Raw genomic sequence first — 52,161 nt, 5'->3', positions numbered from 1 at the left:
CGGCGCGCTGGCCGGACAGCTCGGAGCGGGATGCCTACGCGTTGGCTGCGGCGCACTACGAGGTCGAGGTGTCTGCATGAACCTCTACCCGCGAGCAGTGACCCCCGAGGACGGCATCCCGTTCGATGCGGCGGCGGTGGAAGCCGAGGCGGCGCACGTCCGAGCGTGGCTTGCGAAGCGCCGCGAGCGTCAGGCCCCGGAGACCGCGCAGCTGGACGCCGCCGCATGAACCTCCGCGCCGAGAACTTCCGCTTCGTGATGCGCGCCGGCCAGGTCGAGTGGGTCAGCCCCGCCGAGCTGCGCGAGAGCGACATCGACTGCACGGACATGGACGACGACGAGTTCGTTGAGCTGGTCCGCAAGCACAACCCTCAACCCCCGCCGCCGATGCCGGTGGCGCCCTGCACACAGACCGGAGACTGAGCCATGGCGCATGTCATCACCCTCCGCAACCACCCCATCGAGCGCGCCCACCACGCGGCAATTGCGGAGCGCGATCGCGCGCTGAAGCGAGGCCTCCCGGAGAGCACGGCGCGCAGCATCGAAACCCGCATGAGGAACCTCGTGCGGGCCGGGAAGACCGTGGCCGAGGCGCGCGCCGCGCTGCGCGGCTACATCTGCGACGCGCCGTCGCCGGACGGTGCGGCGTGACGCGCCTCGAGGCCCGCATCGGAGTCCGTGGCGCGCTGATCGCGGTCTGCCTGCTGATCGTGCTCGTGGCCGGCATCGACGGCCGGCCGTGGTTCGCGCTGCTGGCCTTCCTGGGCGCCCTGTCCGCGTCCGTCGAGCTGGTCAGCGCGCTCTACACCCTCTCCCGCGCCCGGCGGCGCCACCACCCGCGGCCGCGCGCCGCCCACTGAAGGAACCCAACATGCTCCAACTCGAAAAGCACGACGCCTTCTTCGCGGCCGTGACCCTGGTCAACGAGAAGCACGGCGAGGAGAACGTCAAGGCGACCAGCCTGCGCTTGCGGCTGCGCGGCCCCAACACGCTGCTGGATGCGATCAAGCCCGGCCTGCGCCAGTTCCTCTACCGCCCGGCCGCACCCGGTGAGCAGATCGACCTGTACCAGGGCGTCGAGGATCTGGTCGCGCTGCGCGATCCGCGGCTTAAGCAGCTGAAGTTCGACGACGAGTTCCCGGGCTACACGCTGACCCTGCACACCGGCCTCGGCCTGAGCAGCGAGCTGGTGTTCCGCGACGTGACGCTGAGGCGCTTCGCGGTCGCCGCCATCGAGGGCGGCAGTTGCGAGATCACGTTCAGCGCGCTGGTGCACCCCACGCGCATCGAGATGGGGAACCTCGGCGCGCTGCTGCAGGAGTCGAACGAGATCACCCTCGCGCCGCCGACCGGCGCGGAGGCCGGCACGCAGCAGGACCTGGCCGCATAGCACGGGCCTGAGCCGCGCAGGTGCGCGTCGCGACTCGGCGGTAGCGACGCGCCTCACGGAATCGCCAGCCCCAGGCGTCGCGGCAGGGGCACCTCTTCAACGAACCGCGCCGGCCGGATACCGGCATCAGAGGAAGGCAACACATGAGCATCGAAGTCGGCAAGACCTACCAGCTCCGCACGGGCAACCTGCGTACCAAGTCGGGCAAGAGCGAGAGCGCGAAGGTCACGCAGCTGCAGAAGAACGGCCGTGGCTACACCGTGCACTTCACGGTCGGCAAGGACGCGAAGCAGCTCGGCCTCGGCGAGTTCCAGCGCCGGGTCGCCTGATCCCGCGCTGCCTCCCTCCGCGCGCCGGGCGCGAGCGTCATCCCGGCACCTCTTTCGGCAGCGGCGCACATCCCGGGCGGCGTCGCGCCGCTGCCAACTTCCACGGCCCTGCCCGCGCGCCGCTCCCCACGGCGCGACGGATCCCCACCGCTGTGGGCAGGGCCTCCTTCTTCCAACACCGCGCCGGGCGGTACCCGGCAGAGGACCACATGCAGGCGGACGACATCACCGACTGCGATGGCTTCCCGGACGTGACCGACGACCGGGAACCCGATCTCCCGACCTACGAGGACACAGCCCATGGCTTGCACCGGCCAAAGCGTGATTCACGGCCACAAGAGACGCCGGAAGCAGACGCCGACCTATACCTCATGGAACGCGATGCTGGCGCGCTGCCAACGCCCTAGCTGCCCTTCCTATCAGTGGTACGGGGGTGCAGGGGTTCGCGTGTGTGACCGATGGCAGGTCTTCGCCAACTTCTTGGCGGACATGGGGGAGCGACCGGAGGGAACCACCCTCGACAGGATCGACAACTCCCGGGGCTATGAGCCTGGCAACTGCCGCTGGTCGACTCCGCGCCAACAAAGCCAGAACCGTTCTTGCGTCCGTCCGATCTCGTTTCGCGGCAAGTCCATGACGCTTCGGGAGTGGGCGGAGAAGGCCGGCATCAAGCGAAGCACCCTCGCGCAGCGGATCTATGTGTACCGCTGGCCCATCGAGAAAGCCCTAAAGGAGATCACCTAATGCCCCTCCGGATCACCCGCTCTTCTGACCCGATCACGGTCGAACGCCTGAACCTCTGCATCTACGCACCGCCTGGCCTGGGCAAGACCACCATGGCGTTCACGGCCGAGGCTCCGCTGCTCCTGGACTTCGACCAGGGCGCGCACCGCGCCGCGAACCGCAAGGACACCGTGCGCGTCACCAGCTGGAACGACGTCGCCGGCATCACCGAGGCGGACCTGGCCGACTACAAGACGGTCATCGTCGACACGGCCGGCCGCGCGCTCGACGTGCTCAGCGCCGACATCATCCGCGGCAACCCGAAGCACGGCCGCGGCGGTGCCCTGACCCTGCAGGGCTACGGCGAGCTCAAGGCGCGGTTCGTCGCGTTCCTGAAGCTCCTGAACGGCTTCGGCAAGGACGTGGTGCTGATCGCCCACATGGACGAGCAGCGAAACGGCGACGACATCATCGAGAGGCTCGACGTCCAGGGCGGCAGCAAGGGCGAGATCTACAAGGCCGCGGACGCCATGGGCCGGCTGTTCGTGAAGGGCGGCCAGCGGCAGCTCGACTTCAGCCCGCGCGACGGGAGCTTCGGCAAGAACCCCGGGCAGCTCGACGTGCTCGACGTCCCTCACCCGAGCCGCGACCCGCACTTCCTGGCTGGCGTCATCCAGCAGATCAAGGATCGACTCAACGCGCTGACCGAAGAACAGCGCGAGGCGCAGGAGCGCCTGGAGAAGTGGCGTGCAGCGCTGAACGACGTCGAGGACCTCGACGGGATCAACGCCATCCTGTCGGACGCGAAGGACGCGCCGAAGGCCCACAAGGCGCTGCTCCACGAGCGCGCGACGAAGCTGGGCCTGAGCTTCGACGCGAAGGCCGGCGAGTACGTGCGCGCCGCGGAGGCGGCCTGATCATGCTGGTGCGCGTGTCCGACATCGACGCCTTCCGCCGCTGGCGGGAGGACCCGGAGAGCGAGCTGGGCGACCTGCTGGCGAACCTCCGGCGCGAGACGCCGGCATCCGAGGCGATGCTGGCCGGCACCGCCTTCCACGCCGCGCTGGAGACGGTCCAGCCCGGTGAAGTGGATCGCCTGGAGGCGCAGGGCTACACGTTCCTGATCGACGCTGACGCCGATCTGGCTATCTCGGAGATCCGCGAGCTGCGCGCCGGCAAGGACTACGTGATGCCGGACGGCTACGTGGTGACGGTCTCGGGCCAGGTCGACGCCCTGCAGGGCAAGCGCGTCGAGGACCACAAGACGACCGGCCAGATGGACGCCGAGCGGTTCTTCACCGGCTACCAGTGGCGGTTCTACCTCGACATCCACGACGCGACGACCTTCCGCTGGAACGTGTTCGAGCTCGCGCCGGCGTCGGAGCGACGCATCGAGGAGATGCGCAAGCGCGGCGAGGTGGTGCCGGACGGCCCCGTCTACGTGGTGCGCAGTTGCCACCGCCTGGAGCAGTACCGCTACCCCGAGATGCAGGCGGACTGCCAGGCGCTGGTGGAGGCGTTCTACGCCTTCGCGCGCGTGCACCTCCCCGAGCGCATCGCGCAGGAGGCTGCATGAAGCGCCGCCCCGTCTTCCGCGGTCCGCATGAGCGCCGGGTGCACGCCCGCAACATGCGCATGATCCGCGACTACTACGAGCTGGAGCTGACCCCGGCCCAGCTCGCTGCGGACTACCACCTGCACCCTGAGTCGGTGCGCGCGATGCTGCGCCGCTACCACGTCACCCGGCACCGGACCGAGGGCAACTCGCGGCGCACGGTGCGCGCCTGCGGCCTGACCGACCACGAGCTGGCGGCCAAGCTCGGCATCCCGGTGCGGACGCTCTGGCGCCGTCGGGCGAAGCGCGTGGCGCTGCAGTCGCTGGTGCGCCAGGGCGACGCGCGGCACCCACCGGCCGAGCACATCGCTCGCATCCTCTCCCTGCACGCCCAAGGCCTCTCCCGGCGCGCCATTGCCCGAGAGCTGGGCATGGCGCACGGCACGATCATTCGCCGCTGCCGCCTGCTCGGGCTCTCCTTCAACGCACAGAGCCGCCGCGGCTGGCACGCCCAGCAGCGCGCGAAGGAGAACCCATGCGCAGCCTGACCTGGACCATCGGCGGGAGCTCGCCCGCCGTGGCCACTCCCCTCATCGCCGTCCCGAGGCTGCTGGATCGGCCGCGCCTCGTGCGCGGATTTGACCCGGCCCGAGAGGCGCGGATCGTCGCGCTTGCACAGCACGAGAGCTACCGGAACGTCGGTGCCATCTTCGGGATCAGCGGCGAGCGCGTGAGCCAGATCGTGCGGCGGGCACAACGCCGCGCGCAGCCGAGGGCTGCCTGATGGCCCGCTCTCGGATTCAGCATGCGCAGCTGACGCCGGACACGCTCGCAGGAGCGATCAAGCTGCGCGCCGAAGCTGCTGACATCACGCTCGGCGAGCTAGCGAGAGTGGCGGGGATGCGTCCGAATTCACTGCGCGCCCGACTGTCCATATCCCGTGGCAAGCGCGCCCTGCAGCCGTGGCAGTGCTCCCAGATCGCGAAGGCGCTGTCCATGGATGAGCAGGAGCTCCACCGGCTCGCGGCGAAGCAGGAGGGCTGGAAGGTATGACCCGCCACCTCCTCGACCGCAGGCCCAGCCGAGGCGGCGTATCCAGCTGGGGCCGCAGCTCCGCCGACGGCGCCGTGCTCTACCGCCTTTTCCGCCGCGACCACACCCGCCGCGTGCACATGCAGACGCTCGGGTTCGCCGCCGGCACGCCGCGCCCCGCGATCGCCGCAGCCCTGCGCGCCGCCCGCCACCAGCTCCGCGACCGCGTCGACGAGATCGACCTGGCCGCGCTCTACGCGCAGGAGGCAGCGTGATCCACGTCGGCAACTGCCTGGACATCCTCCCCACGCTGGAGGCGGAGTCCGTCCAGACCTGCATCACCTCGCCTCCGTACTTCGGGCTGCGCGACTACGGGGTCGACGGGCAGCTGGGGCTGGAGGCAACGCCGGCGGAGTTCGTGTCGGCGATGGTCGCGGTGTTCCGCGAGGTTCGCCGCGTGCTGCGCGACGACGGCACGCTGTGGCTGAACCTCGGCGACAGCTACGCCGGCAGCGGCAGGGGTGGGATGTCGGGCGGCGGCGCCAGTACGCTGCAGGGTGGCCGTGACAGCCAGGCGCAGGCGCCGCGGTCTGATCGCGAGGTGAGCAGCGCTCAGCGCATGCACTGCCCGGCGGTGCGCGGTAGTCGCCTGCCGGCGGGCCTGCACGAGTCGCAGCGGCAGGCGGGCGCCATCGGCAGGGCCTGGGTACCACCGCCGGCGGGGCTAAAGCAGAAGGACCTCATCGGTATTCCTTGGCGCGTCGCGTTCGCTCTGCAAGAGGATGGCTGGTACCTCCGCCAGGACATCATCTGGCACAAGCCGAACCCCATGCCAGAGAGCGTGCGCGACCGCTGCACGAAGGCCCACGAGTACCTGTTCCTGCTGTCGAAGTCGCCGCGGTATTACTTCGAGGCCGACGCAATTGCCGAGCCCGTAGCCGAGTCCAGCGTGTCCCGTCTGGCGCAGCCGACCCTGGCGCAGCAGGCAGGTAGCTCGCGCGTCCCCGGCAAGACCAACGGGAACATGAAGGCGGTCGGCGGCAGCGAGACCCGCAACAAGCGCAGCGTGTGGTCGGTGCCGACGGTGCCGTTCAAGGAGGCGCACTTCGCCACGTTCCCCGAGAAGCTGATCGAGCCGTGCGTGCTCGGCGGCAGCCGCCCCGGCGACCTGGTGCTTGATCCGTTCCTCGGCGCCGGAACGACCGCTGTCGTCGCTCAGCGGCTCGCCCGGAGGTGGATCGGCTGCGAGCTCAACCCCCATTACGCGGAGATCGCGCGCGAGCGCCTCGCCGGCACATCAACAGGCTTCCCTTTCGGAGACGCAGCATGACCCTCACCACCGTCGCCTGGCGCACCGGGCACGCCCACACGGGCTACACGCTCCACGACGACATCCAGCCCGGCGCTGAGGCTCTGGTTCTGCGCGCGGATGCTGAGCGGGAGATCGAGCGGCTGCAGGCGGACATCGAGACCATGCGCGAGTGCCTGCGCGAGGCCGTCGGCGACGACGGGTCCGACTGGCAAGACGCTGACGGATGGCCCATCGGGCGCTTCCTCACGCCGGCGGTGGCCGGCGACTACACCGCGGCGCGCGCGGAGCTGGAAGCGCATCGCGCCGAGGTTGCAGCGGTCGCGGCCGAGATGCAGGAGGACGACGAGGAGGCCACCGGCCATGGCTGAGCGCGAGTGGGAACTCGGCGATGGCGGCTCTGTAGTTCTGGCTGAGCCGAAGACGAAGGAGAAAAGGTGATGCCGCACGGGATCTACGTTGCCGACCACGCCGCATCGATGCTTGCATGCGCCGGGCAGAAGTGGCGGCCCAGCAATGGCACCGAGGGCGAACTGTTCATTGGTTCCTGGTGTGCCGAGTGCAGCCGGGACGCTACGGGCGGCTGCTCCATCCTCTCAGCGACCTTCGCGCACGAGGTCACCGACGAGGCCTACCCGCCGGAGTGGCAGATCGGTGGCGACGGCCAGCCGCGCTGCTCGGCATGGCTGGCGCTCGACGACCCGCCGAAGGAGCGGTGCGAGCAGACGGCGGACATGTTCGCGGAGGGCAGTGGGCAATGACTGGCGCCACTACGATCATCGCCCCGCGCGCGCCGGCTACCGGCCGTGGATGGTCGGAGCTGCCGCGACCGCCCTCTTTCGCCACGCTCGGCTACACGGCCCGTGCCTTCCGGCACGCCCAGCGCGGTCTGCTCGTCATCTCCGCCGTGGAGGTGGCCAAGGACGCCGACGGCGTCGACCGGGGACCGGAGTACCACCTGAGCGTCAGCCGCGAGCCAGGGCGGCGCTGCAGCTCTGCCGACGCGCGCCAGGTGCTGCGCGACTTCGACTTGGACGAGGCCGAGGAGGACAACCACGTCGCGAACGCCATCGTGCGCAACTTCTGGCGCCCCGTGGCGGACCGCTTCGTCGGCATGGAATGCGGCTGCAAGGCCGAGGAGACCGCCATCGTCGAAGACCGTGGCGACTACGTGTGGCGCCACGCACCGGAGCAGCGCCGTGGCTGACGTGATCTCCCGCTCGGCCGAGCTGTCGCCCTGCGGCCGCTACCGCTACACGCTGACGCGCACCCTGCCCGGCCTGTTCGCCGGCAGCGGGACGTGCTGCTTCGTCATGCTGAACCCGTCTGTCGCAGATCACACCGTCGACGACCAGACCATCCGCCAGTGCCTCGGCTTCACCCAGCACTGGGGCTTCGGTCGGCTGCTGGTGGTCAACCTGTTCGCGTGGCGGGCGACTCTGCCCAGGGACATGCTCGCCGCCATCGACCCGGTAGGGCCCGCCGCCGACGCCTGGATCCTGCGCGCCGCGCGAGAGGCGGACCTGATCGTCTGCGCCTGGGGCGAGCACGGCAGGCACCGCGGCCGCGGCGAGGCGGTCCGCCAGCTGCTCGCCGGCGCCGGGCACCGGCTCCACCACCTCGGGCTGACCGCCACGCACCGGCAGCCCCGTCACCCCCTGTACCTGGCGCGCGAGACGCGCCTCGAGGAATGGACATGACCCGATACGCCAGCGGAACCGACGTCAGCAGCGACCGCAGCCGCAACGAGATCGAGCGCACGCTACAGCGCTACGGCGCCGAGAGCTTCATGTATGGCACCACGCGCACGCGCGCCGTGGTCGGCTTCCAGGTCGAGGGTCGGCAGGTCCGGTTCGAGCTGCCGATGCCTGACCGGCAGGACCGGGCCTTCACCCACACGGAGGGCCGAGGTCAGAAGCGCAGCGACACGCAGGCGCACGCGGCGTGGGAGCAGGCATGCCGACAGCGCTGGCGCGCGCTCGCCCTGGTGATCAAGGCGAAGCTCGAGGCGATCGAGTCGGGCATCACCGACTTCGACAGCGAGTTCATGGCGCACCTGGTTCTGCCGACCGGGCAGACCGTTGGCCAGGCCATGCTGCCGCGGCTGGAGGAGGCGCGGCGTACGAACGCCATGCCCGAACTACTGCCGATGCTGGAGCCGCCACGATGAACGACCCGATGAATCAGCTCGTCGCCGCGCTCGCAGATGTGCTCGTTGAGGATTATCTGCGAGAGATCGCCAGCGGCACCAACGCGTCGAACGACGGGCAGGAAAATCCCGCGTGTCCGAACCTACCCAACGCCGCATAGCATTCGCCGAATGAGAATCGCCGCCTACGCCCGCTACAGCTCCGACTCCCAGCGGGAAGCCTCGCTCGAGGACCAGCTCCGGAACTGCCGCGCCTACGCCGCACGCCAGGGTTGGCCGGAGCCTCGGGTCTACACCGACGCCGCGGTCTCCGGCGCGCGCAACGACCGCAACAACTTCCTGCGCTTGCTGGCCGACGCGCCGCAATACGACGTGCTCCTCGTCGATGACCTGACGAGGTTCGGCCGCGACAAGGACGAGCTCGGGAAGACGATCAAGCGCCTGACGTTCTCCGGCGTGCGCCTGATCGGCGTCAGCGACGGCACCGACACCGGCAGGAAGGGGCACAAGCTCGACGTCGGTTTCCGCGCGCTCATGTCCGAGCACTTTCTCGATGACCTCGCCGACAAGACCCACCGCGGCCTGACCGGCCGCGCGCTCGACGGAGCCAGCGCCGGTGGCCTGCCCTACGGCTATCGCGTGACGGAGGTCGGACGGCGAGCCATCGATGCCGAGCAGGCCACCGTCGTCCGTCGGATCTACGCCGAATACATCGATGGTGCCTCGCCGCGCGCAATCGTCTCCGGGCTGAACCGAGATCGTGTGCCGTCGCCGCGTGGCAGCACGTGGTCGATCAACGCGGTACGTGGTGACGTGAAGCGCGGGATCGGCATCCTCGCGAACCCCATCTACGTGGGCCGCCAGATCTGGAATCGGAGCCACTGGGTCAAGCACCCCGACACCGGGCGCAGGGTGCGCCAGGAGCGGCCGGAGCACGAGTGGATCGTCAGGGAGAAGCCCGAGCTAGCCATCATCGACCGCGCGACGTGGGATGCCGCGCAGGCGCGCCAGCGCGGCCGGAGCAAAGCAACCGGCACGGCCGGGCGTCCTCCTCGGCACCTACTGTCCGGCATTCTCCGCTGCGGTGGATGCGGCGGGCCGATGTCGATCATCGACCGCTACAACTACGGGTGCGCCACCGCGAAGGCACGCGGCGGGGTATGCCCTGATCCGATGCGAGTCCGCATCCGGGACGCGGAAGACTCGCTGCTCGCGTCCATCCGGACTGATCTCCTGACCGAGCGCCGATTCGCTGAGCTGCAGCGAGAGGTAACTGCTCGGCTGCGGAAAGCCGCACCCGATGAATCCGCTGCGCGGCGTCGCCTCGCCGAGGCGGAGCGGGTCCGCGAAAACATCATGGCGGCGATCCGGGCCGGCATCATCACACCGAGCACGAAGGCGGAGCTGGAGCGCGCCGAGGACGACGTGCGCGCGGCAACGGCAGAGATCGAGGCGGTGCGCAACTTCCGCCCTGCGACGCTCGTGCCCAGGTTGCGCGAGCGCTGGGAGCGGATGGTGGCGGACCTGGCTGAGGCTGGAAAGCGTCGTCCGGCTGCGCGCCAGGCCATCGCGCAGTTGATCGGAACTGCGACCGTCAGAAACGAAAACGGCGACCTCGTTGCCGAGATCGCCGCTTCGGAATCTACGCTGGAGCAGGCGCAGATAAGTTTGGTAGCGGGGGCAGGATTTGAACCTGCGACCTTCGGGTTATGAGCCCGACGAGCTGCCAGACTGCTCCACCCCGCATCAGGAGCGAAATTGTAACGGTTCTTCGTCCTGCGGCGCAAGCCTTTCGCGACGAAAAACCGGCGCGATCATGAACCGGCGAACGCGCGCTGGCACCACGCCATCAGCGGGCTCCAGAAGATGCCCAGCACCAGCAGGCCGAACGCGTTGACGGTGAACACCGCGCGCAGCGGACGGTCCGGATGCGGCAGCACGTCCAGGCCGTGCACCGGCGCGTCGAAGAACATGACCTTGATGACGCGCAGGTAGTAGTACGCGCCCACCACCGCGAACACGATGCCGACGATCGCCAGCCACAGCATGTCGGCGCCGACCGCCGCGCGCAGCACGGCGAGCTTCGCCCAGAAGCCCAGCAGCGGCGGCACGCCCGCGAGCGAGGCCATCACCAGCATCACCATCCAGGCGTGCCAGCTGCTGCGCTGGTTCAGGCCCTTGAAGTCGTCGATGCGCTCGGCCTCGAAGCCCTGCCGCGACAGCAGCACGATGGCGCCGAACGAGGCGGTCGCCATGACCGCGTAGCTGATCGCGTAGAACATCGCGGAGGCGTAGCCCTCCGGGGTCGCGGCGGCCAGGCCGAGGAACAGGAAGCCGACGTGCGAGACCGTCGAATAGGCCAGCATGCGCTTCAGGTTGGCCTGCGCCAGCGCCAGCAGGTTGCCGATCACCAGCGACAGCACCGCGAGCCAGGCGACCGCGTCCTGCCAGTAGACGGCGACCGGGCCCGCCCCGCTCTCCAGCAGGCGGTAGGCCATGCCGAAGGCGGCGAGCTTGGGTGCCGAGCCGATGAACACGGTGATGGCCGTCGGCGCGCCGTGGTAGACGTCCGGGATCCACATGTGGAACGGCGCCGCGCCGAACTTGAAGGCGACGCCGGTCAGCACGAACACCACGCCGAACAGCAGCAGGCGCTGGTCGCCGCCCGCGGCGGCCACCGAGTAGATCTGCGCCAGGTCGAGGCTCCCGGTGGCGCCGTAGATCATGGACATGCCGTAGAGCAGCATGCCCGAGGCGAGCGCGCCGAGGACGAAGTACTTCATCGCCGCCTCGGAGGCGCGCGCGGAGTCGCGGTCCATGGCCACCAGGGCGTAGGTCGACAGCGCCATCAGCTCGAGGCCCAGGTAGACCATCACCAGGTTGCCGGACGACACCAGCAGGAGCATGCCCAGGATGGACAGCAGCACCAGGAGATGGAACTCGCCCTTGAACAGCTTGCGGTCGACCAGATACGGCTTGGCGTAGAGGAAGGACAGGATGCCCACGCCGCAGATCACCGCCTTCATGACGTCGCCGGCGAGGTCGCGCACCACCATGCCGCCGAAGGCGATGCCGGGCTCGGCGCCGACCCCGACCGCCAGCCAGCCGGTCACGGCCAGGATCGCGATGGCGAGGTAGTGCGTCAGCGCGCGACGGTGCTGCGGCACGAACAGGTCCGCCACCAGCAGCGCGAAGGTCGCGGTGACCAGGAACAGCTCGGGCACGACCGGGACCAGGTCGGCGACGGTGGGCATGACGGGGGTAGTGGTCATCGGATCGGCGTCTTCTTAAAGCTTGCTGGTCGCGATCTGCGCGGCCAGCTGCGCGATCGAGACGTCCATCAGGTCGATGAGGGGCTTCGGGTAGACGCCGAACAGCAGCGTGCCCGCGGCGAACACGCCCAGCACCAGCGCCTCGCGCCCGTTGATGTCGGTGAGCTTGGCGACGTGGTCGTTGGCGACCGGGCCGAACATCACCCGCTTCACCAGCCACAGGCTGTAGGCGGCGCCGGTGATGAGGGTCGTCGCGGCCAGGAAGGCCAGCCACGGATTGGCCTGGAAGCTGGCCAGGATGACCATGAACTCGCCGACGAAGCCCGAGGTGCCCGGCAGGCCGGCGTTGGCCATCGCGAAGAACACCATGAACACGGCGAACCACGGCATCACGTTGGCCACGCCGCCGTAGTCGCCGATGGCGCGGGTGTGCATCCGGTCGTAGAGCACGCCGATGCAGGAGAACATCGCGCCGGAGATGAAGCCGTGGCTGATCATCTGCACCATCGCGCCCTGCAGGCCGAGCTGCGCGGCGTCGATGCTGTCGCCCCGCACCAGGGCGAAGGCGATGAAGGTGCCCAGGGTGACGAAGCCCATGTGCGCGATCGACGAGTACGCGACGAGCTTCTTCATGTCCTGCTGGACCATCGCCACCAGGCCGATGTAGACCACGGCGATCACCGACAGGACGATGGGCAGCCAGGCCCATTCGTGCCCGGCGTCCGGCGTGATCGGCAGGGTGAAGCGCAGGAAGCCGTAGCCGCCGATCTTCAGCATGATCGCCGCCAGCACCACCGAGCCGCCGGTCGGCGCCTCGACGTGCGCGTCGGGCAGCCACGTGTGCACCGGGAACATCGGCACCTTGACCGCGAACGCCGCCAGGAAGGCGAAGAACAGCCACATCTGCTCGGTCTGGGTGAGCGGCAGCGCGGCGAGGTCGGCGAGCTGGAAGCTGCCGCCCTTCAGGTACAGGTAGATCAGCCCGACCAGCATGAAGACCGAGCCGAGGAAGGTGTAGAGGAAGAACTTCATCGCCGCGTACACGCGCCGCGGGCCGCCCCACACGCCGATGATGATGAACATCGGGATCAGCATGCCCTCGAAGAACACGTAGAACAGCATCGCGTCCATCGCGGCGAACACGCCGATCATCAGGCCTTCCAGGATCAGGAAGGCGCCGTAGTACTGCTGGGCGCGCACGTCGATCGCGCGCCAGGCGCCGACCAGCACCAGGGTCGTGGTGAGCGCGGTCAGGGCGATCAGCGCGACCGAGATGCCGTCCACGCCGAGGTGGTAGCGGATGTCGTAGGCCGGGATCCACCTGCGGTCCTCGACGAACTGCATCGCGGTCTGGCTGGCGTCGAAGCCGGCGATCAGGAACACGCTCGCGACCAGCACGACCAGCGACACGCCCAGCGAGAACCAGCGCGCGGACTCCGCGCGGCGGTCGCCGAAGGCGAGCGTGAGTGCGCCGCCCAGGATGGGCAGCCAGACCAGCAGGCTCAGGAGGGGCCAGTTCGAACTCATGGGCTGACTCTTGTTATCCGACGATGCGCATGAGCGCGAACAGCAGCGCGATCACGCCGACGATCATCGCGAACGCGTAGTGGTAGAGGTAACCGGACTGCAGCCTGCGCAGCACCGCGCCGAGGCGGTCGACCACGAAGGCCGAGCCGTTGACGGCCACACCGTCGATCACCGCGGTGTCGCCCGCCTTCCAGAAGGCGCGGCCCAGCTTCACGCCGCCGCCGGCGAAGCCCTTGATCCAGAGATCGTCGAAGCCGTACTTGTTCTCGAGGATGCGGACCAGCGGCGACAGCGCCTTGCGCGTCCTGGCCGCGACCGACGGCTGGAACAGGTAGATCCAGGTCGCCGCCGCGAAGCCCGCGAAGGCCAGCCAGAACACGGGCGAAGCGTAGAAGTGGAAGCCGAACGCCACCGCGCCGTGGAACAGCTCGCGGCCGAGCACCGCCACGGTGTCGTTCTCCGGCAGCACGAAGATCGCGCCGTCGAAGAAGTCGCCGAAGAGCATCGGCGTCACGGTGAAGAAGCCGATCAGGATCGACGGGATCGCCAGCAGCACCAGCGGCAGGGTCACCACCCAGGGCGACTCGTGCGGCTCGACCGGGCCGTGGTGGCCGTGGTCGTCGTGCGCAGGGTCGTCGGCCTTGACCTGGACCTCGGCGTCGGTGTGGTGCACGTCGCCGTGCCCCTCGGCGTGCGCCTCGTGCGCGTGCGCGTCGCGGAAGCGCTCCGGCCCGTGGAAGGTCATGTACAGCAGGCGGAAGCTGTAGAAGCTGGTCACGAACACGCCCAGCAGCACGCACCAGTACGCGTAGTGCTGCACCCAGCCGCCGCCCTCGCCCGCCACGCCGGCGGCCTCGATGATCATGTCCTTCGAGTAGTAGCCCGAGAAGAACGGCGTGCCCACCAGGGCCAGCGTGCCGATCAGCGCCGTGATCCAGGTGATCGGCATGTACCTGCGCAGGCCGCCCATCTTGCGCATGTCCTGCTCGTGGTGCATGCCGATGATCACCGAGCCCGCCGCGAGGAACAGCAGCGCCTTGAAGAAGGCGTGGGTCATCAGGTGGAACACCGCGGCCGAGTACGCCGAGACGCCCAGCGCCACGGTCATGTAGCCGAGCTGCGACAGCGTCGAGTACGCCACCACGCGCTTGATGTCGTACTGGATCAGGCCGATCAGACCGGTGAAGAAGGCCGTGGTCGCACCGATGAAGAGCACCAGTTCCAGCGCGGTCGGGCTCATCTCGAACAGCGGCGACATGCGCGCCACCATGAAGATGCCCGCGGTCACCATGGTCGCGGCGTGGATCAGGGCCGAGATCGGCGTCGGGCCTTCCATCGAGTCCGGCAGCCACACGTGCAGCGGCACCTGCGCCGACTTGCCCATCGCGCCGATGAACAGGCAGATGCAGATGAAGGTGGCCGCGGCCCAGTCGTAGCCCACCAGCCCCGCCATGGTCTGGCCTTCGAGCGACTGCACGTTCGCGAAGACGGTGCGGTAGTCGAGCGAGCCGAAGAAGTACAGGATCGCGGCGATGCCCAGCAGGAAGCCGAAGTCGCCCACGCGATTGACCAGGAACGCCTTCATGTTGGCGAACACCGCGGACGGCCGCTTGAACCAGAAGCCGATCAGCAGGTAGGAGACCAGGCCCACCGCTTCCCAGCCGAAGAACAGCTGCAGGAAGTTGTTGCTCATGACCAGCATGAGCATCGAGAAGGTGAACAGCGAGATGTAGCTGAAGAAGCGCTGGTAGCCCGGGTCGTCGTGCATGTAGCCGATCGTGTAGACGTGCACGAGCAGCGACACGAAGGTGACCACGACCATCATCATCGCGGTGAGGCGGTCGACCATGAATCCGACGTGGGCCGAGTAGCCGCCGATGTCGAACCAGGTGTAGACGTTGCCGTAGAACGGCTCGGCGCCCGCCGCGACCAGCTGGTACAGGACGTAGACCGAGGCCGCGCAGGACACCGCGACGCCGAGGATGGTGACGGTGTGCGCGCCGGCGCGGCCGATCTGGCGGCCGAAGAAGCCGGCGAGGATCGCGCCCAGGAGCGGCGCGAGCACGACGGTCAGAAGCAGATTCTGGCTGAGCACCGCCTTACCCCTTCAACGTATCGAGCTCGGCGACGTTGATCGTGCGCCGGTTGCGGAACAGCGTGACCAGGATCGCCAGGCCGATGGCGGCCTCCGCGGCGGCCACGGTCAGGATGAAGAACACGAAGATCTGGCCGTGCACGTCGCCGAGGAAGCGCGAGAACGCGACGAAGTTGACGTTGACCGCGAGCAGCATGAGCTCGATCGACATCAGCAGGACGATGACGTTCTTGCGGTTGATGATGATGCCGGCGACCGAGATGCAGAACAGGATCGCCCCGACCGCCAGATAGTGACCCAGGGTCATCGCTGCCCCTCCCCGTTGCGTTGCGCCGCGGCGTCCACCTCGGCGGGAACCTCTGCCGTACCGCGGCGGGCGGTCGGCGGCATGCTGACCATGCGCAGGCGGTCCGCCGCGCGCACGCGCACCTGCGCGCTCGGATCCTGGTGCTTGGTGCCCGGGCGACGGCGCAGGGTGAGCATCATCGCGGCGATCAGCGCCACGGTGAGGATCACCGCCGCCACCTCGAAGGGCAGCAGGTAGGCCGAGAACAGCGTGCGACCGATCCACTCGAGGTTGCTCAGCCCCGCCGCGGTGGCGGGATCGACCTCGCTCAGGCCGGTCGCGGCCCGGCCGGACATGACGCCGATCAGGGTCAGCATCTGCACCAGCATGACGGCCGCCACGGCGATGCCCACCGGCAGGTAGCGGATGAAGCCCTCGCGCAGCGGCGCGACGTTGATGTCGAGCATCATCACCACGAACAGGAACAGCACCATCACCGCGCCGACGTAGACCAGCACCAGCGCGATGCCGAGGAACTCCGCATCGATCAGCAGCCAGAGGCAGGCGGCGGAGAAGAAGGTCAGCACCAGCGCCAGCACCGCGTAGACCGGGTTGCGCGCGAGGATGACGCCCAGCGCCGCGGCGATCATGGTCGCGGCGAAGACGTAGAAAGCGATCAGGTGGAAGTCCATGCGCGAAATCCTTAGCGGTAGGCCGAGTCGAGCGTCTTGCGCTCGGCGATCTCGGCCTCGAAGCGGTCGCCGATGGCCAGCAGCTGCGGCTTGGTGACGATGTTCTCGCCGCGCTTCTCGAAGTGGTACTCGAGGATGTGCGTCTCGACGATGGAGTCCACCGGGCACGACTCCTCGCAGAAGCCGCAGTAGATGCACTTGAACAGGTCGATGTCGTAGCGCGTGGTGCGGCGGGTGCCGTCGGCGCGCTGCTCCGAGTCGATGGTGATCGCCAGCGCCGGGCACACCGCCTCGCACAGCTTGCAGGCGATGCAGCGTTCCTCGCCGTTCGGGTAGCGGCGCAGCGCGTGCAGGCCGCGGAAGCGCGGCGACTGCGGGAACTTCTCCATCGGATACATGACGGAGTACTTGGGCCGGAACAGGTACTTCAGCGTCAGCCCGAGGCCGCGCAGGAGTTCCAGCAGGAGCAGGCTCCGGAAGTAGTTGACGACTCGATTCATGGCATCAGGCTCCGGTCGCGCCGAACCAGCCCAGGTACACACCCACGGCAGTGACGAAGACCCACACGATCGCGATGGGAATGAACACCTTCCAGCCCAGGCGCATGATCTGGTCGTAGCGGTAGCGCGGGAACGAGGCGCGGAACCAGATGAAGGCGCTGGCGAAGAAGAACACCTTGATGAACAGCCACCACCAGCCGCCGACCGCCAGCCACGACAGGCCCGGCACGCCGTCCAGCCAGCCCTGGAACGGGCTCAGCCAGCCGCCCAGGAACAGCAGCGGGATCAGGAAGCTGATCAGGATCATGTTCGCGTATTCGGCGAGGAAGAAGATCGCGAACGCCGAGCCCGAGTACTCCACGTGGAAACCCGCGACGATCTCCGACTCGCCTTCCGCCACGTCGAACGGGGCGCGGTTGGTCTCCGCGACGCCCGAGATCCAGTAGATGACGAACAGCGGGAACAGCGGCAGCCAGAACCAGCTGAAGATGCCCGCGTCGCCGGCCTGCGCCATCACGATGCCCGAGATGTTCATCGTGCCCGCGGCGATCAGCACGCCGACCAGGGCGAAGCCCATCGCGATCTCGTAGCTGATGACCTGCGCGGCGGAGCGCATCGCGCCGAGGAAGGCGTACTTCGAGTTGGAGGCCCAGCCCGCGAGGATGATCCCGTACACGCCCATCGAGGTCATCGCCAGCAGGTACAGGAGACCGGCGTTGGCGTTGGACAGCACCAGCTGCGCGTCGAACGGGATCACCGCCCAGGCCGCGAAGGCCGGGGCCAGCGCGATCAGCGGCGCGATGGTGTAGAGCGCGCGCTGCACCTGCGTCGGGACGACGATCTCCTTGAACAGCAGCTTGAAGACGTCGGCGAAGGCCTGCAGCAGGCCGCCCAGGCCCACGTACATCGGCCCGTGGCGGACGTGCATCCAGCCGATCAGCTTGCGCTCCCAGAGCACGTAGAAGGCCACCGCGACGATCACCGGCACGGCGATCGCGAGGATCTTGATGACGATCCACAGCAGGCTGCCCACCAGGCCGAACTGGTCGGTCAGGGCCGCGCCCCACATGCCGGGCGACAGCAGGATCGTCGCCAGGCCCGGCGCCTGCGCGGCAGCGGTCGCGAGAAAGGACATCGACACGTCAGGCCCTCGTCACGGTGAGCGCGCCCGCCGCGGACAGCGGGGCGGTTTCTGCATAGCCGGTCTCGATCCACACCGCGCCGCGGGCGACGCGGGTGCTGACGTGGACCGGCACGGTGGCGGTGCCGCGGGCGTCGCCGACCTTGGCGATGGCCCCTTCCGACAGGCCGCGCGCCAGCGCGTCTTCGGGATGCAGCACGGCGCGCGGGCCGGTGGTCAGCGGGTGCGCCTGCAGTGCCGGCGCACGGCGCAGCACGGCATCGACGCGGTAGATGCCCGGCGAGGCGATCCGCTCCAGCGTGTCGCCGGCGACCGGCGCGTCGGCAGGCGCCTCGCCCTCGCCCGGGCGCACCGCGTCCGCCTTCATCTGCGCACGCAGGCCGGCCATGTCCACGAACTCGAAGCCGGCCGCGCCCAGCTCGCCGCCGAGGGCGCGCAGCACGCGCCAGCCCGCGCGGATCGCACCGGGCAGCTTGCCGCCGGGCACGACGCGCTGGTCGACGCCGTCCATGTTGGTGTAGGTCGCCTCGATCTCCGGCGTCAGTCCGATCGGCAGGATGACGTCGGCGACGGCGCGCGTGGACGCGCAGGCGAAGTGGCTGAACGCCACCACCTTCGCGCCGGCCAGCGCTTCGCGCGCCGCCGCGTTGTCGGCGAAGTCCTGGCCCGGCTCGATGCCGTAGAGGACGTAGGCCCTGCGCGGCTGCGCGAGCATGGCGCGGGCGTCGAGCGCCGTCGGCAGCACGCCGTGGCGTGCGAGGCCGACCGCGTTGGCGCCCTGCGGGATGCGGTTGAGCCTGGCGCCGGTGGCCGCGGCGAGGCGGCGGGCGACGCTGCGGATGCGGCTGGCGCGCGGATGCGTCTCGGCCAGCGCGCCGAGCAGGATCACCGCGTTGCCCGCGTTCGCGAGCAGGTCGTGGATCGCGTCGCCGGGCGCCAGCGACTCCAGCTCCGCCGGCAGCTTCGACGGCGCGACGATGCGCGCGACGTCGGCCGCGAAGGTGAAGTCGAAGTCGACCGGGTTGATCGTGGCGATCTTCGCGCCCCGCTTGACCGCCTTGCGCAGCCGGTGATGCAGCAGCGGCACTTCGTGGCGCGGATTGCTGCCGACGATGAGCACCACGTCGGCCTGCTCGAGCTCCTCGATCCGCACCTGGCCGGGCTCGGCAACGGGGCGGTCGGCGAGGTCGAGCAGGTTGATGCGGTGGTCGATGCTGCCGGTGCCCAGCGCATCGGCCAGCGCGCGCAGCAGGCTGCCCTCCTCGTTCGAGGTGGCCGGATGCGCGAGCACGCCCAGCGCGTCGCCGGCGTTCTCGCGGAGGATGCGGGCGGCGGCGGCCAGCGCCTCGTCCCACTCCACTTCCTGCCAGGCGTCGCCCTTGCGGACCATGGGGACCATGGCACGGTCGGCGGCGTACAGGCCCTGGTGCGAGAAGCGGTCGCGGTCCGACAGCCAGCACTCGTTGATCGCGTCGTTGTCGCGCGGGACGGTGCGCATGACTTCGCCGCGGCGCGCGTGCAGGTAGAGATTCGAGCCCAGCGCATCGTGGTAGCCGATGGACTCGCGCGCGATCAGCTCCCACGGACGCGCGCGGAAGCGGAACACCTTGTTGGTCAGCGCGCCGACCGGGCAGACGTCGATCACGTTGCCCGACAGCTCGCTCATCAGCGGCTTGCCGTCGTAGGTGCCGATCTCCAGGCGCTCGCCGCGGTTCATGCCGCCGAGCTCGTAGGTCGCGGCGACGTCGTTCATCACGCGGATGCAGCGCGTGCAGTGGATGCAGCGCGTCATCTCGGTGGCGACCAGCGGGCCGAGGTCCTCGTCGGCGACGACGCGCTTGCGCTCGGCGTAGCGGCTGACCGAACGGCCGTAGCCCAGCGAGACGTCCTGCAGCTCGCACTCGCCGCCCTGGTCGCAGATCGGGCAGTCCAGCGGGTGGTTGATGAGGAGGAACTCCATCACGTTCCGCTGCGCCGACAGCGCCTTCTCGGAACGGGTGACGACCTTCATGCCCTCCATGACCGGCGTGGCGCAGGCCGGCATCGGCTTCGGCGCCTTCTCGACCTCGACCAGGCACATGCGGCAGTTCGCGGCGATCGGCAGCCGCTCGTGGTAGCAGAAGCGCGGGATCGGGATGCCGGCCTTGTCGGCCGCCTGGATGATCATCGAGCCCTTGGGCGCGGTCAGCGCGACGCCGTTGATCTCGATGTTGACGTGGTCGGGCGGGGTATTCGGATTGGCGGGCTGCGCACTCATGCGGCGGCCTCCATCTTGGTGTCGACGATCGAGCGCTTGTGCTCGATGAAGTATTCGAACTCGTCCCAGAACTGGCGCAGGAAGCCCTGCACCGGCCAGGCGGCGGCCTCGCCGAAGGCGCAGATGGTGTGGCCCTCGATCTGCCCGGCCGAGGCCTTGAGCATGTGCAGGTCGTCCTGCGTGGCCTTGCCCTCGACGATGCGCGTCAGCATGCGGTACATCCAGCCGGTGCCCTCGCGGCACGGCGTGCACTGGCCGCAGGACTCGGCGTAGTAGAAGCGCGCGATGCGGTGGCAGGCGCGCACCATGCAGGTGGTGTCGTCCATCACGATGACCGCGCCGGATCCCAGGCCCGAGCCCGCCTTCTGCAGGGCGTCGTAGTCCATGGTCAGCTCCATCATCGTCTCGCCCTTGAGCACGGGCATGGACGAGCCGCCGGGGATGACCGCCTTGATGGTGCGGCCCGGACGCATGCCGCCGGCCATCTCCAGCAGGTCCCTGAAGGGCGTGCCGAGCCGGATCTCGTAGTTGCCCGGGCGGACGACGTGGCCCGAGACCGAGAACACCTTGGCGCCGCCGTTGTTCGGCTTGCCGAGGTTGAGGAACCACTCGGGGCCGTTGCGGACGATGGCCGGGACCGAGGCGTAGGTCTCGGTGTTGTTGATCGTGGTGGGCTTGCCGAACAGGCCGAAGTTCGCGGGGAACGGCGGCTTGAAGCGCGGCTGGCCCTTCTTGCCCTCCAGCGACTCCATCAGCGCGGTTTCCTCGCCGCAGATGTAGGCGCCCGCGCCGAGCGCGTTGTGGATGTCGATGTCGACGCCCGAGCCGAGGATGTTCTTGCCGAGCCAGCCGTTGGCGTAGGCCTCCTTCACCGCCTGCTCGATGCGCTCGAACGGCTCGTGGTGGAACTCGCCGCGCAGGTAGTTGTAGGCCACGGTCGAACCGGTGGCGTAGCAGGCGATCGCCAGGCCCTCGACCACCGCGTGCGGATTGAAGCGCAGGATGTCGCGGTCCTTGCAGGTGCCCGGCTCGGACTCGTCCGAGTTGCAGAGGATGTACTTCTGCATGTCGCCCTTGGGCATGAAGCTCCACTTCAGGCCGGTCGGGAAGCCCGCGCCGCCGCGGCCGCGCAGGCCGGACTGCTTGACCATCTCGATGACGTCGGCGGGCGGCACCTTCTCCGTGAGGATCCTGCGCAGCGCCTGGTAGCCACCGGTCTTGAGGTAGTTCTCGTACGACCACGGCTGCTCGAAATGCAGCGTGGTGTAGACCACGTTGTGCTCCTGCGGTGCCGGACCGTATGCCATTGCCGTCGTATTCCGTCGTCTTGCGTGGGGGAGCGCCGCGGCAGCGGCGCCGTGCCTTCATTCGTTGCTGCCGCGGCGCCCCGGAGGCGGCCTGCCGGCAGCGCCGGTCTCACTTCAGGCCGTCGAGGATCTCGTCGACCTTCTCGGGCGTCAGCTTCTCGTGGTAGTGCCCGTTGACCACCATCATCGGCGCGCCGCAGCAGGCGGCCAGGCACTCCTCCTCGCGCTTGAGGTAGACCCGGCCATCGGCGGTGGACTCGCCCAGCTTGCAGCCGAGCTTCTTCTCGGCATGGGCGACGAGATCCTCGGCGCCGTTGAGCCAGCACGAGATGTTGGTGCAGAAGGCCACGTTGTTGCGGCCGACCGGCCTGGTCTCGAGCATCGAGTAGAAGGTGGCGACCTCGTAGGTCCACACCGTCGGCAGGCCGAGGTACTTGGCCACCGCGGCGATCAGCACGTCGGTCAGGTGGCCCTGGTTCTGCTCCTGGGCGGCGAACAGGCCCTGGATCAGCGCCGAGCGCTTGCGGTCGGGCGGGAACTTGGCGACCCAGTGGTCGATGTGCTGGCGGGTGTGCTCGCTCAGGACCTCGGCGGGGTCCACATCGCGCACGAGTTCGAAGCTGCCGGTGGCCTTCATCGGTCGATCTCCCCGAACACGATGTCGTAGGTGCCGATCATCGCGACCACGTCGGACAGCATGTGCCCCTTTACGATCGCGTCCATCGACGACAGGTGGGAAAAGCCCGGGGCGCGCAGCTTCACGCGGAACGGCTTGTTCGCGCCATCGGAAATCAGGTAGCAGCCGAACTCGCCCTTCGGGGCCTCGACCGCCTGGTAGGTCTCGCCCGCCGGGACGATGTAGCCCTCGGTGAACAGCTTGAAGTGATGGATCAGGGCTTCCATGTCGTCCTTCATCTCCTCGCGGGAGGGAGGCGCGACCTTGTAGTTCTGGACCATCACCGGGCCGGGATTGGCCCGCAGCCAGGCGACGCACTGCTTGATGATGCGCGCGGACTCGCGCATCTCGGCGACGCGGACAAGATAGCGGTCGTAGCAGTCGCCCTCCTTGCCGACCGGGACGTCGAAGTCGACCTCGTCGTAGCGTGCGTAGGGCTGCTGCTTGCGCAGGTCCCAGGCGATGCCGGAACCGCGCAGCATCGGGCCGGTCATGCCCCAGCCGAGCGCCTGCTCCGGCGTCACCACGCCGATGCCGACGGTGCGCTGCTTCCAGATGCGGTTGTCGGTGAGCAGGGTCTCGTACTCGTCGACGCGCTTGGGGAAGTCGTCGATGAAGGCGTCGATGAAGTCGAGGAGGGAGCCCTCGCGCCATTCGTTGACGCGCTTGAGGGTCTTGCCCTTGCGCCAGGGCGACTCCTTGTACTTCGGCATGTGGTCGGGCAGGTCGCGGTAGACGCCGCCCGGCCGGTAGTAGGCCGCGTGCATGCGCGCGCCCGAGACCGCCTCGTAGCAGTCCATCAGCTCCTCGCGCTCGCGGAAGGCGTAGAGCATCACCGCCATCGCGCCGAGATCGAGCCCGTTGGTCCCGACCCACATGAGGTGGTTCAGGATGCGGGTGATCTCGTCGTACATCGTGCGGATCCACTGCGCACGCGGCGGCGGTTCGATCCCCATCAGGGTCTCGATCGCGCGCACGTAGGCGTGTTCGTTGCACATCATCGACACGTAGTCGAGCCGGTCCATGTAGCCGATGGACTGGTTGAACGGCTTCGACTCGGCGAGCTTCTCGGTGGCGCGGTGGAGCAGGCCCACGTGCGGATCGGCGCGCTGCACCGTCTCGCCGTCCATTTCCAGCACCAGGCGCAGCACGCCGTGCGCGGCCGGATGCTGGGGACCGAAGTTCAGCGTGTAGTTGCGGATTTCCTGGGCGTTGACGCTCGGCTCGTTCATGCGTTCCCGCTCCTGCTCGCGCGGCCCTTGGTCTCGAGCTGCGACTGTTCCCAGCGCGCGTCGGCGCGCACCACGCGCGGCACCAGCACGCGCGGGTCGATGGACACCGGCTCGTACACGACGCGCTTCTTCTCGGCGTCGTAGCGGACCTCGACGTTGCCGATCAGCGGGAAGTCCTTGCGGAAGGGATGCCCCACGAAGCCGTAGTCGGTGAGGATGCGGCGCAGGTCGGGATGGCCCTCGAAGATGATGCCGAACAGGTCGAAGGCCTCGCGCTCGAACCAGTTCGCGCCGGGCCAGACGTCGACCGCCGACGGCACCACCGGCAGCGCGTCGTCGGTCGCGAAGAAGCGCACGCGCAGGCGGCGGTTGTTGCTGATCGAGAGCAGGTGCACGACCACGGCGAAGCGGCGTTCCGGGCCCTGGGCCTGCGGGCGCTCCTCCCAGCGGAAGCGGCCCGGGCCGCTGCCCTCGACGCCGCGCGAGAAACCCTCGGAGGACACGTCGGTGGTGTCCCACTCGGCCATGCCCCAGGAGAGGTAGTCGACGCCGCACAGGTCCATCAACTGCTCGAACCCGAAGTCGGGCTCGTCGCGCAGCGCGCGCGCCACCGCAGGCCAGTCGCCGGCGGCGATCTCGAGGGTCAGTTCGTCGTGCTGCTCGACGAGCGCACGCACGCGCTCGCCGAAAAAGGCGCGCAGACGATCCGGGAATGAGGAGGCTGGCTCTGCCATGGGGCGTGGCTGCGAAGCGGAAAGGAAGTTAGCGGGCGATCGTGTTGGTGCGGCGGATCTTCTTCTGCAGCTGCAGGATCCCGTAGACCAGCGCCTCGGCCGTCGGCGGGCAGCCCGGCACGTAGATGTCCACCGGCACGACGCGATCGCAGCCGCGCACCACCGAATAGGAGTAGTGGTAGTAGCCGCCACCGTTGGCGCAGCTGCCCATCGAGATCACCCACTTGGGATCGGGCATCTGGTCGTAGACCTTGCGCAGCGCCGGGGCCATCTTGTTGACCAGGGTGCCGGCCACGATCATCACGTCGGACTGGCGCGGCGACGGGCGGAAGATCACGCCGTAGCGGTCCATGTCCAGGCGCGACGCACCGGCGTGCATCATCTCGACCGCGCAGCAGGCGAGCCCGAAGGTCATCGGCCACATCGAGCCGGTGCGCGCCCAGTTCAGCAGCGCATCCACCGAGGTGGTGACGAAGCCCTGCTCGAGCAGAGGGTTCTCGTTGTCCGGCCGCAGGATGTCGTCCACCCGGCCCAGAGGCACCGGGTTGTTCATCAGGCGGGAGACGGTATCTGTCATTCCCATTCCAGGGCTCCCTTCTTCCACTCGTACAGGAAGCCGATCACCAGCAGGCCCAGGAAGGCGCCCATGGCGATGATGGCCGGCATGCCGAGATCACGGAACGTGACCGCCCATGGAAACAGGAAGGCGATCTCGAGATCGAAGACGATGAAGAGGATGGCGACGAGGTAGTAGCGCACGTCGAACTGCATGCGCGCGTCCTCGAACGCCTCGAAGCCGCACTCGTACGGCGAGAGCTTCTCGCCGTCCGGCCGACGCGGGCCGAGCAGCCAGCCGAGGACCAGGAGGGCGACGCCGATACCCGTGGCGACGATCAGGAACAGCAGAATCGGCAGGTAGTGTTCGGCCAGCACGTGAACTTCCCTTCTTGCCCCGCGAAGGGCGCGCCCGCCGCTGCATGAGGAAGGCAGACGACGCGACGAGTGGCGGACTCGCCCGACAGCGAAACGCTGCCTGGGCAACGAACCCGGGCCCGACCGATCCCGCATCGACCCGGCAGCAACCGAGTCTCGGCGACGCGGCGTGGCCGCCATGCGACGAACCCCGGCGGACCGGGGTTCGTCAGGTATTTGGTGCCCAAGAGAGGACTCGAACCTCCACGACTTTCGTCGCTACCACCTCAAGGTAGTGCGTCTACCAATTCCGCCACCTGGGCAAGGTGTCCCGGGAACCGCAGTTCCCGGAGCCGTGAAATTGTACCAGCGCCGAACCGGATTGTGCGCATCTGCGCACCCTTCGACGACAAATTTTTTCACTCCGGCGACGCCCGCAGGCGCCGCAGGACGGCATCAGCGCGTGCCGTCCGCGTCTTCCGGTGCCGTGGCGGGGACCTGCCCGGCGGCGGGGACCTCCTCCTCCACCTGCGCAGGCGCCGCCGGCACGGCGGGCACCTCGCCCGCCGGCGCCGGAACCGCGCCCTGCGGCTGGGCCGGCATGGCCGGAACCGCGCCCTGCGGCTGGGCCGGCATGGCCGGAACCGCGCCCATGATGCCGAGATCCTGGACGGCGGAGGGCTGCCCCGCCGGGCGCGCCGCGTACCAGGCCATGCCGAGGCTGATCGCGAAGAAGGCGATCGCCAGCCACTTGGTCGACTTGGACAGGAAGTTCGACGCGCCGCGCGCACCGAAGACGGTGGCCGAGGCGCCGCCGCCGAAACCCGAGCCCGCCGCGGCGCCGGCGCCGCGCTGCATCAGGATGAGCACGATCATCGCCGCGGAGACGAGGACGTAGAGGATGTTTGCGAGGGTCAGCAGCATGATGGGCGACTTCAGGCGACCTTGGCGGCCGCTGCGATGATGGCGAGGAAATCCGCGGCGACGAGCGAAGCGCCGCCGATCAGGCCGCCGTCGACGTCGGGCTGGGCGAACAGCTCCGCCGCGTTGGCGGGCTTCACGCTGCCGCCGTACAGGATCGGCAGCGAGCTGGCAATACTAGCATCCCGCGCGAGCGCCTCGCCACGGATGAAGGCGTGGGCGGCCTGCGCCTGCTCCGGCGTCGCCGTGCGCCCGGTGCCGATGGCCCAGACCGGCTCGTAGGCCACGACGGTCCCGGCCAGGGCCTGGTCGCCCCCCAGCTCGAACACCGGCGCGAGCTGGTTGGCCAGCACCGCGTCGGTCCGCCCTTCCTCGCGCGCGGCCAGGTCCTCGCCCACGCACAGCACGGGCACCAGGCCCGCGGCGCGGGCGGCGAGCAGCTTGCGCGCCACCAGGGCACTGTCCTCCCCGTGATACTGGCGCCGTTCGGAATGGCCGACCAGGACGTAGCGGCAGCCGACGTCCCTGAGCATCGCCGCCGAGACCTCGCCGGTGAAGGCGCCGCTCTCGTGCACGCTCACGTCCTGGGCGCCCACCGCGATGCGCCCCCCGGCCGCCGCCACCGCGTCCGACAGGTAGGGGGCCGGCGGCATGACCGCCACCTCGACGCCCGGGGAAAGCCCCTCGAGCACCTCGGCCAGGAGGTCGGCGACGAAGGCGCGATCGCCATGCAGTTTCCAGTTGCCCGCAACCAGGGGGGTACGCATGCGCTGCTCCAGGAGAATCGACGCACGAGGATACCGGCGGCGCAGGGAGGAGGCCATGCCGCGCGCCACCCTCTCCCTTCGGATGCGGACCGGCCCGTCGACCCGAGGAGACGAGACCCCGGGGTCGTGCGATTCTCGACGCTTCCGCCGCGCGCTCTCCTAGACTCGGCCCCCCGTACCCGGAGATCGCGCATGACCCGTCCGCTCCCGACCATCCTGGTGACAGGCGCCTCCAGCGGCATCGGCAGCGCCATCGCCCGCGAGTACGCGCGCCGGGGCCATCCCCTTGTGCTCACCGCCCGGCGCGAGGAACGCCTGCGGGCGCTGGCCGACGAACTCGCGCCGCGGGTCCGTTGCGATGTCCTGCCCGAGGATCTCGCCGATCCGGCGGCGCCGGCACGCATCGAGGCCGCCCTTGCCGAACGCGGGATCGCCGTTGGCGGCCTGGTCAACAACGCCGGCTACGGCGTTCCGGGCAGCTACCTGACGCCGGACTGGCCGACGCACGCCGCCTTCCTGCAGGTGATGGTGACCGCCGTCTGCGAGCTGACCTATCGCCTGCTCCCCGCGATCCGGGCGAGCGGCCAGGGCCGCATCCTCAACGTCGCCTCGGTGGCCGGCCTGATCCCCGGCGCGGCCGGCCAGACCCTCTATGCAGGGGCCAAGGCCTTCCTCGTCCGCTTCAGCGAATCGCTCGCGCTGGAGAACGCGGCGCACGGCGTCAGGGTCAGCGCCCTCTGCCCCGGCTTCACCTACTCCGAGTTCCACGACGTGACAGGCACCCGCGCGCGGGTCGCGACGCTGCCGCGCTGGATGTGGCTCGACGCCGATGCCGTGGCCCGGGCCGGGATCGACGGCCTCGAGGCCGGCCGCGCGATCGTCGTGCCGGGCGCGGGTTACAAGCTGCTGCGGGGCGTGACGAAACTGCTGCCTGACCGGGCGCTGCACGCGCTCATGGCGCGCGGCTCCTCGCGCATCCGCGACGCCCGCTGACCCGGAGGACCGCCATGTTCCCCACGCTCACTCTGCTGTTCGCGTCCCTGCACGCGCTGCTCCTGCTCGCGCTCTCGCTCCGCGTCTCCCTCCGCCGCCGCTCCGCGGGCATCGGACTCGGCAGCGGCGGCGACGATGCCCTCGCCCGCCGCATCCGCGCCCAGGCCAACTTCGTCGAGTACGTCCCGCTGGCCCTGCTGCTGATCGGCCTGCTGGAGCTGTCCGGCCTGGCGCGCGCGTGGCTCGTCCTGCTCGGGAGCCTGCTGCTCGCCGGCCGCCTGCTGCACGCCTGGGGACTGGAGCGCAGCGCCGGCGTCTCCGCCGGTCGCGCCCTCGGCATGCTGCTGACCTGGGGCGTGCTGGCCGGCGCAGCGGCGGCCGGCCTCGCGCTGGCGACGCTGCGGCTTACTTCAGCTTGATCTCGCGCAGGCGCTCTTCCAGGTAGCCGTGCGCGGTGATGGCCTCGGGGTAGCGGCTCGGATTGTCCTCGCTCACGCAGGACGGCAGCACGTCGATCAGGAAGTCCGGGTTCGGGTGCAGGAAGAACGGCGTGGAGTAGCGCGGCTTGCGCGCCTCGTCCCCCGGCGGGTTGACCACGCGATGGATGGTGGACGGGTACACGTGGTTGGTCAGGCGCTGCAGCATGTCGCCGATGTTGACCACGATGGTGTCCTCGTCCGCGGTGAACGGCACCCATTCGCCCGCGTGCGAACGCACCTCCAGCCCGGCGGCGCTCGCGCCCACCAGCAGGGTGATGAAGTTGATGTCGCCGTGCGCGCCGGCGCGCACGTTCGGGATGTCGTCCGCGGTGATCGGCGGATAGTGGATCGGGCGCAGGATGGAGTTGCCGAAGTCCGTCTTGTCGGCGAACCAGTCCTGGGGCAGGCCGATGTGCAGGGCCAGCGCCTCCAGCACGCGCGCCCCGAGCGCGTCCAGCGCGCCGTAGAGCGCCAGGCCCTTCTCGCGGAACTCCGGGACCTCGTCCGGCCAGACGTTGGGCGGCATCACGTCGCGGTACTTCGAGTCTTCCGGCAGCTCGCGGCCGATGTGGAAGAACTCCTTGAGGTCGAAGTGCTTCGCGCCCTTGGCGGTCTCGACGCCGAAGGGGGTGTAGCCGCGCGCGCCGCCGCCGCCGGGGACGTGGTACTTGCGCTTGGTCTCCTCCGGCAGCGCGAAGAAGCGCACGAAGGCGTCGTAGGCCTCGTCGATCAGCGACTGCGGAATGCCATGGCCGCGGATGCCGGCGAAGCCCCACTCGCGGTAGGCGGCCCCCAGTTCGGCCACGAAGGCCTCGCGGTCGGTGTCGAAGCGGCGGATGTCGAGGGTCGGGATCTGGCTCATGGCGCGGAGGGGCGTGGGCGTCGGGAAACGGGAGGATCAGGCGGCGGCCTGGCGGACGGCGTCGGCGAGGCGGTCGAGCACCTGCTGCATCAGCGACGCGTCGTCCGCCTCGGCGGTGACGCGCACCACCGGCTCGGTGCCCGACGGACGGATGAAGGCCCGGCCGCGACCGGCCAGGGCCTTCTGGGCCGCGGCGAGCTCGGACTGCACGGCCGGCGCCTCGACGGGGCGGGCGCCGGCGGCGAAGCGGACGTTGACGGTCTTCTGCGGGTAGCGCTGCAGGCCGGCGAGCAGCTCGTCCAGGCTGCGGCCGCTGCGGCGCACGACGTCCAGCGCCTGCAGCGCCGAGACGATGCCGTCGCCGGTGGTGGCGCGATCCAGGCACAGCAGGTGGCCGGACGCCTCGCCGCCCAGGGTGCCGCCCTGCTCCACCAGCGCGCGGTGCACGTAGCGGTCGCCGACCTGGGTGCGGACGAAGGGAATGCCCTCCGCGGCGAGGGCCTGCTCCAGGCCGTAGTTGGTCATCAGCGTGCCGGCGACCGGCCCCTTCAGGCGACCCTGGGCCTTCCAGTCCAGCGCCAGCAGGTAGAGCAGGTCGTCGCCGTCGACGATGCGGCCCGAGGCGCTCACGCACAGCAGCCGGTCGCCGTCGCCGTCGAAGGCCACGCCCAGGTCGGCACCGGTCTCCAGCACGTGGGCGCGCAGCGCGGCGATGTCGGTCGAGCCCACGCCGCGGTTGATGTTGAGGCCGTCGGGCTCGACGCCGATGGCCGAGACCTGCGCGCCCAGCTCCTCGAACAGCAGCGGCGCGATGTGGTAGGTGGCGCCGTGGGCGCAGTCCACCGCGAGCTTGAGCCCGCGCAGGTTGAACTTGGCCGGCACGGTCGACTTGCAGAACTCGGCGTAGCGCATCGCCGCCGCCTCGATGCGGCTGGCCTTGCCGAGGTCGCCGGAGGCGACCGTCTGGAACGGCCTGTCGAGTTCCTCCTCGATGGCGAGCTCGATCTCGTCGGGGAGCTTCTCGCCCTCGGCAGAGAAGAACTTGATGCCGTTGTCGTCGTGGGGGTTGTGCGAGGCGCTGATGACGATGCCGGCGTCGGCGCGCAGCGAGCGGGTCAGGTAGGCCACGCCGGGCGTCGGCATGGGCCCGAGCAGCTGCACGTCGACACCCGCCGCGACCAGGCCCGCCTCCAGCGCGGACTCGAACATGTAGCCCGAGATGCGCGTGTCCTTGCCGATGACCACGCTGGAATGGTGCCCGCTGGCAGCGCCCAGCACGCGGCCGGCCGCCCAGCCCAGCTTGAGCACGAAGTCCGGGGAGATGGTCGGCGAGCCGACCCGGCCGCGGATGCCGTCGGTCCCAAAGTAGCGCCGGCTCACGGCTCGACCACCGCGTCCGCGGGCTGGGTCGGAACGACGAGATCGGGTTCATCCGCATCGCCGACGCCCGGCGCCGGCTTCGGGCGCCCCATCATCAGGGCCAGGATGTCGCCGAGGCGGTCGCGCAGCTCGCGGCGGTCGACGATGAGGTCGATGGCACCGTGCTCGAGCAGGAACTCCGAGCGCTGGAAGCCCTCGGGCAGCGTCTCGCGCACCGTCTGCTGGATCACGCGCGGGCCGGCGAAGCCGATCAGCGCCTGCGGCTCGGCGACGTTGAGGTCGCCCAGCATCGCGAAGCTCGCCGACACGCCGCCGGTGGTCGGATGGGTCAGCACCGAGACGAACGGCAGGCCGGCCTTGCGCATGCGCGCCAGCGCGGCGGAGGTCTTGGCCATCTGCATCAGCGAGAACAGGCCCTCCTGCATGCGCGCGCCGCCGGTCGCGGAGAAGCACACCAGCGGCATGCGCTCGGCGAGCGCCAGCTCCGCGCTGCGGGTGAACTTCTCGCCGACCACCGAACCCATCGAGCCGCCCATGAAGCGGAACTCGAAGGCGCAGGCGGCCGTGGGCAGGCCCTTGAGCGTGCCGCGCATGGCGACCATCGCGTCGCGCTCGCCCACCTGCTTCTGGGTGGACTTGATGCGGTCGGCGTACTTCTTGGTGTCGCGGAACTTCAGCACGTCCACCGGCGCGAGCTCCGCGGCGATCTCGCTGGCGCTGCCGGCGTCGAGGAAGCGCGTCAGCCGCACGCGCGCGGCGATGGGGCGGTGGAAGCCGCACTTCGGGCAGACCTCGAGGTTGCGCTCCAGTTCGGGGCCGTAGAGAACGGTCGAGCAGCGCTCGCACTTCTCCCAAAGGCCTTCCGGCACGTTGCGCCGACGACTCGTGGTCTCGGTGCGGATGCGCGAAGGCATCAGTTTCTGCAGCCAGCTCATGCGCGGACCGTCGTTCGAAGGGAGGCGGATTCTAGCGCACGCGGCACGATGCTCAGACCGCGTCGATGGCGCGGCGCAGCACGGCCATGAACTCCTCGGCTCGCGCCGGGGCCTGCGCCGGGTCGCCCGAGGCGAGGCGCTCGACCAGGGCGCTGCCCACCACGACACCGTCCGCGTCCGCGGCGACCGCGGCGGCCGAGGCGGCATCGCGCACCCCGAAGCCGACCGCGACCGGCACCGTCGACGCCGCTCGCAGGGCGCGGACGCGGGCGCCGACCTCGACGGTGTCGAGGCGGTCGGCGCCGGTGACGCCGGCGAAGCTCACGTAGTACAGGTAGCCCTGCGCCTCGGCGAGCATGCGCGCCTGCCGGGCCGGCGCCGTCGTCGGCGCCACCAGGGCGATCAGGGCCAGGCCCTCGGCCGCGAAGTGCGCGCGCGTCTCGGCGGCCTCCTCCGGCGGCAGGTCGACCAGCAGGACGCCGTCGACGCCCGCCGCCCGCGCCTGGCGTGCGAAGACGGCGGTGCCACGCGCCTCGACCGGATTGAGGTAGCCCATCAGCACCACCGGCGTCGCGTCGTCGCGCTCCCGGAAGGTGCGCACCCAGTCGAGCACGCGGTCGGTCCCGACACCGCGCGCCAGGGCGCGCTCGCTCGCGCGCTGGATCGCCGGCCCGTCGGCCATGGGATCGCTGAACGGCATGCCCAGCTCGATGAGGTCGGCGCCGCCCGCCACCAGCGCGTGCATCACCGGCACCGTCGCGTCGAGCGCGGGGTCGCCGGCGGTCACGAAGGGGATGAGGGCCTTGCGGCCGCGCGACTTCAGGGCGGCGAAGGTGGTGGAGATGCGGCTGGGCATGGGGTGTGGTGTGGGTCTGGTGAGGCGGGAATGGGGAAGCGGGAGTCGGGAAGCGGGAGCGGGCATGGGGCATGGGGCATGGGGCATGGGAGGCTATGCGGATGGGCACCGCGTCCGCTCTCCGGGGAGAGCCTGCAGGTCCCGATTCCCGCTTCCCCATTCCCGCTTCCCGTTTTACCGCCTAGAGCTCGATCCCCTCCCGCGCTGCGATCGTGTGCACGTCCTTGTCGCCGCGGCCGGACAGGTTGGCCAGCACCAGGGCGTCCTTCGGCAGGTCGCGCGCGAGCTTCATGGCCTGGGCGATGGCGTGGCTGGACTCCAGCGCGGCGAGGATGCCCTCGGTGCGCGCCAGCGTGTGGAACGCGGCCAGCGCCTCGTCGTCGGTCACGCCGACGTAGTCCACGCGGCCGACGTCCTTCAGCCAGGCGTGCTCGGGACCGACGCCCGGATAGTCGAGGCCGGCGGAGACCGAATGCGTCTCCACGATCTGGCCGTCGTCGTCGCACAGCAGGTAGGTGCGGTTGCCGTGCAGCACGCCGGGGCGGCCGGCCGACAGCGAGGCGGCGTGGCGGCCGCTGTCGATGCCCTCGCCCGCCGCCTCCGCGCCGACGATGCGCACGCCCGGGTCGTTGAGGAAGGCATGGAACAGACCGATGGCGTTGGAGCCGCCGCCGACGCAGGCGGTGATCGCGTCCGGCAGGCGCCCGTAGCGGTCGAGCATCTGCGCGCGCGCCTCGCGGCCGACGATGGCGTTGAAGTCGCGCACCATCATCGGGTACGGGTGCGGCCCGGCCACCGTGCCGATGATGTAGAAGGTGTCGGCAACGTTGGTGACCCAGTCGCGCATCGCCTCGTTGAGCGCGTCCTTGAGCGTCCTCGAGCCCGACGTCACCGGCACCACCTCCGCGCCCAGCAGGCGCATGCGGTAGACGTTGATCTTCTGCCGCTCGATGTCGGTGGCGCCCATGTAGACCACGCACTTCAGGCCGAGCCGGGCCGCCACCGTCGCGCTGGCCACGCCGTGCTGGCCCGCGCCGGTCTCCGCGATGATGCGGGTCTTGCCCATCCGCCGCGCAAGCAGCGCCTGGCCGATGGTGTTGTTGATCTTGTGGGCGCCGGTGTGGTTCAGGTCCTCGCGCTTGAGCAGGATGCGCGCGCCGCCGACCTCGGCGGAGAGCCGGGCCGCCTCGTAGATGGGGCTGGGGCGGCCGACGTAGTGCGCCAGGTCGGCGTCGAACTCGGCCTGGAACGCCGGATCGGCGCGGAAGCGCGCATAGGCCTCGGTGAGCTCGCGCAGCGGCTCGATGAGCGTCTCGGACACGAAGGTGCCGCCGAAGCGGCCGAAGCGGCCCTGCGCGTCGGGGCCTGCGGCGTAGTCGGTGATGGCGGAGTCTGCGGTGCTCACGGTGTTTCCTGGCTCGGGCGCCGCCGCGGTACGGACCCGCGCCCGATTCGCGGCGGCAATCGCCCAGTGTACGCGCTCGGCCCCGGCGCGGCCGGCCACGGATGGAACTCAGTCGCCGGGCGCGGCGCAGTCGGCGCGCCGCACCTCCTCCATGAAGCGGCGCATGCGCGCGCCGTCCTTGATGCCCGGCGCGCTCTCGATGCCGCTCGACACGTCGATGCCCCAGGGCCGCGCGTGGTGCACGACGTCGTACACGTTGTCCGGGGTCAGGCCGCCGGCGATGAAGGTCGGCCGCCGCAGCGGCCCCGGCAGGCGCGCAAGGTCGAAGCGGAGCCCGCCACCGCCCTGCTCGCCCAGGGCGTGGCCGTCGAACAGGAAGGCGGCCGCGGAGGGGAAGCGCGCGGCCATCTCGGCCGGATCGGTGTGCGGATCGCGCATGGGGATGGTGCGCAGGTAGGGCAGTCCGAAGCTGCGGCAGTAGCGCTCCTCCTCGCTGCCGTGGAACTGCAGCATGGCCGGCTGCAGTTCCTCGACCACGTAGCGCACGTGGTCGGGGTCGGCGTCCATGAACAGGGCGACGATCGAGACCATCGGCGGCACCGCCGCCTTGAGCCAGTGCGCCTGCGGGACCTCCAGCCGGCGCGGGCTGCCCTTGACGAACACGAAGCCGATCGCGTCCACGCCCAGTTCGCCCGCCAGGCGCACGTCGCCCGGGCGCGTCAGTCCACAGAACTTCACGCGTGTGCGGAAGGGAAGGTCGCTCAAGCGCTCACCTCGTCGGGCAGTTCGAACCGCTGCGGATAGCGCGGCCCCAGGAACGTCAGGCCGCTAGCCGGCGCCGTCGGGCCGGCGAGCGCACGGTCGCGCCCGGCCAGCAGTTCGGCCATCCACCCCACCGGACGCTCCCCGCGTCCGATCGGCAGCAGCGAGCCCATGATGTTCCTGACCATGTGGTGGAGGAAAGCGTTCGCGCGTATCTCCATGAGCACTTCGTCGCCGTCGCGCCAGACGCGGATCGCCTGCATGTCGCGGCGGGCGTGCGGTGCCTGGCAGTGGACGGTGCGGAAGGCGCTGAAGTCGTGCTCGCCGATCAGGGCCTGCGCGGCGGCGTGCATGGCGTCGGCGTCGAGCGGGCGCCGCTCGAAGGCGACGTAGTCGCGCTGCAGCGCCGGACGCAACGGCCGGTTGAGGATGCGGTAGCGGTAGGTACGGGCGATCGCGCCGAAGCGGGCGTGGAAGTCGTCGGACACCGGCCGGCACCAGCGGGTGGCGATCTCCGGCGGCAGGCGCGAGTTCATGCCGAGCGTCCAGCCGCGCTCGCTGCGCTGGGCCGCTGTATCGAAATGCACCACCTGGCACTGCGCGTGCACGCCCGAGTCGGTACGGCCCGCGCACACCACCTCGAGCGGCTCGCCGGCGACGAACGACAGCGCGGCCTCGACCTCGGACTGCACGGTGCGGCCGTGGGGAAGCCGCTGCCAGCCGAGGAAGCCGGTGCCGTCGTACTCGATACCCAGGGCGTAACGCATGACCCAGTCAGTCTTCCAGAGCGTGTCGTGTGGTCCGGGCGCGGCGCGCTGCGCCGGGCGCCAGGACGGGATGCGGAAGGCGCGCGGCATCCGGTCTCTCCGGCGCGCGCCGCCCGAACGAGGAAGGGCCGGGTCGCCCCGGCCCCTCGCCATCCGTCGTCGCCGCGGCGGGAGGCGCCGCGGCAGGCCATGCTACCCGATCTGTCCGAGCAGCCGGCGCGCCTCCGCGCGCTGCGCTTCGGTGCCTTCGGTCACGACTTCCTCGAGCATGCCGCGCGCGCCCTCGCCGTCGCCGATGTCGAGGTAGGCGCGGGCGAGTTCGAGCTTGGTCTCGGCTGCCTCGGCGTCCACCGCCCCGCCCTCGTCCCCGGGCGACGGCCCGCGCTCGTCGAGCGGCGGTTCGAACGCCTCCACCTCGGCGAAGCGCTCGTCCTCGCTCCAGCCGCCGGTCGCGCCCGGCTCGGGCCGCTCCGGGATGGCCTCGAGGTCCGCGTCGGCATCCGCGTCGATGTCCATGTCCAGCGCCACGACGCCATCGTCGAGGTCGTCGGGATCCGCGGGCGGCGCCTCGTCGGGCAGACGCTCCGCCTTGGGCTCGCGCGAGCCGGCGGGCGCGTAGACCCAGGTGGGCAGTGCGCCGGGAACCACGGGGGCGGCCGGCTGTGCGCCCGCGGGGTCGGCCTCGGGCTCGGGCGGCGCTTCGCCGAACAGCGGGTGCTGCGGCGCGAGGGCGCGGCCCATGGCCTGCACCGCCTGCCAGTGCGGCGCGGGCGTGCCGAGGGCGGCATGCATGGCCTCGGCGGCCTGGACGAAGGCCTCGGCGTCCCCGTTGTCGTAGTGGTGCCGCAGCAGGGCGAGATGCGCATCGGCATCGTCCGGATCCGCCGCGACCGCCTCCTCCAGCCCAAGGCGCTCGGCATCGTCGGCCGCAGGCGCCTCGGCGGCCTCGGCCGCGGTGTCGAACTGCGCTGCCAGGGCGCTTCGTTCGCGCGGGAGCGCCTCCTCCGGCGCCCGGCGCCGACGCAGCGCGAAGAAGGCGCCGCCGGCGAGCAGCGCCAGGCCGGCCAGGAACCACGGCCAGCGCGGCGCGCCCGGCGGGGGCGCGGGTTCCGCTGCGGCGGGCTGCGCCACCGGGGCGTCCGCAGGTGCGGCGACGACGGGCTCGGCCGGGGCGGCCGGCGCATCGGCGGCCGCGGCGACCGCGGAGCCGGCACCGCCCACGTCGGCGGCGGCTGCCTCGGACGCGGCGGCCTCCTCGTCGGTCGGCGCGACGGCCTCGGCCAGCTCCGCCTCCATGTCCCCGGCGGTCTCGCCGTCGAGTTCGCGCAGGCGCTCCTGCAGCGCGGCCAAGCGGCTGTTCTGCAGTTCGAGCAGGCGCTGCTGGTTCTCGCGCTGGGATTCGAGATCGGAGACGCGGGCGCGGAGTTCCGCGCTCTCGGCCTCGCGCGCGGCGAGATCCTCACGCGCGCGGATGAGCTCGGCGCGCAGCTCGCTGCCGGTCCCGCCGGCGGTGGCGCCGGTCTGGCCGCTGGCGCTGCCGCTGTCGTCGCCCGAGGCGGGCACGATCTCCAGGCGTGCGCCGTCCGCGCGCGCGGAGGCCAGCGCGGTCTCGGCCTCGTCGACCTCGACCAGCTCCGGCGCGGCCGGCTGCGGCACCGGCGCGATGCGCTGCTGCCACGTCTCGGTGTGCTGGCGCACCAGCGCGTCGGCCTCGCTGCGGCCGAGCCGGTCGAGTTCCTGGCGCTCCGGAACGCGCAGCACCGCGCCGCGCTTGATCAGGTGGATGTTGCCGTCGATGAAGGCGTCGGGATTGGCGTTGTGCAGCGCCATCATCATCTGGTTGAGCGACACGCCCGGCGGGCGCACGTCGCTCGCGATCTGCGACAGCGTCTGCCCGGCGGCCACCGGCCCGAACTGGCCGACGATGACGCCGGGATCCGCCGCGGGCGCCGGCGCAGGTGCGGCCGGGCGCGGCGGCGGGGCGGTGGCGGGCTGCGCGTCCGGAGCGGACGGCGCCGGGCGGGCGACCGTACCCTGGGTGGAGGGCGCGGCGGCGACCGGCGCCTGCGTCGCCGGGCGCAGCACCGCCGGGGCGATGTAGGGCGGGTCCAGCAGCGCGGTGAACTCGCGCATCATCCGGCCGCTCCCCCAGTCGACCTCCAGCAGGAAACTCAGGAACGGCTCGTTGACCGGGCCGTTGGTGGTGACGCGGATCACCGGCTGGCCGCGGTCCCCGTCCACGACCTCGAAGGAGAGATTGGCCGCGAGCCGCGACGGGCGCTCCAGCCCCACCCGCTCGAAGGCGTCGGGCGACGCCAGGCGCACCCGCAGGCTCTCGACCTCGCCCGGCGCGGCGGCCACGATCGGGATCTCCGCCAGGAAGGGCTGGTCGAGGCCGGACTTCACCTGGATCTGGCCCAGGCCGAGGGCCTGCGCCTGCGATGCCGCGAGGGCGAGCGCGAGCCCGAGGGCAAGCGTGGATTGTTTGCGTATCACTTTATGTTTCTCCCCCAGGATGCGGCCGCAGAAGGCATTCGACCCATCGTGGCGCGATGGCGACTATATGCTCAGGCGCGCTCCGCCACCACCAGTTCGGCCAGTTGCACGGCGTTGAGCGCCGCACCCTTGCGGATGTTGTCGGCCACCACCCAGAGGTCGAGCCCGCGCGGATGCGAGATGTCCTCGCGGATGCGGCCGACGTAGACCGGGTCCTTGCCGGAGGCGTGGGTGACGGCGGTCGGATAGCCGCCGTCGGCGCGGCTGTCCACCACCTCGACCCCCGGCGCCTGCTCCAGCAGCGCGCGCGCCTCGGCCGCGGTGATCTTGGCGCGGGTCTCGATGTGCACCGCCTCGGAGTGCCCGTAGAACACCGGCACCCGCGCCACCGTCGCGTTCACCATGATGCCGTCGTCGCCGAGGATCTTGCGGGTCTCGTGGACCAGCTTCATCTCCTCGGTGGTGTAGCCGTTCTCGGTGAAGTCGCCGCCGTGGGGGATGACGTTGAAGGCGATCTGCACCGGGTACACCTCGCTCTCCACCTCCTGGAAGCTCAGCAGCGCCGCGGTCTGCTTGCCCAGTTCCTCGAGCGCGCGCCGGCCGGTGCCGGAGACCGACTGGTAGGTGGCGATGTTGATGCGCTCGATGCCGACGCTGCGGTGGATCGGCGCGAGCACCGCCATCAGCTGCATGGTCGAGCAGTTGGGGTTGGCGATGATGCCGCGCGGCCGCACGCGGGCGGCCTCCGGGTTGACCTCGGACACCACCAGCGGGACGTCGGCGTCGCCCCGGAAGGCCGAGGAGTTGTCGATCACCACGGCGCCCGCCGCGGCGAACTTCGGCGCGTACGCCTTCGAGACCGAGCCGCCGGCGGAGAACAGCGCCACGTCGATGCCGGCCGGGTCGAAGGTCTCCAGGTCCTGCACGACCAGCTCGCGGCTGCCGTAGCGCACTTTCTCGCCGGCCGAGCGCGCGCTGGCGAGCAACACGAGGTCGGCGACGGGGAAGTCGCGCTCGGCGAGGATGGAGAGCAGGGTCTCGCCGACAGCGCCGGTAGCACCGACGATGGCGACGTTGAAGCGTGCAGTGGACATGGGAACTCGCAGGAGGTGGGATCTGGGGAATGGGTAACGGGGAACCGCCAATCTTCGCGCGCCGCGGTCTGGCGGACCAGCACCGGGTGGAACGCCCGGCGTGCGCTCAGCCCAGGCCGGGCGGCACCCGGGGCGACACCGGGCCGACGTCCCCGCACTGCGCGCGGTGGCGCAGCGCCTGGTCCATCAGCACCAGGGCGGTCATGGCTTCGACGATGGGCGTGGCGCGGATGCCGACGCAGGGGTCGTGGCGGCCGGTGGTCACCACCTCCACCGCCTGGCCGGCGACGTCCAGGCCGCGGCCGGGCAGGCGCAGGCTGGACGTCGGCTTGAAGGCGACCCGCGCGCGCACCGCCTGGCCGCTGCTGATGCCGCCGAGGATGCCGCCGGCGTGGTTGCTCAGGAAGCCGTCGGCGGTGAACTCGTCGCGGTGCTCGGTGCCGCGCTGCGCGACCGCGTCGAAGCCGTCGCCGATGGCGACGCCCTTGACCGCGTTGATCGACATCAGCGCCGCGGCCAGCTCGGCGTCGAGCTTGCCGTAGACCGGCTCGCCCCAGCCCGGCGGCACGTTCTCGGCCACCACGCTGACCTCGGCGCCCACCGAATCGCCGGACTTGCGCAGCGCGTCCATGTAGGCCTCGAGCGCGGGCACCTGCGCCGGGTCGGGCCAGAAGAAGGGATTGGCCTCGACCGCGTCGAAATCGACCTCGGCCGGCGGGACCGCCGCGCGGTGCTCGCCCAGCTGCGACAGCCACCCGCGGACCCGCACGCCGTGCCGCTCGGCCAGCCACTTCCTGGCGATGACGCCCGCGGCGACGCGCATGGTCGTCTCGCGCGCCGAGCTGCGGCCACCGCCGCGCGGATCGCGGATGCCGTACTTCTGCCAGTAGGTGTAGTCGGCGTGCGCCGGGCGGAACTGCGCGGCGATGGCCGCGTAGTCGCGGCTGCGCTGATCGGTGTTGCGGATCAGCAGGGCGATCGGCGTGCCGGTGGTGCGGCCCTCGTACACGCCCGAGAGGATCTCGACCTGGTCCGCCTCGCGGCGCTGCGAGGTGTGCCGCGTGCGCCCGGTGGCGCGGCGCGCGAGGTCGTGGGCGAAATCCTCCGGCGCCAGCGCCAGCCCCGGCGGGCAACCGTCCACGACGCAGCCGATGGCCGGGCCGTGCGACTCGCCGAAGGTGGTCACGGCGAACAGCGTGCCGAAGGTGTTGCCGGCCATCAGGGCGCCTCCCCCCCGGCCGTCCGCTGCCGACGTCGGCGCGCGCCGCGGCTCACGGCCCGCGCGCGTCCGCGAGCGCGCGGATGCGCGCGTGGTGCTGGACCAGGTCGGCGCGATCGATGGCGAACACGCCCATCTGGCCGACGCGGAACTCGATCCAGGCGAAGGGCACGTCCGGCAGCAGTGCGACCAGGTCCTCCTCGCTCTCGCCCACCTCGCAGATCAGCAGCCCCTGCTCGGTCAGGTGCCCGGGCGCGTCGCGCAGGATGCGCAGGGCGAGGTCGAGGCCGTCGTCCCCCGCGCGCAGGCCGAGCTCCGGCTCGTGCGCGTACTCCGGCGGCAGCGCGTCGGTCTGCGCATTGGTGACGTAGGGCGGGTTGGTGACGATGAGGTCGAAGGTCTCGCCGGCCAGCGCCGAGAACAGGTCGGACTTCAGCAGGCGCACGTTCCTGGCGTGCAGCCGCTCGCGGTTCTCCGCCGCCAGGGCCAGCGCCTCGTCGCTGATGTCGACCCCGGTGACCTCCCAGTGCGGGTTGTAGTGCGCCATGGCGATGGCGATGCAGCCCGAGCCGGTGCACACGTCGAGGGCGCGGGCCACCGGGCGCCCGGCGAGCCAGGGCTCGAAACCGGCCTCGATCTGCTCGGCGATGGGCGAGCGCGGCACCAGCGCGCGCGGATCGGACTTGAAGCTCAGGCCCGCGAACCACGCCTCGCCGGTGAGGTAGCAGGCCGGCACGCGCTCGCGGACGCGGCGCTCGAACAGGGCGAGGATGGCCGCCTTCTCGTCGGCGGTCAGGCGCGCCTGCCCGTAGGCCGGGCCGATGTCGTGCGGCAGGTGCAGGGCATGCAGGACGAGCTGGGTGGCCTCGTCCAGTGCATTGTCGTGGCCGTGCCCGAAGGTCAGGCCGGCGGCGTTGAAGCGGCTTGCGCCGTAGCGGATGAAATCGATCAGGGTCGCGAGTTCGGCGGTCATCGGGCACGGCAGGGCGCGGACGGCCGGGAAGTATAGGCGCCACGGAGCGCGCCGGCAGGCTCCGACTATACTTCGCGGTTCCCCCGCGACCGGCAGTTCCGCGATGTTCAACCGCACCACCCTCATCGTCCTCGTCGCGGCGCTCGCCGCCGGCCTCGGGCTGTGGCTGGCCCAGCGCAGCGCCGGGCCCGCGCTGCCCGAGCTCGAGACCGTCCGCCTGTTCCCGCAGGCGCGCGCCCTGCCGCCGTTCGCGCTCGACCGGGGCGAGGACGCGCCGCCGCTCACCAATGCCGACCTGCAGGGCCGCTGGAGCCTGGTGTTCATCGGCTTCACGCACTGCCCGGACGTGTGCCCGACCACCCTCGCCCAGCTGGCCCAGGCCCAGCGCGCCTGGCGCGACATGCCGGAAGAAACCCGGCCGCAGGTGGTCTTCGTCTCGGTCGATCCCGAGCGCGACAGCCCCGCGCGCACCGTGGAGTACGCCCGCTACTTCGATCCCGACACCCTGGCCGCGACCTCCGACCCGGACGCGCTGCGCGAGTTCGTGCAGTCCCTGGGCATGGTGTTCATGAAGGTGCCGGTCGACGGCGGCGCCGAGGGCGACTACACCATCGACCACTCCTCGACGCTCTCGGTGATCGACCCGCAGGGCCGCATGACCGGCCTGGTGCGCCCGGAGCCGCCGGACGGTCCCGGCAGCGGCACGCCGGCGTTCGACCCGCAGGCGATCGCGCGCGACATGCGCGTGCTGGCGGGGATGACCGGCCCATGAGTCCGGCCGTCCTGCTGCAGTACCTGCTCCCGCACCGCCTGCTCTCCAGCCTGGCCTACCGCGTGGCGCGCGCGCGCTGGGCGCCGCTGAAGAACTGGCTGATCAGGACGGTCGTGCGCAGGTTCGAGGTCGACATGTCGGACTTCGCGGAACCCGACCCCACCGCGCACCCGACCTTCAACGCCTTCTTCACCCGCGCCCTGCGGCCCGGCGTGCGCAGCGACGACCCCGACCCGCGCGCGCTGGTGATGCCCTGCGACGGCCGCATCAGCCAGCTCGGGCCCATCGAGGACGGACGCATCTTCCAGGCCAAGGGCCAGTCCTACACCGCGGCCGAACTGCTGGGCGACGCGGCGGCCGCCGCCCCGTTCGCGCAGGGCAGCTTCGCCACCATCTACCTGGCGCCGCGCGACTACCACCGCGTGCACATGCCGTTCGGCGGCACCCTGCGGGAGACCGTGCACGTGCCCGGCCGCATCTTCAGCGTGGCCCCGTTCGCGGTGCGCGCGATCCCGCGGCTGTTCGCGCGCAACGAACGGCTGGTCTGCCACTTCGACACCGACTTCGGCCCCATGGCCGTGGTGATGGTGGGTGCCATCCTCGTCTCCGGCGTGGAGACCGTCTGGAGCGGCGAGGAAATCCCCGCCTACGCCCACCGCATCGAGCGCCGCGACTGGCGCGGCCAGAACATCTCCCTCGCCCGCTTCGCCGAGATGGCGCGCTTCAACTACGGCTCGACCGTGATCCTGCTGGTCCCCCCGGGCGTGGCCCTGGACCCGGCCTGGCAGCCGGAACAGGCCGTGCGGCTGGGGCAGCGGTTGGGGGTGGTGGGAGGATGAAGCGGGCGCGGCCTTGGGCTTTCGGGCTTTCGGGCTTTCGGGCTTAGGGCTTAGGGCTTAGGGCTTAGGGCCGGGGAGGATGCGGGAGCCCTCATACCCAGTGCCCAGTGCCCTCTGCCCGTGCCCCGTGCCCCGTGCCCCGTGCCCCGTGCCCCGTGCCCCGTGCCCCCATCACATGGTATGCGTCGGCTTGTCCCCGCCCAGGGTGCCGGCCAGCAGGGTCTCGATCTTGCCGCGGACGCCTTCGCCCTCGGGGGAGTCGGCGAACTGCACGCCGATGCCTGCGGTGCGGTGGCCCTGGGCGCCGGGCGGGGTGATCCAGATTACCTTGCCGGCCACGCCCATGCGCTCCTTCTCGTCCATCAGCGAGAGCATCACGAACACCTCGTCGCCGAGCGCGTAGCGCTTCGGCGTGGGCACGAAGATGCCGCCGCCCTTCACGAAGGGCATGTAGGCGTTGTACAGCGCCGCCTTGTCCTTGATCGCCAGCGACAGGATGCCCTGTCGCGCGCCGCCTGCCGCACCGACCATCGCGTTCATCTCCTCGTGCGCGCCGCGCCCGTTGCGGGCGCGCAGGCGCTTCTCCATTGCTGCAGCAGGTCCGCCACCGCCAGGTCCGCGCGCACCGTGGTGCGCAGCAGGTCGCGGGTGCGGTTGGCCGCGTCGAACCAGGCCGAGAGCTTCCGGAAGTCGTCGCAGGCGGTCAAGCCGCCCGGACGCGGCGGCTCCGCCCCGGAGAGCGCGCCCGCGCGTTCCAGGGCCAGATCGGCGGCGAAGCGCAGGCGCAGCGCGGCGTCCTCGTCCGCCACCCATCGCGCGGCGGTGTCGATGGCGCCGTGGCGTCCCGCGGCAAGCGCCTCGAGGTCCTCGCACACCTGCGCGCGCAACGCCAGCGCGCCCTGCGCGATCCAGTCCTCGGCGAGGCCGGGATGGCCGCGTGCCGCGTCCAGCGCCGCCTCGGCGTCGCGCGGCGCGCGCGCCTGCAGCCAGGCCAGCGCCTCGGCGCGCGGCGGCAGGCGGAACTCGATCGACTGGCAGCGGCTGCGGATGGTCGCCGGCAGGCGCGCCGGACGCGCGCCCACCAGCAGCAGGTAGCGGTCCTGCGCCGGCTCCTCCAGCGTCTTGAGCAGGGCGTTGGCCGCGGCGGTGTTGAGGGTGTCGGCCGGATCGATGAGCGCGACCTGGGCGCCGCCGAACTGCGAGGTCAGCGCGAACCACTCGCCCAGCCGCCGGATCTGGTCGATCACGATCTCGCTGCGCAGCTTGTCGGTGTTCTCGTTGACCTCCAGGGTGACCAGCCGGAAGTCGGGATGGGTCCCCGAGGCGCGCAGGCGGCAGCCGCGGCATGCGCCGCAGGCCGGCTGGGCGCCGCTCGTGCCGGTGCACAGCAGGCGCGCCGCCAGCGCCTCGGCGACCGCGCGCTTGCCCAGGCGCTCGGGGCCGCGCAGCAGGGTGGCATGGCCCAGCCGGCCGTGGGCGAGCGCATCGAGCGCACCGTCGAGCGCGCGCGACTGCCAGGGCGCGAAGGCGCTCACGTCCATGCCTGGGCCTCCAGCCAGGCGCGCACCTGCGCTTCCACCGCGGCGACCACCTCGGCCTGCGGGAGGCCGGCGTCGATCACGCGAAAGCGTGCGGGCTCGGCGGCTGCGCGGGCGAGATAGGTCGCGCGCACGCGTTCGAAGAAGGTCTCCTGTTCGCGCTCGATGCGGTCCGGCGCGCCGCCGCGGCCGCGCGCACGCGCGAGGCCCTCGCCGACGCCGACGTCGAGCAGCAGGGTCAGGTCGGGGCGCACGCCGGCCGCCCAGCGTTCGAGTTCGGCGATGCGCGCGGCGTCGATGCCGCGCCCGCCGCCCTGGTAGGCGAAGCTGGCGTCGGTGAAGCGGTCGCTGAGCACGATGGCGCCGCGCGCCAGCGCCGGCAGCACCCGCTCGCGCACGTGCTGCGCGCGGGCGGCGAAGGCGAGCAGCAGCTCGGCCTCCGGCACCAGCGCGTGCTCGGGGCTCAGCATCAGCGCGCGGATCGCCTCGGCCGCAGGCGTGCCGCCCGGCTCGCGGGTGGCGACGACCTCGCGCCCCGTCGCGGCCAGCGCGGCCTGCACGGCGGCCATCACCGTGGACTTGCCGGCGCCCTCCCCGCCCTCGATGGTGACCAGCCTGCCGCCTGCGCTCACGGGCAGCCCCCGCGCCGGTAGCAGGCGACCGCGCGGTTGTGTTCCTGGAGGGTGCGCGAGAACACGTGCCCGCCGCTGCCGTCGCCACGGGCCACGAAGTACAGGGTGTCGCCCGGCGCCGGATTCAGTGCGGCCTCGATGGCGGCACGCCCGGGCATGGCGATCGGGGTCGGCGGCAGGCCCGGGCGGGTGTAGGTGTTGTACGGCGTGTCGGTGGTCAGGTGGCTGCGCAGGATCACGCCGCGGTAGGCGCTGCCGACGCCGTAGATGACCGTGGGATCGGTCTGCAGCAGCATGCCGCGCTGCAGCCGCCGCGCGAACACGCCGGCGATCTCCCCGCGCTCCTCGGGAACGCCGGTTTCCTTCTCGATGATCGAGGCGAGGATCAGGGCCTCGTACGGGGTGGCGACCGGCGCGTCGTCGGCCCGCTCCGCCCACAGCGCCTCGAGCGTGGCCTCCATGGCGTCGAAGGCGCGGGCGAGGATCTGCAGGTCCGTGGTGCCCCGGGTGTAGGAATAGGTCTCGGGCAGGAAGCGGCCTTCCGGGTGCGCGTCGGGATGGCCGAGTTCCGCCATCAGCTCGGCGTCGGACAGGTCCCGGCTGCGGTGATCGACCGCCTCCGCTTCCGCCAGCGCGGCGCGGAGCTGGCGGATGTTCCAGCCCTCGACGATGGTGAAGCGGCGCTGCACCACGCGCCCGGCGGCCATCCGCAGGAGCAGCTCGCGCGGAGTCAGATTCGGGTCCAGGGCGTATTCGCCGGCCTTGATCCGACCGCGTGCCCCCGTCTCCAGCGCCAGCGCCTTCCAGTGCAGCTCGTGGCCGGCGGTGACGCCCTCGGCGCGCAGGCGCCGGAGCACCGCGGCGAAGCCGTCGCCGCGCTCGATGACGACCGAGGTCGCCGCGCTGCCCTCGGGCAGCACCGGCGCGTCCGCGAAGGCGCGGTAGCCCACGTAGAGCACGGCACCCGCGGCGGCCGCGGCGAGGACGAGGAGCGCCATCAGCCAGACGAAGGCGCGAAGGACGGGACGGCGTTTCGGAGTGGCGTCGGCCAAGGTCGGGTCCATCAGTCAGCGAAGACCGGCGCGCGGGCGCCGGCCGCACAGGATACAGGGCGTCCGCACCGGGTCGGAGGCCGGGAGGCGCCGCGCCGCGGCGGCATGCGGCACGCCGCCTTCTCCGGCGCGCGCTAGCCGAAATCCCCCAGCGCGCGCAGCATTCCGCGCGCCTTGGCGCGGGTCTCCGCCAGCTCGCGCTCCGGGTCCGAGTCGACCACGATCCCCGCTCCGGCGCGGAACGCGATGCCGTCGTCCTCGACCCAGGCGCTGCGGATGAGGATGTTGAGGTCCATGTCGCCGTCGCGGTTGAGCCAGCCGAGCGCGCCGGTATAGGCGCCACGCCCCTCCTCCTCCAGCTCGGCCACGATCTGCATGCAGCGCACCTTGGGGCAGCCGGTGATGGTCCCGCCGGGAAAGACCGCCGCGATGGCCTGCCCCGGCGTCACGCCGTCGCGCAGGGTGCCGCGCACGTTGCTGACGATGTGGTGCACGTGCGCGTAGCTCTCGATGCCCATCAGTTCGTCCACCTCCACGCTGCCCGGGGTGCAGACGCGGCCCAGGTCGTTGCGTTCGAGGTCGATGAGCATCACGTGCTCGGCCCGCTCCTTGGGATGCCCGACGAGTTCGCGGATGCGCGCCTCGACGTCGTCGCCGTCCACGCGGGCGCGGGTACCGGCGATGGGGCGGGTCTGCACCTCTGCGCCCCGCACCGAGACGAGGCGCTCCGGCGAGGAACTCGCCAGCGCCCAGTCCTCGCCGTACAGCAGGCCGGCGAACGGGGCGGGGTTGGCGCTGCGCAGACGCCGGTAGAAGGCGGCAGGATCGGGCGCGGCCGCGAAGCGCGCGCGCCAGGCGCGCGACAGGTTCACCTGGAACACGTCGCCGGCCTCCAGGTAGCCGAGCACGCGGCGCACCGCATCGAGATAGCGCCCGGGCGGGTCCTCCTCGACCGCGACCGGGGGCTGCCAGGCCTCGGCGCCGGACGCCTCGAGCGCGGCCGCGGCATCCCCGGCAAGCCGGTCGAGCAGGACCTGCGCATCCGGATGGTCGGCCTCGGCGACGGCGAACACCTCGCCGCTGGCCCGGTCGCGCAGGACCGCGGACGGGCAGCGGAGCGCGAGCGCGACCGGCAGACGACCCGCGGCCGGCGGAAGCGGCGCGAGCACCGGCTCGACCTCGGCGGCCAGCTCGTAGGAGAGGAACAGCCCCCAGCCGCCGCGGAACGGCAGCGGCGAGGCGTCGCGCGCGCGGCGGTCGCGCCGCCACAGCGCGTCGAGGGTGGCAAGGAAGCCGTCCGGACAGGCCTCGACGGCACCGTCCACGCGGTGCAGCCGGGTGCGGCCGCGCGCGTCGCGCTCCAGGCGCTCGCCGTCGCAGGCGAGCAGCATGTCCCAGCGCGGGACGAGGCGCTGCGCCCCGGCGTCGGCCGTGCCCAGCGGCGTGGCCGCGGACTCCAGCAGCACGCGGTAGCGGCCGCGGTCGCGCCGCTGCAGCGCGAGCAGGTCGGTCTCCGGCGGCAGGGGGCGGACCAGGATCACGGCATCCTCCGCCGCGCAGGGCGCGGCGGCCTCCCCACCCGGCGGACGCGCCTCAGACGCGCCGGAACACGAGGGTGGCGTTGGTGCCACCGAAACCGAAGCCGTTGGACACGGCGACGTCGATCTTCTTCTCGCGCGCGACGTTGGGCACGTAGTCGAGATCGCAGCCTTCGCCCGGGTTCTCGAGGTTGATGGTCGGCGGGATCGCGCCCTCGTGGATGGCGAGGATCGAGAAGATCGCCTCCACGCCGCCCGCCGCGCCCAGCAGGTGGCCGGTCATCGACTTGGTCGAGCTGACCATCAGCCTGTAGGCGTGGTCGCCGAAGGCGCGCTTCATCGCGTGCGTCTCGGCCAGGTCGCCCAGCGGCGTCGAGGTGCCGTGCGCGTTGAGGTACTCGACCTGCTCCGGGTTGATGCCGGCGTCGTTCATGGCCGCGCGCATGCAGCGCGAGGGGCCCTCGCCGTTCTCGCTGGGGGCGGTCATGTGGAAGGCGTCGGAGCTGGAGCCGAAGCCGGCGAGCTCGGCGTAGATGCGCGCGCCGCGCGCCTTCGCCCGCTCGTACTCCTCGAGCACGAGGATGCCCGCGCCGTCGCCCAGGACGAAGCCGTCGCGATCGCGATCCCACGGGCGCGAGGCGCGCTCCGGCTCGTCGTTGCGGGTGGACATGGCCTTCATCGCGCAGAAGCCGCCCATCGAGGTCGGCGAGGAGCCGAACTCGCAGCCGCCGGCGATCATGACGTCGGCGTCGCCGTACTGGATCATGCGCATCGCCGTGCCGATGCTGTGGTTGGCGGTGGCGCAGGCCGAGACCGCGGAGAAGTTCGGGCCCTTGATGCCCTTCATGATGCAGAGCTGCCCCGACACCATGTTGATGATGGTCGACGGCACGTAGAACGGCGAGATCTTGCGCGGGCCGCCCTGAAGGAACTTCTCGGTCGTCTCCTCGATGCCGGCGATGCCGCCGATGCCCGAACCGATCAGCACGCCGATGCGCTCGGCGCTCTGCTCGTCGACGACCAGGCCCGCGTCCTCCATGGCCATCGAGGCCGCGGCGACGCCGTAGTGCACGAAGGGGTCCATCTTCTTGACGTCCTTCGGCGGGATCCAGCGCGTGGGATCGAAGTCGCGCACCTCGCCGCAGATGCGGGTCGGGAAGGCGCTGGCGTCGAAGCGGGTGACCGGGCCGATGCCGGAGCGCCCGTTGCGGATGCTGTCCCACGCGGTGCCGAGGTCGTTGCCGACCGGCGAGACGATGCCCATGCCCGAGATGACGACGCGACGCTTGCTCATGACAGCCCCTCTGGAAATTGCTGCGGGCGCGCGGCGGCGCGCACCGAAACGCGCAGGGCCGCAAACGCGGCCCCGCCTGTGCTCCCCGGAGGGAGCGATGTTTCCCGCCCGGGCCGCGGCCCGGGCAGCCGGCTCACGCCTTGACGTGCGCCTTGATGTAATCGATCGCCTGCTGGACCGAGGTGATCTTCTCGGCCTCTTCGTCCGGGATCTCGCACTCGAACTCTTCCTCGAGGGCCATCACCAGTTCGACGGTGTCGAGCGAGTCGGCGCCGAGGTCGTCGACGAACGAAGCGTTCGCGGTGACTTCCTCTTCCTTCACGCCAAGCTGTTCGACGACGATCTTCTTGACGCGTTCTTCGATGCTGCTCATTGGTTCGAGACTCCAGGGTGCAAACGGGGCGCATTGTAGAGGAAAGCCGCGTTGACGGTAGTCTGCGGCACGGACCTGCCCGGGCGCCGGCCGGGGGTCCGCTCGACGTACGATTTCACGGAAACGGGTACAGGAGGCGACCGCGCCTCCGGCACGCTCAGGGCATGTACATGCCGCCGTTGACGTGCAGGGTCTCGCCGGTGATGTAGGCGGCGGCGGGACCGGCCAGGAAGGCCACGGCGCGGGCGATGTCCTCCGGCGCCCCCAGCCTGCCCAGGGCGATCTGGCCCAGCAGCGCCTCGCGCTGGGCTTCCGGCAGCGCGCGGGTCATGTCGGTGTCGATGAAGCCCGGCGCCACGGTGTTGACCGTGACCCCGCGGCTGCCGATCTCCTTCGCCAGCGACTTCGAGAACGCGATGATGCCGGCCTTGGCCGCCGCGTAGTTCGCCTGCCCGGGATTGCCCACGAGGCCGATCACCGAGGCGATGTTGACGATGCGGCCCTTGCGCGCCTTCATCATGCCGCGTATCACCGCCTTCGAGGTGCGGAACACGCTCGACAGGTTGGTGTCGAGGATGGCCTGCCAGTCCTCGTCCTTCATGCGCATGAGCAGGTTGTCGCGGGTGATGCCGGCGTTGTTGACCAGGATCGAGACCGGGCCGAACTCCTTGGCGACGGACTCGACCAGCGCCTCGATGGCGGCGCCGTCGGTGACGTCCAGCACCCGGCCCGCGCCGCCCTGCGCGGCGAGCCGCTCGCCGATCGCCACCGCGCCGCCCTCGCTGGTCGCGGTGCCGATGACGGTCGCGCCCTGCGCGGCGAGCTCGGCGGCGATGGCCGCGCCGATGCCGCGGCTGGCGCCGGTGACCAGGGCGATCTCGCCGGAAAGGACCTGTGTGTTCATCCAGTGCTCTCGTTGGCGCGCCGCCGGCGCGCGGTGGAAAGGAATCAGCGCCAGTCGGCCAGCGCGGCGTCGAGATCGGCGGCCGTGCCGAGGGAACGCGCCTCGACGCCCTTGTCGATGCGCTTGACCAGGCCCGCCAGGACCTTGCCCGGCCCGCACTCGGCGATGCGCGTGGCGCCGCCGGCCGCCAGTGCCTGGACGCACTCGGTCCAGCGCACCGGCAGGTACAGCTGGCGCACCAGCGCCTCGCGGATCTGCGCCACGTCCGTGGCGACCGCGGCGTCGGCGTTCTGCACCACCGGGATCGTCGGCGCGGACCACGCCAGCCCGTCCATCGCGGCGGCCAGCCGATCGGCCGCCTGCCGCATCAGTGGCGTGTGCGACGGCACGCTGACGGCCAGCTTCACCGCCTTGCGCACGCCGCGGCCGGCCAGGGTGGCGAGCGCCGCGTCGACGGCGATGGCATGCCCGCCGATGACGATCTGGCCCGGGGAATTGAAGTTGGCCGGCACCACGATCGAGCTTTCGTCGGTGGAGACCTCGGTGCAGACCTGCGCGACCAGCGCATCGTCGGCACCGAGCACGGCGGCCATGCCGCCGGTGCCTTCGGGCACGGCTTCCTGCATCAGGCGGCCGCGCTCGCGCACCAGGCGCGCCGCGTCGCCCAGCCCCAGCACGCCTGCGGCGACCAGGGCGGCGTACTCGCCGAGGCTGTGGCCGGCGAGACGCGCCGGACGCGCACCACCCGCCGCCAGCCAGGCGCGCCAGACCGCGACCCCCGCGGCCAGCAGCGCCGGCTGGGTGAACTCGGTGCGGTTGAGCTCGGCCTCGGGCCCCTGCTGCGCCAGCGCCCACAGATCGACGCCCGCGCCCTCCGACGCCTCCGCGAAGGTCTCGCCCACGACCGGATGTGCGGCGGCGAGATCGGCGAGCATCCCCACGGACTGGGAACCCTGGCCGGGGAAGACGAAGGCGAGGTTGGAGGCGACGGAATCGGACATCGGCACGCTGCAGGACTGCGGAGCCGACCATGATACGGGAGCCGCGCGCGGAAGCGTCTGTACCGGCGCGTAGGGTGATCTCCGGGCCGCTGCGACGCGCTTTCGCCGCCGTCGGGGAACGGGCTTCCGCCGCGACCAGCCGGCGCTCCGGAAGGGAGCGCCCGTCGCGGTCGAGGCCGGGACGGCGGAGGCAGCCCACGATCGGGCGCAGGAGCGCGCGCCCCGGCGCGCGCCGGAGACCTAGTCGACGAGTTGCATGAGCAGGGACAGCGCCTCGATGTCGCCGTCGTGCAGGTAGTCCGCCAGCAGGGCGACCAGGATCAGCGGCACCGGCAGCGCATGCAGCGCGCGCCGGAGGCCCCGCACCGCCGCCCCGAGGCCTCCGGCGCGCCGGCCGAGCCAGCGCGTGGCGGACTCGACAAAGGCCAGCCGCCCTGCGGCGGCGCTGACGCTCGCCCGCACCGCGTCGGACTCGTGCCGCAGCGCATCGCCGATGCTGGCGGCGAAGGCGTCCGCGCCGCCCGGCACGTGGCGCACGACGCCGGAGGCGAACAGCAGCCAGTCGCGCGTCTGCGCGTCGTGCAGGGACATCACTTCGCGCGGGTCCTCCTCGAAGTCGAGGAAGCCGATGCGGCCCTCGGCGTCGATGGTCAGGTTGCGGGCCACCGGCTGCCCCAGGTAGGCGCCCGCGGCATGCGCCTCGGCCAATGCCTGCGCCGCCTGCGCGACCAGCTGCCGGGCGCGCTCGCCGGGCTCGCTGCGCAGGCGCGAGGACAGCGTCTCGCCCATGTCGGACAGGATCAGGAGGGCCTCGCCCTCGCCCACCACCTCGGGCACGTGGACGCCGGCCTCGGCCAGCGCCTGCAGGCGCTCGCGCTCGACCCGCTTGGCCTCCGCGGCGCCGCGGTGCGGCGGCGGACGCAGCGCGGCCACGCCGAGCTTGCGCGCGAGCCAGTCCATCGCCCGCAGGCGACCGGCGCGCGAGCCGCTGCCGTAGCGCTTGACCCAGACCGCGCGGCCGCCGAAGTCGGCCCGCTCGACGGTGGACGGTGTCGAGGACATGTGAAGCTTCCGCAGGGAGGTGCCGCTTAGTAGCGCAGCAGCGCCGAACCCCAGGTGAAGCCGCCGCCGAAGGCTTCCAGCAGCAGCATCTGGCCGCGCTGCACGCGTCCGGAGCGGATCGCCTCGTCC

General features: G+C 71.1%; 64 protein-coding genes and 2 tRNA genes (2 of these 66 cut by a window edge). 26 read left to right on the top strand and 40 right to left on the bottom strand.

What is annotated here, in order from left to right; genetic code table 11:
* The 22 genes from ACFO3Q_RS02930 to ACFO3Q_RS02825 form a co-directional block, all read left to right on the top strand.
* Window positions 1-80: the 3' end of a hypothetical protein gene (locus ACFO3Q_RS02930; RefSeq protein WP_377003124.1), read on the top strand. 151 nt of this gene lie to the left of the window's left edge; 80 of the gene's 231 nt are visible here — the last part of the coding sequence; its start codon lies beyond the left edge, outside the window; it ends in the stop codon at window positions 78-80.
* On the top strand, window positions 77-229 hold the full coding sequence (locus ACFO3Q_RS02925) for a hypothetical protein (protein WP_377003123.1): 153 nt from the start codon (window positions 77-79) through the stop codon (window positions 227-229). Before ACFO3Q_RS02930 ends, ACFO3Q_RS02925 begins: the two co-directional genes overlap by 4 nt.
* Window positions 226-423, top strand: coding sequence for a hypothetical protein (locus ACFO3Q_RS02920; protein WP_377003122.1), 198 nt, complete (start codon window positions 226-228; stop codon window positions 421-423). The genes ACFO3Q_RS02925 and ACFO3Q_RS02920 overlap by 4 nt, the downstream gene beginning before the upstream one ends.
* Window positions 424-426: 3 nt before the next feature.
* Window positions 427-651 (top strand): hypothetical protein, encoded by a 225-nt coding sequence (locus ACFO3Q_RS02915; protein WP_377003121.1) that lies wholly within the window; start codon window positions 427-429, stop codon window positions 649-651.
* Window positions 648-860: a hypothetical protein gene (locus ACFO3Q_RS02910; protein ID WP_377003120.1), complete on the top strand. Its 213-nt coding sequence runs from the start codon at window positions 648-650 to the stop codon at window positions 858-860. The genes ACFO3Q_RS02915 and ACFO3Q_RS02910 overlap by 4 nt, the downstream gene beginning before the upstream one ends.
* Before the next feature lie 11 nt (window positions 861-871).
* The gene (locus tag ACFO3Q_RS02905; protein ID WP_377003119.1) at window positions 872-1,390 is read left to right on the top strand and encodes a hypothetical protein; all 519 of its coding nucleotides are present in this window, start codon (window positions 872-874) and stop codon (window positions 1,388-1,390) included.
* Between the two features lie 143 nt (window positions 1,391-1,533).
* Window positions 1,534-1,719 carry a hypothetical protein gene (locus ACFO3Q_RS02900; protein WP_377003118.1) on the top strand — a complete coding sequence of 62 codons (186 nt, stop codon included), beginning with the start codon at window positions 1,534-1,536 and terminating at the stop codon, window positions 1,717-1,719.
* 300 nt (window positions 1,720-2,019) lie between these two features.
* On the top strand, window positions 2,020-2,463 hold the full coding sequence (locus tag ACFO3Q_RS02895) for a hypothetical protein (RefSeq protein ID WP_377003116.1): 444 nt from the start codon (window positions 2,020-2,022) through the stop codon (window positions 2,461-2,463).
* Window positions 2,463-3,359 carry an ATP-binding protein gene (locus ACFO3Q_RS02890; protein WP_377003115.1) on the top strand — a complete coding sequence of 299 codons (897 nt, stop codon included), beginning with the start codon at window positions 2,463-2,465 and terminating at the stop codon, window positions 3,357-3,359. The genes ACFO3Q_RS02895 and ACFO3Q_RS02890 overlap by 1 nt, the downstream gene beginning before the upstream one ends.
* Before the next feature lie 2 nt (window positions 3,360-3,361).
* A complete protein-coding gene (locus ACFO3Q_RS02885; protein WP_377003114.1) occupies window positions 3,362-4,018 on the top strand; it encodes a hypothetical protein in 657 nt (218 codons plus the stop codon).
* A complete protein-coding gene (locus ACFO3Q_RS02880) occupies window positions 4,015-4,545 on the top strand; it encodes a hypothetical protein (RefSeq protein ID WP_377003113.1) in 531 nt (176 codons plus the stop codon). The genes ACFO3Q_RS02885 and ACFO3Q_RS02880 overlap by 4 nt, the downstream gene beginning before the upstream one ends.
* Complete coding sequence (locus tag ACFO3Q_RS02875; protein WP_377003112.1) at window positions 4,533-4,781, top strand: sigma factor-like helix-turn-helix DNA-binding protein; 249 nt, start codon at window positions 4,533-4,535, stop codon at window positions 4,779-4,781. The genes ACFO3Q_RS02880 and ACFO3Q_RS02875 overlap by 13 nt, the downstream gene beginning before the upstream one ends.
* Entirely contained in the window at window positions 4,781-5,050 is a 270-nt protein-coding gene (locus ACFO3Q_RS02870) for a hypothetical protein (protein ID WP_377003111.1), read from the top strand. Before ACFO3Q_RS02875 ends, ACFO3Q_RS02870 begins: the two co-directional genes overlap by 1 nt.
* The gene (locus ACFO3Q_RS02865; RefSeq protein WP_377003110.1) at window positions 5,047-5,304 is read left to right on the top strand and encodes a hypothetical protein; all 258 of its coding nucleotides are present in this window, start codon (window positions 5,047-5,049) and stop codon (window positions 5,302-5,304) included. Before ACFO3Q_RS02870 ends, ACFO3Q_RS02865 begins: the two co-directional genes overlap by 4 nt.
* Entirely contained in the window at window positions 5,301-6,359 is a 1,059-nt protein-coding gene (locus ACFO3Q_RS02860; protein ID WP_377003108.1) for a DNA-methyltransferase, read from the top strand. Before ACFO3Q_RS02865 ends, ACFO3Q_RS02860 begins: the two co-directional genes overlap by 4 nt.
* Complete coding sequence (locus ACFO3Q_RS02855) at window positions 6,356-6,709, top strand: hypothetical protein (RefSeq protein WP_377003107.1); 354 nt, start codon at window positions 6,356-6,358, stop codon at window positions 6,707-6,709. The genes ACFO3Q_RS02860 and ACFO3Q_RS02855 overlap by 4 nt, the downstream gene beginning before the upstream one ends.
* Before the next feature lie 69 nt (window positions 6,710-6,778).
* A complete protein-coding gene (locus ACFO3Q_RS02850) occupies window positions 6,779-7,099 on the top strand; it encodes a hypothetical protein (RefSeq protein ID WP_377003106.1) in 321 nt (106 codons plus the stop codon).
* Entirely contained in the window at window positions 7,096-7,545 is a 450-nt protein-coding gene (locus ACFO3Q_RS02845; RefSeq protein ID WP_377003105.1) for a hypothetical protein, read from the top strand. The genes ACFO3Q_RS02850 and ACFO3Q_RS02845 overlap by 4 nt, the downstream gene beginning before the upstream one ends.
* Window positions 7,538-8,038: a DUF1643 domain-containing protein gene (locus ACFO3Q_RS02840; protein WP_377003104.1), complete on the top strand. Its 501-nt coding sequence runs from the start codon at window positions 7,538-7,540 to the stop codon at window positions 8,036-8,038. Before ACFO3Q_RS02845 ends, ACFO3Q_RS02840 begins: the two co-directional genes overlap by 8 nt.
* The gene (locus tag ACFO3Q_RS02835) at window positions 8,035-8,508 is read left to right on the top strand and encodes a hypothetical protein (protein ID WP_377003103.1); all 474 of its coding nucleotides are present in this window, start codon (window positions 8,035-8,037) and stop codon (window positions 8,506-8,508) included. Before ACFO3Q_RS02840 ends, ACFO3Q_RS02835 begins: the two co-directional genes overlap by 4 nt.
* Window positions 8,505-8,648, top strand: coding sequence for a hypothetical protein (locus ACFO3Q_RS02830; protein ID WP_377003102.1), 144 nt, complete (start codon window positions 8,505-8,507; stop codon window positions 8,646-8,648). Before ACFO3Q_RS02835 ends, ACFO3Q_RS02830 begins: the two co-directional genes overlap by 4 nt.
* Window positions 8,649-8,658: 10 nt before the next feature.
* Window positions 8,659-10,200 (top strand): recombinase family protein, encoded by a 1,542-nt coding sequence (locus ACFO3Q_RS02825; protein ID WP_377003174.1) that lies wholly within the window; start codon window positions 8,659-8,661, stop codon window positions 10,198-10,200.
* Here ACFO3Q_RS02825 and ACFO3Q_RS02820 read toward each other — a convergent pair.
* The 18 genes from ACFO3Q_RS02820 to tpiA all read right to left on the bottom strand — a co-directional run bounded on the left by ACFO3Q_RS02820 (window position 10,157) and on the right by tpiA (window position 26,806).
* A tRNA-Met gene (locus ACFO3Q_RS02820) sits at window positions 10,157-10,233 on the bottom strand. The two genes, ACFO3Q_RS02825 and ACFO3Q_RS02820, sit on opposite strands and share 44 nt — an antisense overlap.
* Window positions 10,234-10,301: 68 nt before the next feature.
* Complete coding sequence (gene nuoN, locus ACFO3Q_RS02815) at window positions 10,302-11,759, bottom strand: NADH-quinone oxidoreductase subunit NuoN (protein ID WP_377003101.1); 1,458 nt, start codon at window positions 11,757-11,759, stop codon at window positions 10,302-10,304.
* 15 nt (window positions 11,760-11,774) lie between these two features.
* Entirely contained in the window at window positions 11,775-13,286 is a 1,512-nt protein-coding gene (locus ACFO3Q_RS02810) for an NADH-quinone oxidoreductase subunit M (protein ID WP_377003100.1), read from the bottom strand.
* Between the two features lie 13 nt (window positions 13,287-13,299).
* On the bottom strand, window positions 13,300-15,381 hold the full coding sequence (nuoL, locus tag ACFO3Q_RS02805; RefSeq protein ID WP_377003099.1) for an NADH-quinone oxidoreductase subunit L: 2,082 nt from the start codon (window positions 15,379-15,381) through the stop codon (window positions 13,300-13,302).
* A 4-nt stretch (window positions 15,382-15,385) separates the two neighbouring features.
* A complete protein-coding gene (nuoK, locus tag ACFO3Q_RS02800; RefSeq protein WP_377003098.1) occupies window positions 15,386-15,688 on the bottom strand; it encodes an NADH-quinone oxidoreductase subunit NuoK in 303 nt (100 codons plus the stop codon).
* Window positions 15,685-16,359 carry an NADH-quinone oxidoreductase subunit J gene (locus tag ACFO3Q_RS02795; protein WP_377003097.1) on the bottom strand — a complete coding sequence of 225 codons (675 nt, stop codon included), beginning with the start codon at window positions 16,357-16,359 and terminating at the stop codon, window positions 15,685-15,687. Before ACFO3Q_RS02795 ends, nuoK begins: the two co-directional genes overlap by 4 nt.
* Before the next feature lie 11 nt (window positions 16,360-16,370).
* Window positions 16,371-16,859 carry an NADH-quinone oxidoreductase subunit NuoI gene (nuoI, locus tag ACFO3Q_RS02790; protein ID WP_377003096.1) on the bottom strand — a complete coding sequence of 163 codons (489 nt, stop codon included), beginning with the start codon at window positions 16,857-16,859 and terminating at the stop codon, window positions 16,371-16,373.
* A 4-nt stretch (window positions 16,860-16,863) separates the two neighbouring features.
* Complete coding sequence (nuoH, locus tag ACFO3Q_RS02785; RefSeq protein ID WP_377003173.1) at window positions 16,864-17,928, bottom strand: NADH-quinone oxidoreductase subunit NuoH; 1,065 nt, start codon at window positions 17,926-17,928, stop codon at window positions 16,864-16,866.
* A 73-nt stretch (window positions 17,929-18,001) separates the two neighbouring features.
* Window positions 18,002-20,257 carry an NADH-quinone oxidoreductase subunit NuoG gene (gene nuoG, locus ACFO3Q_RS02780; RefSeq protein ID WP_377003095.1) on the bottom strand — a complete coding sequence of 752 codons (2,256 nt, stop codon included), beginning with the start codon at window positions 20,255-20,257 and terminating at the stop codon, window positions 18,002-18,004.
* A complete protein-coding gene (gene nuoF, locus ACFO3Q_RS02775; RefSeq protein WP_377003094.1) occupies window positions 20,254-21,564 on the bottom strand; it encodes an NADH-quinone oxidoreductase subunit NuoF in 1,311 nt (436 codons plus the stop codon). Before nuoF ends, nuoG begins: the two co-directional genes overlap by 4 nt.
* 109 nt (window positions 21,565-21,673) lie before the next feature.
* The gene (gene nuoE / locus ACFO3Q_RS02770) at window positions 21,674-22,201 is read right to left on the bottom strand and encodes an NADH-quinone oxidoreductase subunit NuoE (RefSeq protein WP_377003092.1); all 528 of its coding nucleotides are present in this window, start codon (window positions 22,199-22,201) and stop codon (window positions 21,674-21,676) included.
* Complete coding sequence (locus ACFO3Q_RS02765; RefSeq protein ID WP_377003090.1) at window positions 22,198-23,472, bottom strand: NADH-quinone oxidoreductase subunit D; 1,275 nt, start codon at window positions 23,470-23,472, stop codon at window positions 22,198-22,200. The genes nuoE and ACFO3Q_RS02765 overlap by 4 nt, the downstream gene beginning before the upstream one ends.
* A complete protein-coding gene (locus ACFO3Q_RS02760; protein ID WP_377003089.1) occupies window positions 23,469-24,206 on the bottom strand; it encodes an NADH-quinone oxidoreductase subunit C in 738 nt (245 codons plus the stop codon). Before ACFO3Q_RS02760 ends, ACFO3Q_RS02765 begins: the two co-directional genes overlap by 4 nt.
* Window positions 24,207-24,234: 28 nt before the next feature.
* Window positions 24,235-24,783: a NuoB/complex I 20 kDa subunit family protein gene (locus tag ACFO3Q_RS02755; RefSeq protein ID WP_377003088.1), complete on the bottom strand. Its 549-nt coding sequence runs from the start codon at window positions 24,781-24,783 to the stop codon at window positions 24,235-24,237.
* The gene (locus ACFO3Q_RS02750; protein WP_377003086.1) at window positions 24,780-25,139 is read right to left on the bottom strand and encodes an NADH-quinone oxidoreductase subunit A; all 360 of its coding nucleotides are present in this window, start codon (window positions 25,137-25,139) and stop codon (window positions 24,780-24,782) included. Before ACFO3Q_RS02750 ends, ACFO3Q_RS02755 begins: the two co-directional genes overlap by 4 nt.
* Window positions 25,140-25,356: 217 nt before the next feature.
* A tRNA-Leu gene (locus tag ACFO3Q_RS02745) sits at window positions 25,357-25,441 on the bottom strand.
* 133 nt (window positions 25,442-25,574) lie between these two features.
* Window positions 25,575-26,042 (bottom strand): preprotein translocase subunit SecG, encoded by a 468-nt coding sequence (gene secG, locus ACFO3Q_RS02740; RefSeq protein WP_377003084.1) that lies wholly within the window; start codon window positions 26,040-26,042, stop codon window positions 25,575-25,577.
* A gap of 11 nt (window positions 26,043-26,053) precedes the next feature.
* Window positions 26,054-26,806 (bottom strand): triose-phosphate isomerase, encoded by a 753-nt coding sequence (gene tpiA / locus ACFO3Q_RS02735; protein WP_377003083.1) that lies wholly within the window; start codon window positions 26,804-26,806, stop codon window positions 26,054-26,056.
* Between the two features lie 192 nt (window positions 26,807-26,998).
* Between tpiA and ACFO3Q_RS02730 the strand changes: the two genes are divergently transcribed.
* Window positions 26,999-27,799: an SDR family NAD(P)-dependent oxidoreductase gene (locus ACFO3Q_RS02730; RefSeq protein WP_377003081.1), complete on the top strand. Its 801-nt coding sequence runs from the start codon at window positions 26,999-27,001 to the stop codon at window positions 27,797-27,799.
* Window positions 27,800-27,813: 14 nt separating this feature from the next.
* Window positions 27,814-28,218, top strand: a complete 405-nt coding sequence (locus ACFO3Q_RS02725) for an MAPEG family protein (protein ID WP_377003080.1) — start codon at window positions 27,814-27,816, stop codon at window positions 28,216-28,218.
* On the opposite strand, the gene ACFO3Q_RS02720 is transcribed toward ACFO3Q_RS02725, so the two are convergent.
* The 11 genes from ACFO3Q_RS02720 to prmB all read right to left on the bottom strand — a co-directional run bounded on the left by ACFO3Q_RS02720 (window position 28,205) and on the right by prmB (window position 41,027).
* Window positions 28,205-29,140: an isopenicillin N synthase family dioxygenase gene (locus tag ACFO3Q_RS02720; protein ID WP_377003079.1), complete on the bottom strand. Its 936-nt coding sequence runs from the start codon at window positions 29,138-29,140 to the stop codon at window positions 28,205-28,207. The two genes, ACFO3Q_RS02725 and ACFO3Q_RS02720, sit on opposite strands and share 14 nt — an antisense overlap.
* Before the next feature lie 36 nt (window positions 29,141-29,176).
* Complete coding sequence (gene glmM, locus ACFO3Q_RS02715) at window positions 29,177-30,520, bottom strand: phosphoglucosamine mutase (RefSeq protein ID WP_377003077.1); 1,344 nt, start codon at window positions 30,518-30,520, stop codon at window positions 29,177-29,179.
* On the bottom strand, window positions 30,517-31,455 hold the full coding sequence (gene accD, locus ACFO3Q_RS02710; RefSeq protein WP_377003076.1) for an acetyl-CoA carboxylase, carboxyltransferase subunit beta: 939 nt from the start codon (window positions 31,453-31,455) through the stop codon (window positions 30,517-30,519). Before accD ends, glmM begins: the two co-directional genes overlap by 4 nt.
* A gap of 52 nt (window positions 31,456-31,507) precedes the next feature.
* A complete protein-coding gene (trpA, locus tag ACFO3Q_RS02705; RefSeq protein WP_377003075.1) occupies window positions 31,508-32,311 on the bottom strand; it encodes a tryptophan synthase subunit alpha in 804 nt (267 codons plus the stop codon).
* A gap of 181 nt (window positions 32,312-32,492) precedes the next feature.
* Entirely contained in the window at window positions 32,493-33,716 is a 1,224-nt protein-coding gene (gene trpB, locus ACFO3Q_RS02700; RefSeq protein ID WP_377003074.1) for a tryptophan synthase subunit beta, read from the bottom strand.
* Between the two features lie 108 nt (window positions 33,717-33,824).
* Window positions 33,825-34,481, bottom strand: a complete 657-nt coding sequence (locus tag ACFO3Q_RS02695; protein ID WP_377003073.1) for a phosphoribosylanthranilate isomerase — start codon at window positions 34,479-34,481, stop codon at window positions 33,825-33,827.
* Window positions 34,478-35,245 (bottom strand): tRNA pseudouridine(38-40) synthase TruA, encoded by a 768-nt coding sequence (gene truA / locus ACFO3Q_RS02690; RefSeq protein WP_377003172.1) that lies wholly within the window; start codon window positions 35,243-35,245, stop codon window positions 34,478-34,480. The genes ACFO3Q_RS02695 and truA overlap by 4 nt, the downstream gene beginning before the upstream one ends.
* Window positions 35,246-35,437: 192 nt before the next feature.
* Window positions 35,438-37,741: a motility hub landmark protein FimV gene (locus tag ACFO3Q_RS02685; RefSeq protein ID WP_377003072.1), complete on the bottom strand. Its 2,304-nt coding sequence runs from the start codon at window positions 37,739-37,741 to the stop codon at window positions 35,438-35,440.
* Between the two features lie 71 nt (window positions 37,742-37,812).
* Entirely contained in the window at window positions 37,813-38,835 is a 1,023-nt protein-coding gene (locus ACFO3Q_RS02680) for an aspartate-semialdehyde dehydrogenase (protein WP_377003071.1), read from the bottom strand.
* 106 nt (window positions 38,836-38,941) lie between these two features.
* Entirely contained in the window at window positions 38,942-40,054 is a 1,113-nt protein-coding gene (gene aroC / locus ACFO3Q_RS02675; protein ID WP_377003069.1) for a chorismate synthase, read from the bottom strand.
* 52 nt (window positions 40,055-40,106) lie between these two features.
* On the bottom strand, window positions 40,107-41,027 hold the full coding sequence (gene prmB, locus ACFO3Q_RS02670) for a 50S ribosomal protein L3 N(5)-glutamine methyltransferase (RefSeq protein ID WP_377003068.1): 921 nt from the start codon (window positions 41,025-41,027) through the stop codon (window positions 40,107-40,109).
* Window positions 41,028-41,130: 103 nt separating this feature from the next.
* Here prmB and ACFO3Q_RS02665 point away from each other — a divergent pair, with 103 nt between their 5' ends.
* Complete coding sequence (locus ACFO3Q_RS02665) at window positions 41,131-41,799, top strand: SCO family protein (RefSeq protein WP_377003067.1); 669 nt, start codon at window positions 41,131-41,133, stop codon at window positions 41,797-41,799.
* Window positions 41,796-42,638 carry an archaetidylserine decarboxylase gene (asd, locus tag ACFO3Q_RS02660; RefSeq protein WP_377003065.1) on the top strand — a complete coding sequence of 281 codons (843 nt, stop codon included), beginning with the start codon at window positions 41,796-41,798 and terminating at the stop codon, window positions 42,636-42,638. Before ACFO3Q_RS02665 ends, asd begins: the two co-directional genes overlap by 4 nt.
* 171 nt (window positions 42,639-42,809) lie before the next feature.
* On the opposite strand, the gene ACFO3Q_RS02655 is transcribed toward asd, so the two are convergent.
* From ACFO3Q_RS02655 to ACFO3Q_RS02605, 11 genes are all read right to left on the bottom strand, one after another.
* Window positions 42,810-43,178 (bottom strand): PilZ domain-containing protein, encoded by a 369-nt coding sequence (locus tag ACFO3Q_RS02655; RefSeq protein ID WP_377003171.1) that lies wholly within the window; start codon window positions 43,176-43,178, stop codon window positions 42,810-42,812.
* Entirely contained in the window at window positions 43,175-44,179 is a 1,005-nt protein-coding gene (locus tag ACFO3Q_RS02650; RefSeq protein WP_377003064.1) for a DNA polymerase III subunit delta', read from the bottom strand. The genes ACFO3Q_RS02655 and ACFO3Q_RS02650 overlap by 4 nt, the downstream gene beginning before the upstream one ends.
* On the bottom strand, window positions 44,170-44,808 hold the full coding sequence (tmk, locus tag ACFO3Q_RS02645; protein WP_377003063.1) for a dTMP kinase: 639 nt from the start codon (window positions 44,806-44,808) through the stop codon (window positions 44,170-44,172). Before tmk ends, ACFO3Q_RS02650 begins: the two co-directional genes overlap by 10 nt.
* Window positions 44,805-45,806 (bottom strand): endolytic transglycosylase MltG, encoded by a 1,002-nt coding sequence (mltG, locus tag ACFO3Q_RS02640; protein ID WP_377003061.1) that lies wholly within the window; start codon window positions 45,804-45,806, stop codon window positions 44,805-44,807. The genes tmk and mltG overlap by 4 nt, the downstream gene beginning before the upstream one ends.
* 188 nt (window positions 45,807-45,994) lie before the next feature.
* Complete coding sequence (locus ACFO3Q_RS02635; protein ID WP_377003060.1) at window positions 45,995-47,401, bottom strand: aminodeoxychorismate synthase component I; 1,407 nt, start codon at window positions 47,399-47,401, stop codon at window positions 45,995-45,997.
* A gap of 52 nt (window positions 47,402-47,453) precedes the next feature.
* Window positions 47,454-48,692, bottom strand: a complete 1,239-nt coding sequence (fabF, locus tag ACFO3Q_RS02630) for a beta-ketoacyl-ACP synthase II (RefSeq protein ID WP_377003059.1) — start codon at window positions 48,690-48,692, stop codon at window positions 47,454-47,456.
* A gap of 133 nt (window positions 48,693-48,825) precedes the next feature.
* A complete protein-coding gene (gene acpP / locus ACFO3Q_RS02625; protein WP_149859727.1) occupies window positions 48,826-49,065 on the bottom strand; it encodes an acyl carrier protein in 240 nt (79 codons plus the stop codon).
* 157 nt (window positions 49,066-49,222) lie between these two features.
* On the bottom strand, window positions 49,223-49,969 hold the full coding sequence (gene fabG / locus ACFO3Q_RS02620) for a 3-oxoacyl-ACP reductase FabG (RefSeq protein WP_377003058.1): 747 nt from the start codon (window positions 49,967-49,969) through the stop codon (window positions 49,223-49,225).
* 44 nt (window positions 49,970-50,013) lie between these two features.
* Window positions 50,014-50,970 carry an ACP S-malonyltransferase gene (fabD, locus tag ACFO3Q_RS02615; RefSeq protein WP_377003057.1) on the bottom strand — a complete coding sequence of 319 codons (957 nt, stop codon included), beginning with the start codon at window positions 50,968-50,970 and terminating at the stop codon, window positions 50,014-50,016.
* A gap of 240 nt (window positions 50,971-51,210) precedes the next feature.
* Window positions 51,211-52,032, bottom strand: coding sequence for a phosphotransferase (locus ACFO3Q_RS02610; protein ID WP_377003056.1), 822 nt, complete (start codon window positions 52,030-52,032; stop codon window positions 51,211-51,213).
* A gap of 26 nt (window positions 52,033-52,058) precedes the next feature.
* Window positions 52,059-52,161, bottom strand: the final stretch of a protein-coding gene (locus ACFO3Q_RS02605; RefSeq protein WP_377003055.1) for a beta-ketoacyl-ACP synthase III. 887 nt of this gene lie beyond the right edge of the window; the window shows 103 of its 990 coding nt (coding positions 888-990); the start codon falls outside the window, past its right edge; it ends in the stop codon at window positions 52,059-52,061.

This window comes from Coralloluteibacterium thermophilum, from assembly GCF_042654365.1.
Taxonomy (GTDB): Bacteria; Pseudomonadota; Gammaproteobacteria; order Xanthomonadales; family Xanthomonadaceae; genus Coralloluteibacterium; species Coralloluteibacterium thermophilum.
This window is presented reverse-complemented; position numbering and strand designations above follow the sequence as displayed.

Bases quoted from the DNA above. Each gene is read 5' to 3' on its own strand.
- acpP (WP_149859727.1), bottom strand. From the start codon at position 49,065: ATGAGCAGCATCGAAGAACGCGTCAAGAAGATCGTCGTCGAACAGCTT.
- ACFO3Q_RS02760 (WP_377003089.1), bottom strand. From the start codon at position 24,206: ATGGCAGAGCCAGCCTCCTCATTCCCGGATCGTCTGCGCGCCTTTTTC.
- tpiA (WP_377003083.1), bottom strand. From the start codon at position 26,806: ATGCGTACCCCCCTGGTTGCGGGCAACTGGAAACTGCATGGCGATCGC.
- nuoE (WP_377003092.1), bottom strand. From the start codon at position 22,201: ATGAAGGCCACCGGCAGCTTCGAACTCGTGCGCGATGTGGACCCCGCC.
- ACFO3Q_RS02810 (WP_377003100.1), bottom strand. From the start codon at position 13,286: ATGAGTTCGAACTGGCCCCTCCTGAGCCTGCTGGTCTGGCTGCCCATC.
- ACFO3Q_RS02920 (WP_377003122.1), top strand. From the start codon at position 226: ATGAACCTCCGCGCCGAGAACTTCCGCTTCGTGATGCGCGCCGGCCAG.
- nuoF (WP_377003094.1), bottom strand. From the start codon at position 21,564: ATGGCATACGGTCCGGCACCGCAGGAGCACAACGTGGTCTACACCACG.
- ACFO3Q_RS02915 (WP_377003121.1), top strand. From the start codon at position 427: ATGGCGCATGTCATCACCCTCCGCAACCACCCCATCGAGCGCGCCCAC.
- asd (WP_377003065.1), top strand. From the start codon at position 41,796: ATGAGTCCGGCCGTCCTGCTGCAGTACCTGCTCCCGCACCGCCTGCTC.
- ACFO3Q_RS02855 (WP_377003107.1), top strand. From the start codon at position 6,356: ATGACCCTCACCACCGTCGCCTGGCGCACCGGGCACGCCCACACGGGC.
- ACFO3Q_RS02865 (WP_377003110.1), top strand. From the start codon at position 5,047: ATGACCCGCCACCTCCTCGACCGCAGGCCCAGCCGAGGCGGCGTATCC.
- ACFO3Q_RS02755 (WP_377003088.1), bottom strand. From the start codon at position 24,783: ATGACAGATACCGTCTCCCGCCTGATGAACAACCCGGTGCCTCTGGGC.
- ACFO3Q_RS02795 (WP_377003097.1), bottom strand. From the start codon at position 16,359: ATGGACTTCCACCTGATCGCTTTCTACGTCTTCGCCGCGACCATGATC.
- fabD (WP_377003057.1), bottom strand. From the start codon at position 50,970: ATGTCCGATTCCGTCGCCTCCAACCTCGCCTTCGTCTTCCCCGGCCAG.
- truA (WP_377003172.1), bottom strand. From the start codon at position 35,245: ATGCGTTACGCCCTGGGTATCGAGTACGACGGCACCGGCTTCCTCGGC.
- ACFO3Q_RS02900 (WP_377003118.1), top strand. From the start codon at position 1,534: ATGAGCATCGAAGTCGGCAAGACCTACCAGCTCCGCACGGGCAACCTG.
- secG (WP_377003084.1), bottom strand. From the start codon at position 26,042: ATGCTGCTGACCCTCGCAAACATCCTCTACGTCCTCGTCTCCGCGGCG.
- ACFO3Q_RS02895 (WP_377003116.1), top strand. From the start codon at position 2,020: ATGGCTTGCACCGGCCAAAGCGTGATTCACGGCCACAAGAGACGCCGG.
- mltG (WP_377003061.1), bottom strand. From the start codon at position 45,806: ATGGCGCTCCTCGTCCTCGCCGCGGCCGCCGCGGGTGCCGTGCTCTAC.
- ACFO3Q_RS02880 (WP_377003113.1), top strand. From the start codon at position 4,015: ATGAAGCGCCGCCCCGTCTTCCGCGGTCCGCATGAGCGCCGGGTGCAC.
- ACFO3Q_RS02765 (WP_377003090.1), bottom strand. From the start codon at position 23,472: ATGAACGAGCCGAGCGTCAACGCCCAGGAAATCCGCAACTACACGCTG.
- ACFO3Q_RS02665 (WP_377003067.1), top strand. From the start codon at position 41,131: ATGTTCAACCGCACCACCCTCATCGTCCTCGTCGCGGCGCTCGCCGCC.
- nuoN (WP_377003101.1), bottom strand. From the start codon at position 11,759: ATGACCACTACCCCCGTCATGCCCACCGTCGCCGACCTGGTCCCGGTC.
- ACFO3Q_RS02845 (WP_377003105.1), top strand. From the start codon at position 7,096: ATGACTGGCGCCACTACGATCATCGCCCCGCGCGCGCCGGCTACCGGC.
- fabF (WP_377003059.1), bottom strand. From the start codon at position 48,692: ATGAGCAAGCGTCGCGTCGTCATCTCGGGCATGGGCATCGTCTCGCCG.
- prmB (WP_377003068.1), bottom strand. From the start codon at position 41,027: ATGACCGCCGAACTCGCGACCCTGATCGATTTCATCCGCTACGGCGCA.
- ACFO3Q_RS02720 (WP_377003079.1), bottom strand. From the start codon at position 29,140: ATGAGCCAGATCCCGACCCTCGACATCCGCCGCTTCGACACCGACCGC.
- ACFO3Q_RS02905 (WP_377003119.1), top strand. From the start codon at position 872: ATGCTCCAACTCGAAAAGCACGACGCCTTCTTCGCGGCCGTGACCCTG.
- ACFO3Q_RS02655 (WP_377003171.1), bottom strand. From the start codon at position 43,178: ATGAACGCGATGGTCGGTGCGGCAGGCGGCGCGCGACAGGGCATCCTG.
- ACFO3Q_RS02725 (WP_377003080.1), top strand. From the start codon at position 27,814: ATGTTCCCCACGCTCACTCTGCTGTTCGCGTCCCTGCACGCGCTGCTC.
- ACFO3Q_RS02680 (WP_377003071.1), bottom strand. From the start codon at position 38,835: ATGTCCACTGCACGCTTCAACGTCGCCATCGTCGGTGCTACCGGCGCT.
- ACFO3Q_RS02870 (WP_377003111.1), top strand. From the start codon at position 4,781: ATGGCCCGCTCTCGGATTCAGCATGCGCAGCTGACGCCGGACACGCTC.
- ACFO3Q_RS02830 (WP_377003102.1), top strand. From the start codon at position 8,505: ATGAACGACCCGATGAATCAGCTCGTCGCCGCGCTCGCAGATGTGCTC.
- ACFO3Q_RS02650 (WP_377003064.1), bottom strand. From the start codon at position 44,179: ATGGACGTGAGCGCCTTCGCGCCCTGGCAGTCGCGCGCGCTCGACGGT.
- nuoG (WP_377003095.1), bottom strand. From the start codon at position 20,257: ATGAGTGCGCAGCCCGCCAATCCGAATACCCCGCCCGACCACGTCAAC.
- nuoI (WP_377003096.1), bottom strand. From the start codon at position 16,859: ATGAATCGAGTCGTCAACTACTTCCGGAGCCTGCTCCTGCTGGAACTC.
- accD (WP_377003076.1), bottom strand. From the start codon at position 31,455: ATGAGCTGGCTGCAGAAACTGATGCCTTCGCGCATCCGCACCGAGACC.
- aroC (WP_377003069.1), bottom strand. From the start codon at position 40,054: ATGGCCGGCAACACCTTCGGCACGCTGTTCGCCGTGACCACCTTCGGC.
- ACFO3Q_RS02875 (WP_377003112.1), top strand. From the start codon at position 4,533: ATGCGCAGCCTGACCTGGACCATCGGCGGGAGCTCGCCCGCCGTGGCC.
- ACFO3Q_RS02835 (WP_377003103.1), top strand. From the start codon at position 8,035: ATGACCCGATACGCCAGCGGAACCGACGTCAGCAGCGACCGCAGCCGC.
- fabG (WP_377003058.1), bottom strand. From the start codon at position 49,969: ATGAACACACAGGTCCTTTCCGGCGAGATCGCCCTGGTCACCGGCGCC.
- nuoH (WP_377003173.1), bottom strand. From the start codon at position 17,928: ATGTGGGGCGCGGCCCTGACCGACCAGTTCGGCCTGGTGGGCAGCCTG.
- ACFO3Q_RS02825 (WP_377003174.1), top strand. From the start codon at position 8,659: ATGAGAATCGCCGCCTACGCCCGCTACAGCTCCGACTCCCAGCGGGAA.
- ACFO3Q_RS02885 (WP_377003114.1), top strand. From the start codon at position 3,362: ATGCTGGTGCGCGTGTCCGACATCGACGCCTTCCGCCGCTGGCGGGAG.
- ACFO3Q_RS02610 (WP_377003056.1), bottom strand. From the start codon at position 52,032: ATGTCCTCGACACCGTCCACCGTCGAGCGGGCCGACTTCGGCGGCCGC.
- trpA (WP_377003075.1), bottom strand. From the start codon at position 32,311: ATGCCCAGCCGCATCTCCACCACCTTCGCCGCCCTGAAGTCGCGCGGC.
- ACFO3Q_RS02925 (WP_377003123.1), top strand. From the start codon at position 77: ATGAACCTCTACCCGCGAGCAGTGACCCCCGAGGACGGCATCCCGTTC.
- nuoK (WP_377003098.1), bottom strand. From the start codon at position 15,688: ATGACCCTGGGTCACTATCTGGCGGTCGGGGCGATCCTGTTCTGCATC.
- ACFO3Q_RS02890 (WP_377003115.1), top strand. From the start codon at position 2,463: ATGCCCCTCCGGATCACCCGCTCTTCTGACCCGATCACGGTCGAACGC.
- ACFO3Q_RS02850 (WP_377003106.1), top strand. From the start codon at position 6,779: ATGCCGCACGGGATCTACGTTGCCGACCACGCCGCATCGATGCTTGCA.
- ACFO3Q_RS02730 (WP_377003081.1), top strand. From the start codon at position 26,999: ATGACCCGTCCGCTCCCGACCATCCTGGTGACAGGCGCCTCCAGCGGC.